Raw genomic sequence first — 42,002 nt, forward strand, 5'->3', positions numbered from 1 at the left:
CGTCCAACTCCACCTCCTCGAACTCCTCGGCATCGAAGTCACCCGAACCCGCTGGCCACAGACCTGAAACGGTGACCTGCGAAGTACGGGGCTAGCGTCCTGCCGTACCTGGAAAGTGAGGAGTCGGCAGGTGGGGGAGATCAAGCGCGTCGCGATCGCGGCCGCGTACCAGCTGGCGGAGCCGTCGATGATCGACGTGCTGATGGAGCGGCTGCGTGACGAGACGCTGGACGTGCTGAGCCACGAGTACGAGTTGTCGCCCCGGCTGACGGACGCCGTCATCGCCTCCGGCGACCGGGCCCTGCAGGTCGCGCTGGCGGCGAACTCCTCCGGTGCGCCCGGTATGCGCAAGGCGCACCTGCGCCTGGCGCGCCTGGGCGATCCCGGGGTCGGTCGCGCGCTGTACAAGGCGAAGCGGTGGGCCGACAGCTCGCATCGGATCCGGGCCGCCGTGCTGGCCGCCGCCGATCCGGCGGATCCGGCGTGGCGTGCGTCGGGCGGACTGGTCGAGGAACTCCTCAGCCCCTCGGCCCGGCACGTGCTACGGCCGGCGCTGCGGGCGCCGTTCCCGGAGCTGGTCGTGCGCGCTCTGGGCGAACACGGCCGGAGCCTGCCGAGGGGGATGGTGCTGGCCTCCTGCCGGGACGTGCTCGCCCACGGCGGCCGCGACGGGCTCGCGGCGCTCGCGGACCACCTCGCCGAGCGGGACGAGCTGGGCCACCCGGGGCTCGTCGAGCTGCTGCGCCGGGCCGCGGCCGATCCGGACCCGGCGGCCGTGCTGCACGGTGAGCCCTCGGCGACCGACGAGATCACGGCGGAGGTTCGCACCGGTCCGATGTGGAACCTGCCGCAGGACACCGCGGTCGACTGGGACGAGGTGCGGGCCGAGCACCGCCGCCACCCGTTCTCGGTCGACGCGATCATGACCCTCAACCGGCTGCCCGGCTGCCCGCCGGAGTTGGCGGTCGAGGGATTCCGGGCCGATCCGGCCGGGACGATGGCCAGGGGCACCGGTCCGCTGCCGCCGTCGGTGCTGATCGAGCCGGATCTCGCCCTTGACATGCCCGGCTACCGCCTGAGGCAGGCTCTCACCACCGGTCTGACCGAGGGTTGGCTGCCGTGCGCGTGGGTGCTGTCCGAGGTGCGGCCCGCGGCCCTCGCGCTGAGCGTCATGCCCACGGCCGGCACGGCTGGCGAGGATACCCGCGCGGCGGTCCGCGAACTGGTCGCCCCGCTCGGGGCCGAGCCGGCCGCCTGGATCGCGCTCTACCGGCGGGTCAGCCGGTTCCAGGGCACGGCCACCGCCCTGGTGGCCGCCGCCTGCGCCGAGGCCGGCTGCGGTGCGACAGCTTCCTGGCCCCGTCCGCTCAAGGCGGCCTTCCCCTCCCGGGAGCCGGAGGACGCCCGCCGGATCTTCCAGCTCCTGTTCGAACATGCCGAGCAGGACGCACAGGAGAGCCTCATCCCCTTCCTCGACGAACGGGCGATCCAGCACCTGCTCGTCTTCAGCCGCCCCGCGCGGCGGATCCGCGACCGGATCACCGCCGTCCACGGCAGGTCCGTACAGATCGCCCACGCCTCCCGCTGGGACCTCCCGAAGGAAGACGTCGAGGAGTTGCTGGAGCTCGACGACCCCGAGGTGAACGCGAAGCTCTACCTGTACGGGGCGATCGCCTTCGAGGAGCGGGTGCGGATCCTCGCCGGCCGGGGCCGTGGCGACGGCCAAGTCCCCGTCGCGCCCCAGCTCCTGGCCGACCTCGTCGAGGTCAAGGCCGCCCATCGCCGCGACTGGCTGACCGCCGGTCACCTCTCCGGCGATCCCGGGGTACTGAGGGCGACGCTCAGCAGGTGCAGGCTGCACACGGAGGGCGGCCGGCTGCGCACCCTGATCCACCTGTGGGAGCGGCACGGGCCGCAGGAGGTGGAGGCCTTCCTGGACGAACAGCACTTCCCGGGCCGCCGCAACTCCAGCCACCCGCTACCCGCCAGTACGCACCGGGGCGTACGGAAGGCGCTGGCCGCGCCCGACGGGTTGGCCGTGCTCCGCTCCCTGCTGGCGGCCGAGGAGGCACCGGAGCGGCTGGTGGCGCTGCTGCGCAGGACCGCCGCCGGCTCCGTCGCGGACCGGGTGCGCCACCTGGTGGCGGAGGGCACCCGACTGCCCTGGCCGCAGCTGATGTCCGCCCACACCGCCGAGCCGCTGCCCGGCGCCCAGCTGGCGGCTCTGGCCTCCGCGCCGGACTGCCCCCGGACCCTCCTCGTCGAGGCACTGCGCGCGCAGCCCCTCGCGCCCCGCGCCGAGGGGATGGACTGGCTGCCCCGGGCTCTCGACGACGGCCGGCTGACCACCGGCGACGTCCTCCGGCATGCCCAGCCGGCTTCCGCGGTGGTGGCCTTCCTCACCGCGACGGACATCAACTCCCGTCCGGCCAGGCCACGTTGGCGGCCACCTCACCGTGAGGCGGCGCGGCTCCTCCGGAGCCACCTGGGCGCCGATCCTCAGGCGTGGGCGTCCGCCCTCCGCCTGCTCCCCGACTTCACCGGCTCCCTCCCCGAACTCCTCACCGCCGCCGCCCGCCGACCCGGAACCGCCTGACACCTCGTCGGCACGCCAGAGCCAGTATTGCTCGCCGCTTGTCCGCCTCCGGTGGCTCGCGCTCTGCCGGTCTGCGCCAAGGCAGTTCGCACCCCGGCGGGCGGCGCCGGTCGGGGCCTCGCCACTCGGCCGCCCCGTACGCTGTCGCACATGGTGAAGTTGGAGCAGCTCCGGGCGGACCACGCGGACGTCCTGCTGGTGTTCGAGCAGGAGAACCGGGAGTACTTCGCACGGTCCGTGCCGGATCGCGGGGACGCGTACTTCGCCGAGTTCGCCTCCCGGCTCCGCGCCCTGCTCGCCGAACAGGACGCGGGGCTTTGCCACTTCCACGTCGTCGTGGACGACCAGGGGGAGTTGATCGGCCGGGTCAACCTCGTGGACGTCGCGGAAGGGACAGCCGAACTCGGCTACCGGATCGGCGAGCGAGCCGCGGGCCGGGGCGCGGCGACGGCCGCGGTCGAGGAGGTGTGCCGGCTGGCTGTCGTGGCGTACCGGCTCTCCGTGCTCACTGCGGTCACCACCCTCGACAATCCGGCGTCCATGGCCGTCCTCAGGCGCAACGGGTTCACGCCGACGGGGGACATCAGCATCGGTGGGCGCCCGGGCATCCGGTACCGGCGCCCGCTCGCCGTCTCACGCTGACCGCCGACGGCCGGAGCGCACCCGATCAGGCCGCACTCCGAACGGCCAGGTCCGCCAGCCGGTCGGTCGCGCTACGAGGGTCGCGTCCAGCGCTTCGGGCGGGACGACCTCGTCGCACAGCAGCAGGACCGGCGGGCCGGTTACCTCGACCTGCTCACTGAAGAAGATCGTTTGCTGTGCCATCCGGCTTCCGGCCACCCGGCCCAGCAGCAGGTTCGCGGGCGGGGTTGTGCCCGCGGTGAGCGCGGGCGGGGAGAAGCAGGCGTCGACTCCGGCGATCACTCGGTCGAGAACGAGCGCGCCTGGGTGGGCTCGTTCCCGAGTCGCAGAGTCAGCGTCAACTAGCGCCAATTCACGGCTATCTGATACTGTCTCGGTCGAATCCTCGAGATGCCCGGGCTGATTTCCCGAGGCGCCGCGTGCGATGGGCTGCACAGCCCCATCCGTCCTTGGCGACTGCGCAGGCGAGCACATGTGAAGCCCGGCCCACCGCCATGCCGGCTTCGCCATGTCCCGCACCGACGGGAGCGAGGCCGGCGGACGTGCACCGGAGTTTCCCGGAGCACGGGAAGCCATGGTCGTCTCCGGACGACATCCCATCGCCTGCCGCCCGGTGGGTCTCGACCGTTCCACCCTCGGGGAGTTTCCGGCCCGGCTGGCCGCCGTGGCGGCACGGCGGCGCGGGCGGCGAGGGCGAGGACGCCCGGATCGCCGCGATCGTTTCGTCCGCCGGGATGGAGCGGCTCGCGTCGGCCGCTGCGGCAGAGGTCCCCGACGTCTCCGGGAGTGCGGACCTCGACCTCGAACGGCGGGTCGTTGTCCTGGGCGTGCATCAGGTCGAGGGGCTGGAGTTCGACTCCGTCGTGGTGGCCGGCCCCCAGGGGATGTCGGACGCCCCTCCACGGGGGTTCGGCGACCTCTGCGCGGCGTTGACCCGGATCGGCCGGCGCCTGCACATCCTGCATTCCGGACCGGTGCCGAATGTGCTGAAACACCTTTCTCGGTACGGCCATTGACAGCAAATCGGCATTGTGTCTATAAACTCGTATGACTTCACAGTCTCAGTCACAGAAAGACATCGATGATGAAGCGTCAACACCTCCCCAGGAAGGCCCGCTCCGTGGCATTAACGGATTCCGCTATTTCTGGTCGTCCCGCGTGGTATCCGGTCTCGGGTCCGCCGTCACCACCGTCGCCCTGCCCGTCCTGATCTTCCAGGAGAGCAGGTCCCCGCTGCTGGTCTCCCTGGTCTCAGCCGCCGGCACCCTGCCCTACCTGGCCTTCGGCCTGATCGCCGGCACGGTCGCGGACCGGGTGGACCGGCGGGCCCTGATGATCGTGACCGACTGGCTCAATGCCCTCTGCCTGGGCTCCATTCCGCTGGCCTGGGCCATGGGAGTGCTGACCGCCAGTCATGTCCTGGCGGTGGCGCTATTGTCGGCCAGCCTTTCCCTCTTTTTCGACGCCGGGGTGTACGGATTCGTCCCGGAGGTCGTCGGAAAGGAGAATCTGGCCCGGGCTAACAGTGCGATTTACGGCGCGGAAACGGTGGTAAGGATCGCCGGCAACGCCCTGGCGGGCGGACTCATCCTGCTGCTCCGGCCCGGTGGCACACTGGCACTCGACGCCGCGTCCTTCGCCGCCTCCGCCCTCCTCCTCCGGGCCATCGCCCACACCACGCCCAGCTCCGCGCCCTCGGCGGCCAGGCGGCCGGGACTCCGGGAGTCCGTCAGGGAGGGGCTCCGCTTCCTGTACGGCCACCCCACGCTGCGGGTCCTGACGGTGGTCGGCACCCTCCAGTCGTTCTCCGGCGGTGCCATCGTCGGGCAGCTGGTCGTCTTCGCCGACCGGGTGCTGGGCATCCACGGATCCGACGGGCGGATCGGCCTGCTCTACATGGCCTGGAGTGCCGGAGGCATCGGCGGATCGCTGCTGCTGCCCCGGCTGCGGCGCCGCTTCGACGCCTACCCGCTGCTGCTGTGGGTGCTGCCCGTCGGGGCTCTGCTCGGCCTTCTCGTCGTCCTCACCTCCGACTGGCGCGTCGCGCTCGTGGCGCTGACGGCGTGGGGATCGGCGTACCTCGTGGTCCTGGTGAACACGATGACCTACTCCCAGGAGGTCACCCCGCCCGAGCTCCAGGGCCGGGTCAACACCACCCGCCGGATGCTCTCCTCGGGTCTGGGTGTCCCGCTCGGCGCGCTGGTGGCCAGCACCGTCACGGTACGCGTCGGCATCCAGGCCGGAATGGCCACTGCCGCCGTCGCGACCGCCCTGGCCGCGGTGATCGTGTGGGCGGTACGGCTGCTCCGGCTGCTGAGGCCGTCGGAGTCGGCCCAGGCGTAGCCGGCGCCGCGGGCCCGCCCGGCCCGGCCGCCGGGCAGGGCCGGCCCGCACACCGGGCCGCGGCCGCCCGTCGGTGTCCATCCCCGCCACTGGCGGTGAATTCCCTTGTTTTGTCGGCGAGTTGGGCGAAGCTGATCCCACTCGTCATGGCGACCAGCGTGTAGGACAGGAGTGGTCCGCCCAGGCGTCGGACCACCTCGTACAGCGACTCCGCGCTCTGCTCGGCCACCCAGTCCGGGCTCGGGCACGACACCCCCGAGCGCGAGTCGCCGAGTTCGCAACTCCGGTCGGCACCCGGGCGGTACGGTTGCGGCAGCCCCGTGCTGACGACCTCCCTGCCGGCCTCCGGCAGCGGCAGACCGATGCCTGGACGCCGGTCGACCTCGACCGGAGCCGACCGGGAGGCGTACGCGCTCAGCACCGGCGCCCACCTGGCACTCCCGCCCGAAGCCGCCGACCCCGACCCACCCCTCCCGTACCGACGAGCACCCTGGCCGGATTCCCATGACCGTCTCCATCGCCCTGCTCACCCAGGACCTGCGACTGCACGACAACCCCGTACTGCGCGCCGCCTGCCACGAAGCCGACGAGGTCGTACCGCTGTTCGTCCTCGACCCCGACATCGAAGCCGCAGGCTTCGCGGCTCCCAACCGGCTGGCCTTCCTCGCGGACTGCCTCACCGATCTGGACGGATCACTCCGGCGGATCGGAGGCGGGCTCGTGCTGCGCCGAGGCCGCTCGGCGACCGAGACCGCGAGGCTGGCCGACGAACTCGGCGCGGGTTCGGTACACGTCGCGGCGGGAGTGAGCGCCTTCGCCGGGCGCCGCGAGCGCGAGTTGCGCCGGCACCTGGGCGACCGCCTGCACGTCCACGACGAATCGCTCACCGTCGTCCCGCCCGGTGAGCTCACTCCGGCCGGCAAGGACCACTACGCCGTCTTCACCCCGTACTTCCGTGTCTGGCTGCAGGCCGGCGAACGCCCGCCCCACCGTGCGCCGGTGGCCCTGCGAACGCCCGCCGGGATCGCGAGCGAACCCGTCCCCCGGGTGAAGCCCGACTCTCCCGGCCTGCCGGAGGGCGGCGAGTCGGCCGGGCGGCGGCTGTGGCGGGCCTGGAACGTCGACCGGTACGAGGAACTGCACGACGACCTCGCCGCCGACGCGACGTCACGGCTCTCGCCCTACCTCCACTTCGGCTGCCTGTCCGCCACCGAGCTCGCCCGGCTCGCCGAACGTCAGGGCGGGCCGGGCGCCGAGGCGTTCGTCCGGCAGCTGGCATGGCGGGACTTCCACCACCAGGTGCTCGCCGCCCGGCCGCAGTCGGCCTGGACGGACTACCGCGCCAAGCGGGACCGCTGGTGGAACGACGAACTCGAGGCCGAGGCCTGGCGCCGGGGCCGCACCGGTTTCCCGATCGTGGACGCCGGCATGCGCCAACTCGCCCACGAGGGCTGGATGCACAACCGCGCCCGCCTGGTGACGGCATCGTTCCTGGCCAAGACGCTCTACCAGGACTGGCGGATCGGTGCCCGTCACTTCCTCGCCCTGCTGGTCGACGGCGACATCGCCAACAACCAGCTCAACTGGCAGTGGGTGGCCGGTACCGGGACCGACACCCGCCCCAACCGGATCCTCAACCCGCTCGCCCAGGCGGACCGCCTGGACCCCGACGGGGCCTACGTCCGCCGATGGGTCCCCGAACTCGCCGACCTTCCGGGCCGAACTGTCCACCGGCCCTGGAAGCTGGCGCGGACCCCCGGTGGGTACCCGCAACCGATCATCGACCCCACGGACATCTCGACCCGCCTCCGTACCGCGCGCGGCCTGGACTGACCACACGTCAAGGGCGTGTGCAGCAGGGCCGGCCATCCGCCGTCAGGTCCGGGTGCGCCGCTGCCGGTGGCACCCTCCGGCATCGGCGCGCTGATCCGGCGCACTCCCAGGGCCCGCAGCCGCCGCTCCAGCTCCGTGAGAAGGGAGCTGCCGATCCCGCGACTGCGCCAGCGGGCGGCCAGCGCCACCAGGATCACCCAGGCGCGCTCGGCCTGCGCCTGGGCCACGGCCACGCCCACCAGCTCGTCACCGACCACCGCGACCACGGCGGGCTGGCGCGCTCGCGCGGCGGCCATCACCTCGGAGACGGGGAAGACCGGGAGCGGTTCCTCGCTCAGACGGCTCTGGTCCCAGATCTCGATCGCCTGATCGAGATCGTCGTCGTGGAAATCCCGCAACCGCCAAGCCGGCATGGCCACCTCCTCGCCCACCGCCGCCAGGATCCCACCAGCCGCCGAAGACGGCGACCACTCGCCCCGCGTCGGCTTCGCCAGGCTCTCTGCGATGCCCCGGAAGCTCGGTGGCGACGCTCCGCTGACCGCAATCACCCTGGTCGCCATCCGTGCCTGAACCATGACTACGGGTGACTCATCGCCCCTGCCGGCGCGTCGCCCGGGAACGGTCGGTGAGCCGAGAGTCCGGGCGTGCGGGGCCCGTACGGCACGGAGTGTGGCGCTGCATCGTAGGGCGCTCCGCATGCCGACAAGTTCTCCATGGCTGCCCGGCTCCGCAGGTGCCGATTGACAGACGGTCATCAATTTATCGGTTTGGATGGTTTTCGGGCGAAGACCCCCGAAAAGATGCGAAGATTCCCCTGCCCGGCCAGAGCTGACCGGGCGTTAGGGGAGATAACCACGTGAGGCGAACCATATTGAGCTCCGCTGTGGGCGTTGCGGTGACGGCGGTCCTGTCGGCCGCATCGCTCCCGTCGGCCTCGGCCTCGGCCTCGGCCGCGGATGCGGCCGGGACTGGCGGGACGGCGGACAAGGCGACCGTCGCGTCCTTCCAGCGGATGACCCAGGCCGTCCTGGGCCAGCGGACGGCAGCGCTCCTGGACACGGCCCCGGCGCGGCGCGAAGCCCTGCGGTCCGACGCGCGCGTCGGCCTGGCGGCCGGCCTGGCGCGGGCCGAGGACACCGCGGTCTCCTCGTTGCGGGACCGCAAGGCGCGACTGGCGGCCGCGGGGGAGGCGTACGGCGCCGGCAACACCCAGGTCTCCGTGGACAAGGTCAAGATCAGCGGCGGGCGGGCCGATGTCGAGGTCACCGAGACCACGACCCTGACCTACAAGAACGCCCACGGTAGCGAGCCCGCGACGACCGGCTTCCAGGCACACCACAACGTGACCTTCGCCGCCTCCCACGGGCGTTGGGAACTGACGGCCATCAAGAGCGAGGATGCCGGCGCCCCCGCGGTCAACGAGCCCGCCGCACCCGTGGCGAATCCCGTGGACGCCGATCCTCCGGAGGGGGCCCCTGCCGCCACCTCCTGGCCGGCGGCGGCGCGCCCGAAGACCGCAGGGAGCAGCGGGTACAACTACGCGGCCATGGCGGCGTACGCGGAGAAGTACTGGAACAACTACAACCCCGCCTACCCGCACTACAACGGCGCCGGCGGGGACTGCACCAACTTCATCAGCCAGTCGCTGAAGGCGGGCGGCTGGAAGGACGCCCCCGGTGCCGACTCGGACTACCACAGCTGGTGGTCCAGCTCCTCGGGCCAGAGCTGGTCCTGGGTGGGCGTCAACGAGTGGTCCTGGTTCGCGCTCTCCAGCAAGCGGGTGACGAACCTGGCGAACGTCTACCAGCTGGGCGTCGGCGACATCCTGCAGATGGACTTCGACCGTGACGGTTCCAAGGACCACTCCATGATCGTCACGTACCGGAGCCCGAGCGGCATGCCGTACGTGACCTACCACTCGAACAACACCTACCGCAGGTCGGTGGCGAGCCTGGTGATGTCCAACCCGAACGCGGTGTACTTCGCCTACCGCACCTGACGGTCGGTGCCGCAGGCCCTGCCGTCCGCGTCTGTGACGAGCGGACGGCGGGGCCTGCATAACCGCCTGTGACCGGCGGTGGGACCCGTTCCAGCCTGTTCCCGCGCCGACTTCCCGGCCCTCCAGACCGACTGACGGCGGGTCGGTCTACAGGATCACCTCAGTGTGGGCTTTGCAGGCATCTTGGCCGGACCTCTGGAGGGTGGCGAGCCAGTCGGTCAGCAGGCGGTTGACCTCCTCGGGCCGCTCCTGCTGGATCCAGTGGCCGCAGCCGTCCAGGAGGTGGGAGGCGGACAGGGCGGGCATGGTGGCGGGGTGGGCGTCGATGGCATCGGCCATCCAGGTGGTGGAGGCGTCCAGGGCACCGCCGATGAACAGGGACGGCTGCGTGATCGGGGCTCCGCGGTGCGGGGCGAGGTCTTCCCAGTCGCGGTCCATGTTGCGGTAGCGGTTGAGGGCGCCGGTCAAGCCGGTGCGCTCGAACTCCCCGGCGTAGACGTCGAGGTCGTCCTCGCTCAGCCAGGCAGGGAGCGTGCCGGCGGGGAAGCGGTCGCGCAGCCGGCCGCCGCGGGCGACGAAGTGCGGGTCGGGTTCGCCCTGGGCGGGCATGGTGTCGGCGGACAGGGCCGCGTAGAAGCCCGCGAGCCAGCCCCGGACGTCGGGCTCGATCTCCGCCTCGGCACGGCCGGGCTCCTGGAAGTAGGAGACGTAGAACTCCTGCTCGGGGCCGCCGATCTGGCCGAAGACGTCGGTGGGGCGGGGCCCGCCGGGCGGCGCGTAGGGGACGCTCAGCAGGGTGACGGCGCGGAAGACCTCGGGGTGGAGCACGGCGGAGGCGGCGGCGATGTTGGAGCCCCAGTCGTGGCCGACGACCACCGCGCTCTCCTCGCCGAGGGCGCGCACGACGGCGACGTTGTCCTCCACCAGGTCGAGCATCCGGTAGGCGTCGCTCGCGGCGGGCTTGGAGGAGCGGCCGTAGCCGCGCACGTCGATCGCCACCGCCCGGTAGCCGGCTGCGGCGAGGGCCGGGAGCTGGTGGCGCCAGGAGTACCAGGACTCGGGGAAGCCGTGCACGAGCAGGACCAGCGGGCCGGCGCCCTGCTCGACCAGGTGCAGGCGCCCGGCCGGGGCCTCGACGGTGCGGTGGCGGAGTTCGGCGGACGGCTCGGGTTGCATGGGCTTCTCCTCGGTTCGCGGGCGGACGCGGGTACCCGTCGATCATGCGGCGCGGCGGCCGTCCGACGCGATCAGCGTTGCCATTCTGACAAACTTGCAGGAAGGGGCCAGGTCATCACGGCCGGAGAGGAACAGGGCGAAGTGGCGGACGACGACGGCATAGTGGACAAGCTGGCGGCGATGGGCCCTCGGCTGCGGACCGTGCGCGAGCACCGCGGTGCGACGCTCAACGGCGTCGGCCGGGCGACCGGCATCTCGCCGAGCACGCTGTCGCGGATCGAGACCGGCCGCCGCAAGCCCACCCTGGAAGTGCTGCTGCAGCTGGCGAAGGAGTACGGCGTCTCCCTGGACGAGCTGGCCGGCACCGCACCCGCGACGGTGCCCCGGCCTTCCGCGCTGCGGCGTTTCGGCGACGACAAGGCGGTGCTGCCGCTGACCCGGTACGTCGGCGGCCTCCACGCCCACAAGCACGTCCTGCCCGCCGTCGAGGAGCCGCCCGGGCGGCCGCGGCAGATCTCCCACGACGGCTACGAATGGCTGTGCGTCCTGTACGGGCGGCTGTGGCTCGCGCTCGGCGACCAGGACCTCGTCCTGACCGCCGGGGACGTCGCCGAGTTCGACACCCGCACCCCGCACGGAGTCGCGAATGCCGGCCCCGGCGGACCGGTCGAGTACCTGATCATGTTCGGGCCCCAGGGTGAGCGCCTACGGCCGCGCACCCCTCCAGCCGCTGGTCGCGGGGCACACCAGCCAAATCGCGGCCGGGCCGGTCACCAGACACAGCCGTGAGATCCGGAACTCGTCCCAACATGGGCTTGATTCGCTTTGGCGGACACTCCTGACCAGGGGGTACGGTCCCGGTGAGGATGATGTCCATCATGGAGAGCCGTGCGTTCGCCGCGCGGGGCGACGGGGTAGTGCTCGTCGGCGATCTGTGGACTGCCTGGGGTCGAGCGCGGATGGCAGGCGGCCTCGATCGTGCTTCGATCACCGCGCCGGAGCCGTCCAGCGCGTGGCAGGCGGCGTCGCAGGCCGCGCCGCGTGCGTCGGCGGCCAGGCCGCTGCCGGTAACTCTCGGGCCGTACGCTTGAATCAGCGGCAGAACCGAGCCGGGTCGATGGGGGATTGGCAGCCGTTCAGAACCGTTCCTTTGCGGGAGAGGGCCTCCGCTCCGCCTGCTTGCGACGGCGGTGCTCCGCGACGCGTGCGCGGGACGCGCAGGTGGTGGAGCAGTAGCGGCGAGGGCTGCCGGAGCCGATGCCGAGATAGAAGTTCCGGCAGTTCGGCGCCGCGCATGCGCCCCAGGTGATGCGGCCGTGTTCGCTGAGGATCTGGGCCAGGGCCAGGGCGCTGGCGGCCAGGAACCAGTCCGCCCAGCCTGCATCGTCACCGTGGTCCACGTGGAGGTGCCAGGGGTGACCGTCGTGACGGGACAGGCGGGGGGCGGCGGCATGCTCGGCCAGGAGGGCGTTGAGAGCGAGGGCGGCGCGGTCGGTGTCGGTTTCGGCCAGGGGCCCGAACATGCGGATCGCGGCGCTTCGCAGGGCCTGGGCATCCTGTTCGGAGAGCGCCGCTTCCGTCAGGTCATCCGGATGCTCGCCGTGGAGTGCGAGCAGGTCCGCGACCGCGCTGCGAGGCAGGTCGGGGTCGGAGCGCACCGCGTTGGCGATGTCGATCAGACGTTGCGAGGCCTGGAATCCCTGTTGCCGCATGGCAGTTCCTCCCGCGTTCCGCTTCTGGCGGCCCATCCTGCCGCGCGCCTAGTGTAACGTCTTGCTGAAGATTCCCGTTACATGTCAGGGGTGGACGTGCAGGGACGCGCGGGAGTGCGGCAGTACCTGGTGACGGCGTTCTGCGCGCGACTGGCCGACGAGGGCGTGGCCCTGGCCGTGGTAACGCTTGCCGTGCATCGCACCGGCGGTGCGGCGCAGGGCGCCTTCGTGCTGACGGCGTGGATGGCACCGCATGTCCTGGCCGCACCGCTGGCCGGCGCCCTGGCGGCTCGGGCACGGCGGCCCCGGCTCTTCCACACGAGCGCGCTCGGCGGCTTCGCCATGGCAATTGCCTTACTCGGGTTCGGTGTTGGCCGAATTCCCCTGCCCGTGGTGCTGGCCGTGGCGGCGGTGGGAGGCTGCTGCGGCCCGGTCGTCTCCGGTGGCATGTCCAGCCTGGTCACCCGCATCTGCCCGGCGGGCTCTGACCAGGACCGCGCCTACGCGTGGGACGCCGTCGTCTACAGTGCCGCCGCCATCGCGGGGCCCGGAGTCGCCGGACTCGCCGCCGGTCTCTCGCCCGCCGCGGCCATGTCCGTCATGTCCGTAGCCGCGGCCTGCGCCGCCGCACTGGTGGCCGTGCTGCCCCTCCACCCCGAACCCGCCCGTGACACAAGTGTGGCGATCCGGCTGCGTGGTGACTTGGCGTCAGGACTCGCGACGGTCTGGCGGTACCGGGAGCTGCGTGCCATCACCGCGGCCACGTCCCTCGCCTTCGTCGGCATCGGTGGGCTGACCACGATCGCGGTGCTCCTCGGCGAAAGCCGGAACCATCCCGAAGCAGGCGGCCTGCTCATGACCGCATTCGCAACCGGGGCCCTGGCCGGCAACGTTGCGATCGCCCGCGCGCGGCCCGCTGCACCGCCGCACCGCCTCGCCGTGCTCGGCATGCTCGGCACCGGTATCGGCCTTGCGGCAGCAGCCATCGTCCCCTTGCCCCTCGCGGCTGCGGCCTTCTTCGCGATCGCCGGCGCCTGCGACGGACTCCTGCTGACCGCCACCCTGCGGCTGCGCGCTCATCATGCTCCACCGGCCATGCGGACCCAGGTGTTCACCATCGGCGCCGGACTGAAGATCTCCGCCGCAGCCGTCGGTTCGGCCCTCGCCGGACTGGCGACCCCGAACTCCGGGCCCCGGTACCTGATCGGCATCGCCGTCCTCCAGACGGCGGCGGCACTGAGCTACCTGCTGATCCGGCGCAGCCCCCACCGCGCCGCCCGGCTCCGCATCCCGGCGCCCCGGCGGATCGGCCACAGGGCGCGGCAGCAGGGGCGCAGCCCGGGGGAGCTGACGGCCCGCGCCCGGGCGGCTGACGCGTGCAGAACCGGGGCGGTCGGATGCGACGGATCCACGTGAGCGAGAATCCCGGCATGGTGATGGCACGGCACTGGTACCCGTCGGCTCCCGTCGTGGACGCCGCGCCCGGTCCATCGGGCGCCCCACCACCAGGCGGCACTGCCGGATCGGAGCACAGTACGGTGGACTAATAGTCCAGAAATTCGACTTGTCATCACCCTGATGGACCATCAGTAGTCGCATTTATCCTCGAGCCATGGCTAATGGCGTGTTCCATACCGGATACGGCATAGAGATCAACCTGACCCTCCCGGACCTCGGGCATCCGGAGCGGCCAGGACTCCTCGAAGAGATCACCCAGCCTGTGGCCCAGCGCGACCGCGAGCTTCTCGAGTGCCTGGAACATCGCGACGGAGGCGTCTGCCGGTCAGAACTCGCGGACAAGTCCCCTTGGATGGCGATCCGGACGGTCCGGCGGAACGGCCGGCCGATCCTGCGCGCGGCCCACCTCCCGGTGACCCACAGCGCCACGCCGGAGGAGAGCGCCAAGCGGAAGGCGATGAAGGAGCGGATCGCCCGTGCCGCCGTCCGCGCGGGACTGGCTGTCGAGACGGAGGTCCGGTCGGAGAGCGGGAGCCGGGTATCCGATGTCCTCGTCACCGGGCCGGGTGGCCGGCGGATCGGCTGGGAGGCACAGTACTCGCCGATCAGCAGCGAGACCGTGCGCAGGCGCTCGCGGATCGCGGCGGACGGCGGGATCACCCCGCTGTGGGTGACGGCGTCCGACGCGGCGACGCTGATCGACCGAGCGCCCTGGGCCCGGGTCGACGACGTGCCCTGGCAGTTGATCGACTCACCCTATGAGATGGCCGTCCGGGGAGGGGTGCGGCACTTCCAGGCCTGGAAGTGCACGGTCACCAGCGAGCGGACCTGCCCCCTTCGGAACGGTGCGCACTGCGGCGAGTTCCACTTCGGCTGGGAGCTCCCGGCGCTGTGCGTCCCACCGAGGCCGGCCACCTCGATCGACCGGCTGGTCGTGGCCAGCGCGGAGGGCGAGTTCGTCGCCGTGCGGGTCCCGGACCAGTGCGATCCCCACAAGAGCATGCGGATGTGGGTCAGTTCGGCGGACCGCGACACCTGGTGGGAGATCGTCGGACCACCGCTGTCGGAGGAACGGCAGGACGGGACCGCGGTCGACGAGGAGATCACGTTCACGCACGAGGAGATCGACCGCTCCTGCCGCTACGGTGAGGAAACGCTGGCCTTCAACAGACCCCGCCCGCGCGGCGGGGACGCGAGCCTCGTCCACACCTTCCCCGAGGTCCCCGAGTTCCTGCGGCCCGTCGAGGCGGCGCCGCGTCTGCGAATCACCGATCGTGAAAGGAAGTCGGCCGCACAGCGATTGCGCTGCCCCGTGTGGGAGATCGGTCCGTGCGACCTCTGCTCCGCGCCCATCCGCCGGTACGGGACGTTCTGCGGCGTGACCTGTCGGCCGTGCCGGATGAAGGCTGCCGCCAGGACCGCGTGATCACGTTCCGTGGGCCCGTCTCCCGCAAAGCCCGTACCAGCCCGACGAGTTGCCTTGGCACCCGAGGTCCGGGCAGCTGGCGAGCCCGGGTCGAGCCGGTCGGCGCGGCGCTTCACCGCGCCGGACCGGCCGGTTGCCGGATCAGCCGCGGTGGATCACGGGGCGGTACGAGGGCGAAGTCAACGCAGAACGGCCTCCAGCAGGTCGGTGCCCAGCCGGGCGCTGGCCGACAGGTTCAGCTCGTACAGCACGTAGCGGCCACGGCGGCGGGTCGTGAGCAGGCCGGCCCGCCGCAGGACGGCCAGATGGCGAGAGCGGCCCCGGTGGTCGGATCGAGGTCGGTGTCCTGGGCTGTGTGCAACTCCTGGACGAGCTGGGCCACATCCTCCGGACGCTTGCGCAGCGTGAGGGAGGCGTGCAGTTCACGGAGGATCTGTTCGGCGGTGGGCAACGACATGCGGCACACCCTGTCATCGCCCCGATCGGACCTCCACCGGTTTTCGGGCCGCTGTCCGTGGCCGCTCTCTGCGTCTCAGCGCCGAGCGGACCGGAGGAGGAGGCCTTGGCCTCGGACCGGACACCGAACCAGGTAGGACCGTGCGGCAGTTGGCGCTTCAGCAAGGCGGCGGGCAGGATGACGGTATGACATGGATGGCACCGCCCGTCGAGCGGACCACGCAACTGGCCGACCTGGCTACCGTATCCGAGCGGCAGATGTTGGAAGGCTGGCTGAGCTGGCATCGGGAGACCCTGCTGGCCAAGTGCGCCGGGCTTGAGCCCACTCAGTTGGCGCTGACGACCGTGGAGCCCTCGAACCTGACCCTCCTCGGCTTGGTCCGGCACATGGCGGAGGTGGAGCGGTGGTGGTTCCGACGGAGCTTCGCGGGCGAGACCATCGGGGATGTCTTCACCGGTCCGTCGGATGGCGACGAGGGACTCGAGGGGGTCGACGAGGCCGATGCGGAGCGGGACTTCGGACTCTTCCGAACCGAGGTCGAAGCGTGTGACGCCGCAGCAGCCGGGCGCGGCCTGGACGAGACGTTCACCTCCTCCCGAGGCGTATCCCTCAGCCTGCGCTGGGTCTACATGATGATGATCCAGGAGTACGCCCGGCACAACGGTCACGCCGACTTCCTACGGGAACGGACCGACGGTGTGACGGGTGACTGAGCCGCACGACCTCTGCGGCCTTCTCATACGGAAGTGCCGGCCTGGTAGTCGCTCCTCGCGTTCTGCCCGGCGTCCCGCGCGTGGCCGCCGACTGTCAGTCCGCGATCCTAGACTCTCCGTGTGCCAAGGACCGGCATACGGACGAGCCGTGCGGCAGCGCATGTGCCCGTTCCGGACGGACCGTCAGAGTGGGGATCGTTGTGAAGGGAACGAAGAAGCAGGCGCTGGCCGGGGTGGCGGGCGCGCTGGGGGTGCTGCTGGCGCTTGCGGGGCCGGCTGCGGCGGAGCAGGGTACCGGGCAGATCCTGCCCTACCCGGGGCCGGACGGGCTGATCTGGATCCCCGAATGGATCGGTGACGGCGGTGCCGTGACGGGCGGTGCGAGCCCGGAGCGGCCGTTCACCGTGACGGTCGGCTGCCAGGGGGGTGGCTCGGTCCTCGTCACCGTGTCGCCGCACTTCGGCGACAGGACGCCGGTCTCCTTCCGGGTCAACTGCCCGGTCGGCGCCACGGCCGTGGGGTCGGTGGTGCTGACAGGTGAGCAGGGGCGCGACTTCTACGTCGGCGTCGCCGCCTCCGACCAGACCGTACGCTGGGGCCTGACGGCCACTCAAGCGGACTGAGTCGACACGGCACCCGGTCCGACTGGTGCCTGCTGCGCAGCGGTCCGCCTGCCATCCGGGTCGTCTGATCTTCGGGTTCGGTATCGGCAGGTCGCCGATCTCGTGGCCGAGCAGGACACGGATGGCGTCAAGGTCCGTCATCATGAGGGCACCGGTCGGCCGGACCACGGGACGGATACCTATCCGGTCGCCCCGGCGGCCCGGTCGCGCTCCGAGCGCGGCAGCAGCCGGCCTACCGAATGCGTCCGGTACGGCCGGCTCCTGGCCACCGAACCCGCGGCGCGTTGGCGCCGCGGGTTCGGGCGGTCAGAGGTGGTGAGCCACGAAATCAGCCACCTGCGTGCCGAGTTGCTGGCCCGCGCGGTTGTCGATGGAGGTGTGCTGACCGGTCCAGACCCGGCTGAGCCATGCTTCGGTGGCGGCGTCCTGGAAGCCGGCGAAGGTCCGGGTGACACCCTTCGACGTCACCGCGAGCCGGTGCTGGGCACCGTAGATCCCGGTGAGCGTCGTTGCCGCCGCTTGGCTGAGAGCGCCGTGGGCGCCGGGGTAGGACGGATCCGGGGCGGTCGGCAGCAGGGGAGTCCAGTTGGGGTCACCGACGACGTTCGGGTTGTAGTGCGTACCACCGAGCCGGATGGCGGTCACGGGCCGCCACACCCGGTAGGCGTACTTGGCGTCGTACATCGCGATCGCGGTGTCGGCGAGGGACAGGTCGAGGTGGGCGAAGACCTTCACCGCCTTCTCAAGGCTTGCGTTCTCGGAGGTGACGAGGCCCTGTGCGACCTGGTTCCAGACGTTCCACACGGGTGCGGCCGCCCAGAACCCACCGGCCGCGGTCTGATCGGGTGTGCGTGTCGTACTGGTCTTGCTCCCAAGGCTCTTGACCTCGGCCAAGGCGGTCGCGTATTCGGAGGTGCTCACGGCCGGCGGCGCTGCGGGGCGGAACTGGCTTCCGCTGGTCAGCACGAACGGCTTGACCGAGCCCCAGTTGGTGAACACCGGTGTGGGGAAGTCGGTCGGCGCGGGCCGGTAGTCACCGGCCATGGTGCCGGCGCTGAACGGCAGCGGCTTGGCCGAGGACCCGTCATCGGACCGCAGGCTGATCAGCCGGCCGGCGACCGCGGCTCCCACGCGGATGCCCGCCTGCTTGCCGGAGTCATTGGGAATGGCGGACAACTGGCTGTTCAGCCGCTGGTCCACGTCAGCGCGCTTGGCCGGGTACAGGGCGACCAGCACATCGTGGGCCGCCTGGTCCGCCGCGGCGTCAGCACGGGCGCCCTGCGGCGCCGACACCGAGAACAGGTAGGGTGGGTCGGCCCGGGTGATCGACACCACCGCGTCGTACTCGGCGGCCTGGAGGAGTGCGAAGCTGCGCGTGGGGTGGACGGTGGACGGTTGCGCCTTCGGATCGCTCAGGATGGTGATGAGCTCGCGGTTCCACTCCACGACCGACATCCCGGACCCCGGGGCGGTGGCGCGCGGGCTTGGCGACTGAGCGGCGGTGGACCCGAAGGCCGGGCTGGTGAGTCCGGCTGCCAGCGCGGTCCCGATCAGTACGGCGAGTGTCTTCTGCTTTCCACCCATGGCCTGTGGCTCCTTGTCGCTGGTGGCGGGCGGTGGCAAACCGGTGGCCGTACACGCCGACCACTTCGACCGCTTGGGCCACTGCGGACCAGACGGTCAGCGGACACCGCGGATCGAGCGGGGAGTCCGCATCGCGTGCTGGAAGGAAGTACGCTCCGGTACACCTGCTCCGGAGTTCGACGGGGACGCGTGAATCGAGTTCCCGTCTGCCTGATTCCGGTACTGGGAAAGTTCGTTGAATAGTCGCAACCGGACTCACCGGGATACCGGCCCGTGAGGCGGCGCACGTCACCCACACCAAGGATCGGGGAGGCTGACCGGGCTCGAATGCTCCTGCAACCTGACCGCCTCTCTGCGTCATCAAGTCGCTTGCCAGGTAAAGAGTGCGGGTACCCGGCCCATGCCGCAACTCCGACCTCGCGGTCGTCGGGTACTCCGGATGCGCATGCTACCTTCACGCGCTGGACACGGCATGTCGTCGTCCCGGGCGAGCCCGGACGCGACCGGTCCGCTGCGCCTCAGGTCGCGGAGTGGCGTGCTCTACACCCATTCGGGGGACCCGGGATCGGAGCGGCTGGGGCTGCTGCTTCGCGCGCAACGGGCCGGCGACGTCGTCCTCGCCCGGCCGACCGGGCCCGGTGCCCGCGTTGCCACCGTGGCGGCTCAGATCTCCTTGACGAAGATGATGGCGTCGATCTGATCGGTGGTGGCCGGGTCGAGGGAGAAGTAGGTGTGGTCGGCCGGGACACGGGGTGTCGGCTTCCGGTCGAGGGCCGTGGCGAGGTGGCAGGGATCGATGACGGCGCGGGTGTGGGGGAGGGTCGACAGGAGCCCTTCGAGGGTGTCGGGGTGGGGGACGTCGGAGCCGCGGGTGCCGAAGGTGGTGGCGGCGAAGGCGTACTGGTCGCCGAGGTGCGTGCCGATGACGGCGCCCGCGCTCCACCACTGGAGCGGCAGGCCGGCGAACTGCACCCGGCTCGTGTCGCGCTGCAGGTGGCGATTGTGGGCGAACGCTAGGGTGGGGCCGCGACGGGCCTCGCGGCGGACGATGGCGTCGAGGTTGTCGGCCATCATCGCGTCGCGCAGGGACATGAGCGTACTGACGCGGGTGGGCGCGGTGTTGGCCAGGCCGTCGTGGTAGCGCAGGAGTCCGGCGGCGGTACGGGCGTGCAGTTCGGCGCGCCAGAAGTCGTCGGGGGAGGTGACGGCGGTCAGGTGCGGGGCGTGCGAGGTCAGCAGCGCGCGCAGGTCGTCGGCGATCAGGCGGAGTTCGCAGGCCTCGGAGGTGCGGCCGACGGACTGGGCGGGGTCCATGAGGGCGGCCGGGTTGGTCCAGCGCTCGTCGGGGCCGAGCAGGTCGTCGAGGGTCTCATGACTCCAGACCGGGTCGAGGTGGGCGGCGAGGTAGTCGTGCAGCGCGGTCAGGGCCGGGCGGGGGCTGGCGGCGCCGGTCATCTCCAGCGGGCCGTCGAAGCCGTAGAAGCGGAGCCGATCGTGTGGAGGGCGCCGCTCGTTGTGGGCGCGCATCCAGCACAGGAGTTCGCGGTTGGCGGGTGAGGCGCCGAAGTCGGGGCTGAAGCCGCGGCTCATCGCCCCGTCGAGGGTCCCGATGCCATCGGCGACGTACGCGTCGGCGGCCAGGGCCGACAGGCAGTCGCTCTCAATGGCGATCGACCGGTAGCCCCGGTGTTCGACCAGGTGACGGAAGAGCTCGTTGCGCAGCTCCGGGAAGGCTTCGACGCCGTGGGTGGGTTCGCCGAGGCCGAGCAGGCGAGTGGCTGGGGACAGGAGCGCGGTAAGGGCGCCGCCGCTGAAGGCACGGGCGGCGTCCCGGATCGAGGCTGTCATGACTTCAACTGTATCGTTGAACCTTCGGTGTAAACTTTCCTGGTATTTCCGGCTGTTGACGAGGAAAAAGCTTCAAAATGCCATTGCGGCCCATCGATCTGGCGCGCGAGCACGGCCTGTCCACGCAGGCGGTGCGCAACTACGAGGAGGCGGGGATCCTGCCGCCGGCCGAGCGCTCGCCGCACGGCTACCGCCTCTACGCTCCGCGCCACGCGGCGGCGTTGCGGGCGTTCCTTGCTCTGGTCCCCGCGCACGGCCACGCGACCGCCGGGGCAATCATGCGGGCGGTGAACGGAGGCGCGGCCGAGGAGGCGCTGCCGCTGATCGACGAGAGCCACGCACAGCTGGCCGACGACCGGTCCACGCTGGAGGCCGTCGCAGGGGCGCTGCGCGACCTGGCGCCGCCGTGTGAGCCGGGGCCGGGCGTGACGTACATCGGGCCGTTGGCGCAAAGGCTCGGCATCCGGCCCGCGACGTTGCGCAAATGGGAGCGCGTCGGGTTGATCGTGCCCCGGCGCGACCCGCGCACCGGTTACCGCGTCTACACCTCCGCCGACGTGCGCGACGTGCTGCTGGCCCACCAGCTGCGGCGGGGCGGACACGGGCTGGAGCAGATCGCGCGGGTACTGGAGCGGGTGCGGGCGGCCGGCGGACCGGAACCGCTCCAGGCGACACTGCGGGAGTGGCGCGACCGGCTGACGGCGCGGGGCCTGGCGATGCTGGCGGGCGCGGCCGCGCTTGACGCCTATCTGGGGATGTCATAGCGCCTGGCGGCGGTGACACCGGCGGTGCGTGCAGGCGGCAGCCGTACGGAATCGCTTCACACGGCGCGCCGTGTCACCTCGGCCGCCAGGGCCAGCAGCTCCTCCAGCCGCAGCCAGCCCGCCTCGACGCCCTCCGGTCCTCAGGCGATCCCTTGGACTCGGTTGGCGTGCGGGCAGTCGGGTGTCGGCGGCTGTCCGGAGGCCGAAGGCTTCCATCCCCCGTGCGGGGGAGCCGAGTTGGACCTCGTGCATGATTCGGCGGAGCGGACTGTGAGACAGCATGGGGCCATGGTCACGTTTCGAGCCGATCCGCGCCCTCGGCGCATGGGCCGGCGCCCACGGCGACGCCGTCCTCGCCGCCCAGGAGCGCTTCGGCCGCGTCCAGGACCTCAGGGCTGTTGCGAAAGTGGATCAGGACCGCGGGTGATCACGGCAACCCGGATGTGGTGCGGTGTCGGTGGCTGTTGCTGCCGGTGCTGCCGCTCGGTGAGGTGGTGCCGGGAGACGGATGCCGGGTCCCCGCCAACCGGGCGAGGCCGCGAGGTGGACCGGCATGGTGCAAGCGGGCGTGGTGTTCTGTGGCCGGACACTGATGGCCCGGAGACAGGCAGGAGAGAGCGTGGACGACCACAGCCATCAAGGCATCCCGGGCACCGTGGCAGGCGGAGCGAGTCGAGGTACCGGTGGTCAGGCCGGGGTTCTCGGCATCGCGCTCGCCGCCGTACTGACGGCCTCACTCGCCGAGGGGTCGTGGGAATGGTTCTCCGCCTACCTCGGAGTGACGCTTCTCGCGGTGATCCTCTCCTTCGGCCGTCTACCGGCCTGGACACCTGGTCTACGGTCCGCCTACGTACGGAGTGTGGCGGCGTACTCGCTGGTCGTCGGCCTGTGCGTGGCTATCGCGCTGGCCCCGGCGCTGCAGCGCTGGAAGTGGCTCTTTCCGATGCCGGGCACCCGCAGCGGGTGCGTCGAGCTGGGCAGGTACGAGGACATGCGGGAGCAGGTCGCCCTCGGCAATCCGCCCGGTGGAGACGGTGCTGACATGGCGTACGCGCGGAACTTCCAGAGCCGGCAAGCCGTCAACGACTGCCTGGCGTTCACGACGACTCGGTGGCTGCCGGCGTACGCGTTGGGGACGGCGGTGCTGGTGGGGGTGGGATCGTGGTCGTTGGGCCGGTCCCGGGCGAGGAGGGAAGCGGCCGAGTCCGCCTGAGGTCCTGGCCGGCTGTGATTCGGGCCCTGCCGCAAGCTGGGCCGGCGGTGGGCGGGGGGCTGTACTCGGTGCTCTGACGGGGGCATCGGGACGGCACGGCCCGCTGTCCCGATGCCCCCGGGTGTCAGTCGCAAGACCCTCGAGGTCGAGGGCCGTTGCCGGGGACACGTCCTCAGCAGTGGTGGCAGGTGGACTTCGGTAGACCGCCGGACCACGCCCCGGCCGCCCGACTGCTCGGTACCGGCGCAGGCAGACGGGCGCAGGCAGTCAGGCTCTCGCCGCGGGGCGGTCGGCCTTCGGCCGGCCGTGCCCGTCAGGTGACGGAGTTGTCTCCGTCTGCAGGGCGGCGATGGTGAGATCGGTTGCCGGGCCGTGCCGCACCACGCTGATGGTCTGAGCGAGTACGAGTACCAGCAGCGCGCCCACGCCCGTCGACCGCGCGAGTGCACCCCAACCGGCCTGATCCATCGCCAGGTGCGCCAACTGCAGGATCAGCATCCCCCGGCCGATCGCCGCCGCGCCGGCGATGAGCGCCTCCTCCCGCCGGTGCCCGACCTCGCCCGCCAGCGCGCGGAGGATCACCAATGCCGCGGCGAGGCACAGGGCATAGGAGCAGCCGAGGACCAGCGTGGGCCGAGGAGTCGCGGCCAGGATGACGCAACTGCCCACCGTCCAGCAACAGGCGCTGAAGAGGCAGGTCGCGCGTCGTCCGTGCCTGACCAGGAAGGTCCGCTTGCCGAAAAGGGTGTCTCCGCGCACATCGCGGAAGTCCTTGAGTAGGATCCGGCCGATGAAGCCCGTGTAGAGCCCGAGGAGCATCAGCAGATCGCGCGCCTGGAGGGCGGTGCGGGTGGCGGTGAGGGCGAGCAGGTACGGCAGTGCGACGTAGCAGGCCGGAAGCACCAGGGCCGCGACGGCTCCCCGGTCGGCGAGGCGGACCGGGCGCAGCGAGTACCCGGCGCTCACCGCGAGGGCCGCGAGTATCAGCAGCCCGGGCCGGGGCCCGAGCACGAAGGCCGCCCCGAGTGCGACCGCGGCGGACACCACGGCCATGACGACGAGATCCCGGCTTCCGGCGGCGGCGGTGACCAGTGGCCGGCTCCGGTCACCGGGAAGGTTGACCCGGTCGATGGCCTGGTCGGAGAGGTCGTTGACACAGACCGAGCAGAGGAGGAAGGCCATGACCGGTACGAGGCACTCGGCCAGCAGCAGCCGGTCCTCCGCGTGGCCGGCTTGGGCGAGGCCGAGTGCGGCGTAGAGGGTGAAGAGCAGAGCAACGGCTGGGCGGCTGAGTGCGATCAGCACACGGATACGGGCAGCTGTCGGTCGGGAGGTCATCCGTCACCCTCATCACTTGTTCGGAAACAACCGGATCGAGCCGGTCCAGAGCAGCACCAGCACCCCGAGGACCAGCAGCCCACCGAGCGCCAGGACGACTGCGAGCGCGCAGCCGATCATCTCCAGGCACGACATCGGCCGCTTCCCGGATGCGGACCTGCGCGGTGTGGACCGGTGTGGTTGGTCGGGCGGTGACCACAGAGCTCCCACTAACTCTTCCTCTTCTGCTGAATCTTGACGAGCCGTCCGCCAGTCTCCACGCGAAGTCGTCCCGGCGCCTGAGTACTTGTACTCAGGCGTCACCCTGCCGAGCGGTCCTCCGCCGACCGGTGGAGCAGCGCTCGGCGGGGGACAGCTCGGCGGGAGAGCGATCGGAGGGCATGACGGGATCGGCGGTCGGGTCTCGATCGCCTGCCGTACCGGGGCCTGTTCGGCGGGTGTGAGTTCCGGGCGTCTGCTCGACGAGGACGGCCGTCGTACGTTCCAGGAGCTCACCGAGGGAGGCGTGCTCGGCGGGTGTGAATGCGGCGGTGAGCGAGCGCTCCAGGATGATCACCTCCTGGTAGGCGCGGTCCAGCGCCGCCTGCCCCTCATCGGTCGGCGAGGCGATCTGCACCTTGGCGTGTACCGGGGACGGTTCGCGCCGGATGAGCCCCTTGGCCTCCAGGTTGGTCAGGACGCTGGCGATGCTCTGCTGGGTCACCCCGCAGGCGCGCGCCGTCTGGGCGGCGGACATGCCGCCCTCACGGGAGAGGGTCAGCAGCACGGTGTACTGCGTCATGGTCAGCCCGGCCTGACAGACTGGAGGCCGCAGTCCGGCGGCTGCGTGAGGGCGCCATCCACGGCAAGAGCGTCCTCAGCGTAGCGGGCTGACCTGCCGACTGAACCACCGCCTGAACCACCGACCGGGCCACCGATCAGAAGGAATGGACAATGGATCCTCTCGCACCGATCTCGCTGGTCACCGGTGCCAACCGCGGAATCGGACAGGAGACCGCGCGGCAACTCGCCGATCTCGGCCACACGGTGCTGCTGTGCGCACGCCGCATCGAGGACGCGCAGACGGCCGCCGACCGCATCTCCGGCCTGCCGGGCACCGTCCTGCCGCGCCGGTTGGATGTCACCGATCCCGACCTCGTCCACCGCCTGGCGGCCTCCGTCGAAGCGGAGTTCGGCCGCCTCGACGTACTGGTCAACAACGCGGCCATCAACTACGACACCGAGGCGCGCACCGTCGACGTCGACCTGGACGAAGCGCGGCGCACGCTGGAGACCAACCTCTTCGGGGCATGGCGAGCCGTCGAGGCCTTCCTCCCGCTGCTGCGGCGCTCCGCCCACCCCCGCATCGTCAACGTCTCCAGCGAATCCGGCTCGCTGGCCGAGATGTCCGGCGGGACACCCGCCTACGGGATCTCCAAGGCCGCACTCAACGCCCTCACCCGCAAACTCGCCGCCGAACTGCGCCCGGACGGCGTCCTGGTCAACTCCGTCTGCCCGGGCTGGGTCGCCACCGACATGGGCGGACCGGGCGGTGGTCCCGTCGAGCGGGGTGCCGCAAGTGTGGTCTGGGCGGCCGTCCTCCCCGACTCCGGGCCCTCCGGAGGGTTCTTCCGCGACGGGCGGCCACTGCCCTGGTGAGCGGGCGGGCGGGCGGTTTCGGTGCCGGCACCGACCGCTTCCCTCGGCTTCGCCGTGACGCGGACGTTGATGGCCTGGGAAGACCTGCGGAGGAGGGCGGATCCTCCGGCGCGGTACCGGCGGCGGAACCGGCATGCCGTCGTCGCAGGGGCGAGTTGTCTCTCCTTAACGGTCGGTTACCCATCTGCGATGAGCAGCCGGTACCCGTAGTCCACGCTTTGCCGGCCAAGCAGGTCGGCGTGGCGGCGATGCCAGGCGCCGGAGTCGAGATCGGCGCGTAGCCGGGCGATGGCCGGCTCCACGACGGAGGGCGGCAGTTGCGCGAAGGTGGAGCTGGCCTGCCGGACGACCGGGTCGAGGTAGAACTCGGGGCGGCGCCAGTAGGCGATCTGGAAGCCGTCGGTGAAGTCGTGCGGGATGGGAAAGGGCAGCACGGTGTGCGCATCGAGCGCGTCGGCGACCTCGGGCAGCGGGGTGAACCGGGCGTGCTCCAGCTCGCGGATCTCCGGCAGGTACTCCTCGAGTAGCCACAACTGCGGCCGGTGGACCGGGTCCCAGGTGAAGACGACCTGCCTGCGGGCGACTCGGCGCAACTCGCTGAGCCCGCGCCGCAGGTCGGGCCAGTGGTGGACGGTCATGATTGCCATGGCCGCGTCGAAGGAGCCCTCCGCGAACGGCATGATCGCTCCGCACTGGCCACGCATACAGGCCGTGCTGCGCGCCGACATCCTGTACCGCGCCCGACAGTTGACCGATGACGGTGCCGCGGCGCTGTTCCGCGGTATCGATGCGGGCTTGGGGTGGCAGGACGGCGCTCTGGTCATGGACGCGTGGCCCGGTGAACACCACGACATCGCCGTGGAGGGCCGCGGAGTGACCTTCACGCCGTCCCTGTTCTGCGGCCACGCCGTCACGCTCGTCGATCCGACCCTGCCGCCCAGGATCTGGTACCCGGCCCGTGGCCGCGCCACCGTGTGGCACGCCGGTACCACCGCCCCGCCGCCCGCCCTGGCGGACCTCCTGGGCCGTACGCGCGCCCGCATCCTCGCCCACCTCGCCGAGCCGTGCGGCACTTCCGACCTGGCCGGCCGCCTCGGGCTCAGCCCCGGCACCGTCAGTCAGCACCTGGGCGTCCTGCATCGCGCCGGGCTGGTCACCCGGGCTCGCCACGGACACACGGTTCTGTACCTACGCAGCGAACTCGGGGATCGGCTGGCCGCCTGATCGCACCCTGCTCCAGCCCCGGACCGGCCCTCGGCCGGGGCAGGGGGACCGGGCCGAGCCGATCGAACCGAAGCGCGGCGCCGGCGTGAACAGGCCGCAGACCAGGCCGCCATCAGCCCGCGACCCGGTGGCCCGGCCCCTGGACGACGAGCGCTCGGCCGTCCTCGCTCCTTAGAGGGCCAGCGGCTGCGGCAGGCTGTGGCTGCCCTGATCTACTTCTGCCGATCGGCCTGCCTGCCTTGCCTGTTGCCACCGCGCGCCCGATAGTCCTGACCGCCGCCGAGCGGCATCGACGGAAGAAGGCCGCCTACGGTCACAGGACCGAGCACCGGGACCGGGTGCGGGCGCGGATCGTGCTCCTGGCGGCTCGGAGCAGGTCCAACGCGCGTATTGCCGTCGAGGCGGGAGTGCACGTCGTCACGGTGCGCATATGGCGAGGCCGGTTCGCCGACCTGGGTCTGCGCGGCCCGCTCGACCGTCAGCGCACTGGCCGGCCCCCCGTCTTCACACCCCTGCAGGCCGTGCAGGTCAAAGCGTTGGCCTGCCGGCTTCCCGCCGAGACCGGCGCGCCGCTGTCGCGCTGGTCGTGCCCGGAACTGGCCCGCGCGGCGATGTCGCGGGGCATCGCCGCGTCGGTGTCGGCCTCCACCGTGCGCCGCTGGCTCGACCAGGACGCGATCAAACCCTGGCAGCACCGTTCCTGGATCTTCATCACCGACCCCGACTTCCACCCCAAAGCGGCCCGCGTCCTGGACCTCTACGCCCGCAGCTGCGACGGCGAGCCGATCGGCGCGGACGAATACGTCATCGGCGCGGACAAGAAGACAAACGACTTCACCAGCCTGACCCAGGTCAAGGACCGGCTCCGAGACCTCGAAGACCGCTACAACGCCACGGCACAGCCGTTCCAGTGGAGGTTCACCACCTCCGACCTGGACGATCTGCTGGCCAGACTCGACCGGCACACCACCGATCACCAGGAAGAATCCTCCGCCGCCCAGCCAGCCTGATCACCCCCCCGAAGGACTTCCGGAGCCGACCACTTAGGCTCGTACGTGGGAGTACTCGTCGGCGGTCCGAGTGCCGCCCGGCACGCGAAGCCACTCGCCCCTGCATTTACCGATCGCGGCAGGTGACCTTGCAGTCGGGCATCATGCGGGTGCCGGACGAGCCGACGCCGCACCGCTTGCCGGTGCCAGTGACGTGGAGCCTGCCATGACCACATCCCGGGACTTGATGATCACTGCCATGGAGGTGGAGTCCAGTCGCCCTGTGGAGCGAAGCGAGCTGTCGCTTGCGCTGGCGGGAGCCGAGTTGATCGACCTCCTGGCTGTCGGGGCCGCCACGCTGGACGGCGATCAGGTCGTGCCCGGCCACCGGACGGCCATCACCGATCGCCTGCTGGACCAGGCCGCGGCGTCGCTCGTCCGGGAATCGCCGTACGAGTCGATCGGCGACTGGCTGTGGCGCAGAGGCCGTGGCCTGGCTGCGGCCTACCTGGACGCCTTCGAGGTGGAGGGGCAACTCACGCGGCAACATTGGCACTGGATACCTCTGCGGACCGGTCCGCCGGTGCTGGTGGATTCGCTTGACCGCCGTCTGGCGGGGGACCGCTGGGCCACGAACGAGCCAGTGCTCGCCGCCCTGGGGGCGGCCGTGGGGATCCCTGACAAGGGGATCGGAGACGCGCCGAGTGTGGCCGGCGGCGCGGTGGAGGACGACGCGGTGGAGAACGTGCTCGCCGAGGTCAATGGCGCGTTGGTGGAGCTGGAGGCCGTACGGCAGCGGCGATCCATTGAGAAGGCGGCCTTCGACAACATCTGGCGAGGCGGCTGACGATGGGCGTTGGTGGTGCCGATCGATGTGGGCGTTCAAGCCCGTGACGGTCGGCGGCCGAGATGATGAGCGGCATCCTGCGACGGCTCTCGCCGGCGACTGTCGTTGATGGCTCTCGTCAGCGCACAGGGGCGTCGATGACCGATCGTCCTGGAGTGGGCACCTAGAGTGGTTCCGTGCGAGTTCGAGGGAGCCGAATCCGAGCGTGTGCCGTGGTTGCGGGGGTACTGCTGGGGTGTGCTGCCTGCGCCTCCAGCGCGTCCGGACCCGTGCCTGACGCACGGGCATCCACCGCGGCGACCACGCTGACGGCCGCTGCCTCCACCGGCCCGTTCACCCTCACCCGGGGGCAGGGCTTCGACCAGTCCGGTGCGTTCATCCCGCTCATGACCTGCGACGATCCGAAGGACTACTCGCCAGGTCTGGAGTTCGCCAACGTGCCGGCCGGGACGGCCGAACTCGCCCTCACCATGGTCGACCTGGACGTGCAGAAGATCCACTGGTTGCAGCTCGGGATCCCGGCCGGCACCCGTGGGATCACCGCCCACCGCCTCGTCCCGGGGGCCCGGGAGGCCCTCAACGACTTCGGCGAGACCACCTACACCGGGCCCTGCCCACCCCCTGGTACCACCCACAGATACCGGCTGACCCTGTACGCACTGCGCGAACCGGTGCCGTCCTCCTCTGACAGCAGTACGCCACCGGCCCAGACGCTCAAGGAGATCGAACGCCGGGCGTTCGCCTCGGCCGCGCTGGTGGCGCCGTACACGCGCCACTGACGTCCGGCCAGACGGCAGGCGCGGCGCCGGGTCCGTCCGGGAAGGGTGCGGGGCGGGCGCTGTCGGGCGGCCTGGTCACTGCCCGGGTCGCGCGCCGAGGTTTGCTGGGAACGACCCAAGCACTGGCTTGGACTGCGCGTCGACGTCCGGTGGTGTCCGAATCTCTGCCGCGCGGACCGTCGCGGCCGCATGACAAGATCGCATCTTGCGGATGTTCTCTCGATCATGGACCTCGAACCGCGGGAAGTCCCATCGTCTCAGGTCGGAGGCCATTCGCGCCTCAGGTCCGAGCGCTGGAGCCGCTGTTGATCGGCGGAGGCGTTTCCAGGCACGGCGGCCGCATCGACCGAACGGCCACCCACCTCGATGTCAATGAGCAGGCTGAGGTGCCCAGGGCTGCTGGCTCCAGATCGGCGATGCTGCCCGATACGATCGCGCGAAACCCTCCGGGAAGATCGGGGAGTTGGACCGAGTGACGGCCGGGCAGGTAGACGTGATGCCGTACGAACGGGGAGAGGCAGGCGACGTCCCCGTCGCGGACGTCGAAGCACAACCGCGAGGGAAGGGGGATCATTGAACGGCCACGATCCAGCGGCCGGCGGACCGGTCGCGGACATCCTCCGTGCGGCCGTCACCCCGTCCCTCGCGTGGGGGACGGGCATCCTCCGTGCCGTCGATGCCCCTGCGGGATCCACGACTTCAGAGTTGGTGCCATGGCTGAAGACGAACGGGAACGCAGGCTGGACGGCTTCGTGGCAGCACCGGGGCCACTTGCCGCAGAGCACGGTCCGGCAGTCCTTCCGGGCCGACTTCGGTGGGCCGCGGCCGCCGCGCCGGCGGCGGCGATCTGCTACGGACTGTGGCAGGCCCACTGGTTGCTCAATGGTGCGCCGTCCTTCGGGCGTTTCGGTACGGACCTGCTGGTCCTTCCCCGGTGGGGTGTCGTCGTGCTGTGCGCTGCGGCCGCCGTGATCGCAGGGCTGCTGCGGATGGCGACCCGGCCGCGCCGACCGCTGGTGGTGGCGGCCTGTGGGGTGAGCGCCGCGCTGCTGGTGTCCTGCCCGCTGCTGCTCCTGGACGTGATCGGTCGGCTGATCCCCGGTCTGCACATCCCGCACGACCTGCCGGGCGCGCTGAGCAGGGCGGCGTGCCTCACGGTGGCCGTCCTGCTGTCGGTTGCCGCGCTCTCGCACCGGCGCCGTCTGTGGGGTGGCTGCCCGCAGTGCGGCCGAACCGGGGAGCCCTCGATCCCCAACCCGTCGGCGGTTCCGCCGCGTTGGGCCTGGTGGGCGGCCTACGGCGCGGTCGCGGCCTGCTGCCTTCGGATCGCCGCGCAGTACGGTCTGGGCTGGGGCGCCCCGGGGAAGCTGACGTCGGCGGAAGCGGTGTCGCTGGCCGTGTTCGAAGCGGGCTTCCTGCTGGTGGGGACGGTACTCCCGCTGTCCCTGGTCCATCGCTGGGGCCGGGTGCTCCCACGCTGGGTGCCGCTGGTCGCCCGGCATCGTGTACCCCGATGGCTCGTGCTGGCACCGGCGTCCGGTATCTCGGCCGGGCTTCTGGTCTACTTCGGGGTCGGTATCGGGCAGTTGGTCGGCGACACGATGCATCCGAAGCCGCATCCGGGTGCCCTGCCGCTGTCCTTCCTGTGGGTGGCGATGCCCGCGTACTGGCTGTGGGGCCTGGGGCTTGGCGCTGCCGCGCTCTCGTACCACCGTGCCACTCGCCGGCCGTGCCGCCGGTGCGGTCGCTGAGCTTCTCGCTGTCGACCGAGTCCCGGGGATGCCGTACGCGGTGAGCGCGTTGAGCCTGCCGGCCCGTCTTCCCGACGGATCCCGGCACGTCGGTGTGTGTGGAGGCCTTCGCCCGCTGCCCGCCCGAGGCCCGTGTTGCCGCAGTGTCCCCGAGACCGAGACGGCCGGGCGGCCGACCGGGCTCAGCCTCGGCATGCTGTCGTGAGAGAGTGCAGCATGCCCTACCATCTGCGGTTCTTCTTCGAATGCGGCGTGCCGCACACCCCGTTGTGGCCAGGTCCGTCCGGCGCTCCCGACCTTGACGGCCCGTACGGCTCGCCCTGCGAGCTGGACCTCCTCCCGATCACTCCTGACACCCGGATCCGACTGGAGGGCCTCTGCGAGCGGTATCAGTCGTCTCTCGACTGGGACGACCCCGGGGGTCCGTCTCCGTGGTCCGAGGAGCAGCGCGAGCAGTTCGACCGGCAGGCGGACGGCGCGCTGGAGACCCTGCGCCGTGAGCTCGGAGACGGCTGGACGGTGGAGGACCGGCGCCACCCGTCCTGAGACCGGTCTGCCGGTATGCCGTCCTGGGGCGCCACCGCCTCACGAGGCGTCGGGCCCTGGACCCGCGCGGTGGCCCGCAGGAAGTCCCGGTCAGTCGCGCGGCGGGTCGGAGGGGCAGAGGACGAAGTCGGGGAAGGCGCGTCGGCTGGGCCGATCGTCGCCGACCTCCCGGATCGCCGCGCGGATGTCGTGCAGGTGGCCGGTGGTCAGCTGAAGCGGGGGCTCGTCGGGCTGGAAGGTGGTGCGGATCGGGTAGTCCACACCCGGCTGCCTGGTCATCTCGATGTGGCAGCCCAGCACGTGAGTGACCGGCCGGCGGTCGGAGAACTCGATCAGCCGGTCGATGCTGCGGGCGAAGGCGGGCCAGTCCTGGATGTAGAGCCGGCCCGGGTAGACCGTGTCGCCAGTGAGCAGGAATCCGGTCCACGGGTCGTAGAACGTGACCGCAGCCTCGTGGTGACCCGGGGTGGCCAGGCACTCCAACACCCGTCCACCCAAGTCGACTTGTGCCACGGCGTCAGGGTCCTCGTCGAACCCGAAGTACTTCCGGGTGGTGGCCAGGTCCGCTCCCACCACCGTGGTGTCGGGGCGGTCGCTGAACTGGGGGTCACCCGCGATGTGGTCGCCGTGCGGGTGGGTGTGCAGGACCAGCAGGTGGTACCGCTCCCGTGGGTGCCGGGCGAGCCACCCGTCGACGAGTTCATCGATCACCCGGCGCAAGGGGAAGAACTCCGCGGAAGCGGTGGCTCCGGTGTCGATCAGGACCGCTTGGGCGTTCCCGAACAGCAGGAACAGGAACGGCGCCTCGTAGTCGACCGCCATGTTCTGCCGCAGGATGTACGTGTGCCGGTCGTAGGCGTGGACCTGGATGTCCGGGTCGGTGTTGTGTTTGGCTGACGGCGACCCGTGGATCCACCGGACGTCCAGCGCACGGGGCTCGGGAGCCGTGCCGGCGAGATCGACCCAGAACGTGCCCGCGTCCACGACGTCTCCTCAGTGCGTCGTCTTGGCAGGCCGGGTACGGCGCACATCTCGTCCGGGGCAGGCACTGTTGAGCCTCCGCGGGGACGGTACCACGGCGAGTGCCGACTGCGATCGGCACGACCTGGACTCGCCGCCACGGTAAGGGACTTGGTCCCGCCGGCCACATCGCCGTACTCTCGTACGCGAGTGCGGTGTGCTACGCGCTGCCGGGCGGGCGCAAGTGGCCGAGCCGGTGTTGGGCGAGCCGGGTTCACCCGATCGGCCCTTCCGCAGCGGTGACCGCCCGTCAGTGTCCCGTTCCCGCGAACCGGTCCACCAGGACCTCGAGCCGCCGCGACGCCTCCCGCCGGGGAAGCCGGCCCGAGCTGGTGAGCGAGACCAGGCCGTGCAGGGCCGACCAGAAGACCTCGACGAACAGCGCCGGTTCGGCGTCTCCCGCGAGGTTGCCGAGCGTGTCCAGCAGTGTGTCGAACGCCTCGCGCAGCGGGGCCGGTGTAGCCGCGTCGGCGAACGGGAGGCCGGTGTCGAGGAGGAACATCGCCGGCGACCGCCGCGAGGTCGTCCGCCCGGTCAACCCGAGCGGCCGGAGCGGGGCGCGGTTCCCTGTGCGAAATCCGAGTGCAACCGGTCTTGCACCACGGCACGATGGGCGGATGGAACTGCCGCCTGACATGCCTGAACTCACCGTTGATGGAGGGTTCACGCTTCGGCCGTGGCACCTTTCGGACCTTCGGCTCGTCCGGGAGGCGTCGGAGGACGATTACATCCCCTTGATCACCACTGTGCCCTCGCCCTACTCCGAGCCGGCGGGTGTCGCGTTCGTCGAACGGCAGTGGGGCCGCGTGACCGCGAGGACCGCATATCCGTTCGTCATCGTGAACTCGCACGGTCGGCCGGTCGGCTACGTGGGGCTGATGCTCAAGGACTCGGTGCAGGGCCGTGCGTCGTTGGGCTACTGGGTCGTCAAGTCGGCGCGTGGTCAGGGTGCTGCCGCGGCCGCGCTCGGCGCAGTGACCTGCTGGGCCCTCCGCGAACTGCGGATCCCTCGGCTCGAGCTGTATGTGGAGCCGTGGAACACGGCTTCCGTGCGCACCGCCGAGCGCGCGGGGTTCCGACGCGAGGGGCTGCTGCGAGGGTGGCGGCAGGTGGGGGACGAGTGGTGCGACATGCTGATGTATGCGCTGCTGAACGACGGCGATACTCGACATTCTGTCGAACCCGTGGCCCCCGTCCTCCCGGTCCGTATGCCCGGCCGCTCGTAGTTATGTGATGTCCAGTCAGCCAGGATCGCTAGGGCGCTGACAGATATTCGATCGTTGTGCGAGACTCCCCTTGACGACCGGTTCGGTGGTGAGTGCCGTGCCGGCACAACGGGGGAACAGAGCGGCATGAGCACAGGTACGGGCCGAATACCGGCTCGGTGGGCATGGCCACGGCTGGTGGTGGCGGCGCTGGTCACGGGTGCGCTGGTGCTGGCAGCACTGGCACTGCAATCCGCTTCCGGTCAGGGGCCCGCGCCCGGGCCGGGGCCGCTCGCCGGGCACCGGGCGACAGTCCTGCTGCTGTCCCTGGGTTGCGCGGTCGGCGGTGGTGTGCTGACAGTCCACCACCGGACCTCCACCCGCGGGACGGACACCGCGAGCCCGGTGGCGTGGCGCCTGGCCTCGGCCGGGACGGTGCTCCTCCCGCTCGCGGCGGTCATCGTACCGATCACACTGATGTGGCTCCCGGCTCCGCCCGCCGAGCGGGACGACAAGCCGATGGTGATCGGGCCCGGAGCACAGCCGGGTCCCGTCACGGAGCCGTCGCAGGGGTCCTCGCAGACGGTCGGGCCGGCGCCCGACGGGCGGTCCGCCAGCCGGTTCGACCTGAGCCAACTGCTGGCCGTGGTCGGCGTGTTGCTCGTGGTGCTCGTGGTGCTCGCGGTCGTGGTCGGCGCCGTGCTGCTGTGGCGGCGGTTCGGCCACCGCCGCCGCGAGCCGGAGTCGTTGGACCTCGGCAACACCGAGCCACTCACCGGCCTCGCCCTCGCCGATGCCGTCGACGAGGGCCGCCGAGCCCTGCACGGCGCCGACGTCCGCGCTGCGGTGATCGCCTGCTACGCCGCCATGGAGACGTCGCTGACCGACTCCGGAGTCGTCCGCAGGGCTTCGGACAGCCCGGCCGATCTGCTGCAGCGGGCGGAAGCAACGGGCCTCCTCGCCGGTCCGCACGCGTTGGCGCTCACCGTGCTGTTCCGTGAGGCGCGCTACTCCAGCCATCCGCTGGATTCGGGCCAACTGGAATCGGCCCGAGCGGCGCTCGACGCCATCGCGGCCCAACTCGCCGAGCACGACTCCCGGACGGGCCAGGGGACGGCGAGAAGCCGTACGGAGCGCCGTACCGCGTGCCGGGCGGGGGCGGGAGCCCGGTGAGGCCGACCCTTCCTCGGGGAACCCCACGGATTCTCGCGGCGCTCTGCACGGCGGCCGGCGGTGCCGAGACGGCGCTCGCGCTGGTCGGCGGGCTCCGCGCGGCTGCCGCCGGAGCCGCAGTGATCACTGCCGTCGCCCTGGTCACCGCCCGCTACACGACGGGCTTCCACTCCCAGGACAGTGCGCTGCGTGGCCCCCTGCGGCTGATCGAGGAGCAGCGGGCCGGCCTCGGTGACTGGCGCCGGGTGGTCGAGAACGGACTGACAGGCCGGGGAGACGGCGCTGAGGTGCTCCGACGGCGGTTGCAGTGGCTGTACGCGGCCCGGCTGGCCGAGCGGCACGCCGTCTCCCTCCACGACCGGCCCCAGGCCGCTGCCGCCCTGGTCGGTCCCGAGGTCTGGCCGCTGATCGACCCCGCGTGCCCCGTCACATCCGAACCCGTCCCCGCGCCGGTGCTCCGCGCCGCCGTGAACCGCCTCTCCAGCCTCTGACCGACAACAGCACCGTAGGAGCGCAGTGAGCAGCACCCATCCGACCGACGCCGGGCCGTCGACCCCGGCCCTGACTCCCCGCCAGGCGGGGGAGCGTGCCCGACGGATCCTCGACGAGGTCGGCCGCGCCGTGGTCGGCAAGGCCGAGACGCTCGAACTGGTGATGTCCGGCGTGCTGGCAGGCGGCCACGTCCTCATCGAGGACCTGCCCGGTCTCGGCAAGACCCTGCTGGCCCGCTCCTTCGCCACGGCGCTGGGCCTGGACTTCCGGCGGATCCAGTTCACGCCGGACCTCCTTCCCTCCGACGTGTCCGGCGCACCCTTCTACGACCAGCGCAGCGGCGAGATGGTCTTCCGGCCCGGCCCGCTCTTCACCCACCTCCTGCTGGCCGACGAGATCAACCGCACCCCGCCCAAGACCCAGGCCGCTCTGCTGGAGGCGATGGCCGAGTCCCAGGTGTCGGTCGACGGCGTCACCCGGCCGTTGCCGGACCCGTTCGTGGTGATCGCCACCGCGAACCCCATCGAGTACGAGGGCACCTACTCCCTCCCCGAGGCCCAGCTGGACCGGTTCCTGCTACGGGTGCGGATGGGCTACCTGCCCGTGGCCGAGGAGGCCGCGATGCTGCGCGCGAGGCTGGACCGCGCCACTCCCGAGACGGTGCTGCGGACGCTCGCCGATCCCGCCGAGGTGCTGGCCATGCGGGCCGCGCTGGAGCAGGTCGAGGTGGACGACGACCTGGTCTCCTACGTGGTGGCATTGATCGACGCCACCCGCTCGCACCCGCAGATCCAGGTCGGAGCCTCTCCACGCGGCGGCCTGGCGCTGATCCAGCTCGCCCGTGCCCGCGCCGTGCTGGACGGCCGCGACTACTTGATCCCGGAGGACATCAAGAGCCTGGCGGTCCCCGCGCTCGCCCACCGCGTCACGCTGCGCCCTGAACTGTGGGTGCGCCAGATCGCCGCCGACGACGTGATCGCCGAACTGACCGAGAGGGTCGCCGCCCCGAACACGGTCCCCGGCCTGGCTGTTCACCGGTGAGGCCCGCTCGGCCAGGCGGCTCGGCTCAGCGGACTTCCGTGCGGGCCACCCATCGGACCGGACAGATCGACCGATCCCTGCACGGCACGCCGAGAGACCGGTCCCTGCAGGGCACGCCGAGTGACCAGGCGGACCGGCGCAGCGTGGTCCGGGCCCTGGGCCCCGCACCGGCCTCCACTCCCGCCGCTCTGCCCGCCGAACCCCCGCCCCACTGGCGGGCGAGCGAGCGGGCGCTGCGGCTGGCCACGGTGTCGGCGGTCGCCGGAGCCCTCGCACTGCTCACCGGGAGGTCCTGGCTGCTGGCCCTCGCCGCAGGTCCGGCCGTACTCCTGATCCTGGCCGCGGCGGGCCGAAGCCGCCCGGCCCGGCTCGAGGCCCGGGCCCAGATCGGACGGCGCCGCGCCTTCGAGGACGACACCATCGACGTCCGGATCGAGCTCTCCTTCGACGGGGTCGTCGGCTGGGTCGATCCGGGCGTCTACGCCGGGCCCGGCATCGAGCTCGGCAGCCTGGAGACGACCGGTACGACGGTCGAACTCCGGCTCACCGCCCGTCGATGGGGCCGCTGGTCACTCGGTGCGGTGGACCTGGATGTTTATGACCGCGGCGGGCTGACCCGACGTACCGTCCGGGTCGACCTCGGCGAGGTCCAGATCTTCCCGACACCCTCGCAGTCCTCGCTCACTCCCGTTCAGGTCCGGCTGCCCGAGCGGATCGGCGAGCACACCGCCGGGCAGAGCGGCGAGGGCGTGGAGGTGGCCGGGGTGCGTCCGTACGTCTGGGGGGAACGTCAGCGGCGCATACACTGGCCCTCCACCAGCAGGCGCGGCACCGTCCAGGTCAACCAGTTCGTGGCCGAGCGCACCGCCGACATCGTCGTCCTGATCGATGCGTTCGGCGACTTCCTCGACCCGACCGACGGCACCTCCAGCCTCGACGAGACGCTGCGCGCCGCCGCCGGGATCACCCGCGCGTACCTGCGCAGCCACGACCGGGTCGGCGTGGTCTCGGTCGGCGGCAGTACCCACTGGGTGAAGCCGGGAAGCGGGGCAGCCCAGTTCTACCGTCTCGTGGAGTCGGTCCTGGAGGTGCGCAGGGACCTCGGCTACCACGTCCCCGACATCCCCCGCCTGCCCCGGCCGGTGATCCCGGCCGACGCCCTGGTGTACGTGCTGACGCCGCTCGGCGACCAGCGCATTCTGGACGTGCTGCACGACCTGACGGAACGTGGCAACCCATTGGTGGTCATCGAGGTGCCGACCGGCGACCCCGAGCTCGACCCGAACGACACGCTCGCTGACCTCGCCCTCCAGCTGTGGCACGCGAACTGCGAGGCCGTCCGGTTCACACTGCGCAGCCGGGGAATCCCGGTGCTCGGGCTGCGGCCCGGCGAAGGTCTGGACCTGGCGCTCGCACCGCTGCAGCGCGCGCGTATCCGTGGAAGGAACCGATGACCGACCAGCCGACCGCGGTCCGGCTCGCACGCAGCCTCGGGACGGCATTGGCCGTGGCAGCCAGCGCACCCGTCGCTCTGCCCGAAGGCCCGCTCGCCGCAGTACTGGTACCGGCCGGTGCCGCGCTGGCGGCCTGGTGGGCGAGCCCGGCGACCGTACGGCGGCCCGTCGCGGTCACTTTCACCCGACGCGCGCAGCTCGTCCGGCACCGGAACACGGCGCTCGCGGTCGGCTGCGTCCTGCTGTCCGCCCTGTCCACGCCGCCGATCTGGGCAGCGGCCTGCGTGACCGCGCTGCTGCTCGGCTACCTGATGTGCGTGGACGCGGCCGCCGGTCCGGCGGGGCTGCGACAGCTGCGCAGCCGCTGGGTGCCCGCCGCGGCCCATACCGCAAGCGCCCTCGTACTGCTCGCGTCCTACGCGTCCGTGGCCCCCAGCGGGTGGGGGCGGATCATCGCGGCGCTGGCGGTGGCCTGTTCGGCCGCCGCGGTGGGACTGGCGCTCTGGTCCCGGCGTTCGGATCAGGGCTGATGTCGCGGTGGGAGAAGGCGAGTTACGGCCTCCGAGGGCCAGGACGGCCTTCGCCGTCGCGGTGGACGTCACGGCCGAGGAACCGCACCTCGGAGCGTTCCTGTCCGCGGACGGGGCATCGGCCGGGATCCGGAGGCCCTGAGGCCTCGGTGACTTGTGGATGTGCGTGATAATGCCCGTCGTGACTTCTGGTACAGATCGCCCCAGATGGTGGTTCGCGCTTCGAGCCGGCCTGTTCTTCCTCGTGGGCGGAGGTCTCGCGCTTTTCGCGTGCGGCATGGTCTCGCACCGGACGGCCGCGGCGCCGGCATGGGGCGGCTTGCTCTTCGGAGCCGCCGTGGCGGCGATCCTCAGCGCGGTGTTCCCCCCAAGGCGCGGACGAGGGCGTTGAGCCTCGTTCCGATCCTCGGCAAGGCGGTGGCTCGATCCGCCTCGCAGGTCTGACCGGACTTCCGCCGCGCTCCGGGCGAGCAGGAAATTCGTCCCTCCGACCTGTCACATTCGCGCGGGCGGCGGGGTCAGTCCAGTGAGGCCGTACCGAACCGGTTGCGGCGAACTGAGCCCGATGAGGAGCACCTGCCACCATGTCCACCGCACACGTCGTCGTCACCGTTCTGGGCGCCGTCATGGCCGGCTTCTCCGCCGGAGCCGTCTTCACCCGCGCCGAGTTCGTCGTCAAGCCCCTCGCCGACTACGGCGTCCCCCGCTCCTGGGGGCCCTGGCTCGGTACCGCCAAGGCCGCCGGGGCCGCGGGCCTGCTGATCGGACTGGCCGTCCCCGTCATCGGCAACCTTGCCGCCCTCGGTCTGATCCTCTACTTCCTGGGCGCCGTCATCACCATCATCCGCGCCCGCTCCTACGCCCACATCCCCTTCCCCCTCATCTACCTCGCGCCCGTCGCCGCGTCGCTCCTCCTGGCGTGAAAAGCCCGACGCTGCCGGCGCGGATCGATCTCCGTGAGGCCCGGTTCGCCGGTCCGGAGACGACCATCCGCGTCAACGCGTGGATCAGTACCGTGTACGTCGTCGTGCCCGAAGACATCGAGGTACATGTCACGGGCACCGGAATCCTGGGCGCCTTCAAGCAGGACCGCGAAAGCGCGGACCACTCGGCGGCGCACCGGACAGACATCACCGGCATCGTCGCTTGCGGTGCCGTCCACGTCGTCCAGCTGCAGCTGTCGACGGTGACCGGCCCCGACGTTGCTGGTCGGACCGGAGCTGCGGCTGCGGGGGACCGCGTTGACCCCGCGCTGTGCCGTCCCGACCCTGCCGCACGGCGAACTACCGCCGGATCCCGAGGCGTTGCGGATGGTTGCCCGGGAGAACCGGGTCGAGTCGATGCCGGGGACGGCCGCGCTGCCGTGCGCCGGGGTATACGCGCAGGTGGTGCGGCCGGGCCGGATCGAGCCTGGGGACGCGGTCAGGCTCGGATGACGGCGGCACTGGCGGCTCACCCCGGACGCCGCACAGCCGAAAGGGCCGCCCCGCCCGCAGCCGGGCAGCCCCTCGACCAGAAGAGTCCGCCAGTACCGGGCCTGTTGGGCCGGCCGGGCCGCGGCGGGGAGTCGACCCCGTCGGGCCTCGGTCCGTCAGGAGTCGGTTTCGGAGGGCTCGAACCACAGGCTGGCCATGGGGGAGTGGGTGGTCCAGCCCAGCGTGGAGTAGAGCGCCTGCCCCTCCGGGGTGCCGACCAGCACGCCGGTGGCAGCGCCGGCCGCGTGGGCGGTGTCCTGCAAGGTCCGCATCACCAAACTGCCGAGGCCTCGACGCCGGTGCCCCGGCGAGGTCTCGATCTGGTCGACGACGGCGGTGCGGCCGGTCGGGGCGACCTGGCCGCGGGCGGCGAAGTGCCCCTCGGTGGTGCGGACCAGCACACGGGTGACGCCGCCCCGAGTCCACTTGGTCAGGGTGTAGCCGGCCGGCACCTCGGGCCGCTCGGGTGCGAGCGGCACGGTCATCAGGAACCCGGGCTGGTCGAACCGCCAGCCGGGTCCGAGCCACGGGCGTACGGTGTCGTCCGTCGCGAACAGCTTCAGCCACGTACCCGGCGCACTCGTGTCGGCCACGATCTTGCGTACGTCGGCCTCGCGGGGCTCGGGCAGCACATGCCGCGACACATGCGCGGCCTGCCCCATGTCGATGGTCCAGCCCCACGGTTCGTCGATCGGATCGGACGCGCCCCGCGAGACGATCCAGCCGTCGATCCACATCCGTACGAGCTCGCCGACCGTGACGTCGCGCACTGCCGCCCCCTCAGCTTGTAATAGGTGAATGACCTGAGCGTAGCTTACGAGTGAGATGGATGGCGAGAGCCGGTGGCGCTTTCGTCGGTAGGTCGACTGACTGGATAAGCCGGCATCCAGGTGAACCGTTCAGCGGTACGCACGCTGATCCCGGAGGCAGCGATCTGTGGCTGCCGGGGCGGACGCCGCTCGCGCCGACCTCGGTGAAACGGTGCTCGCTGGGGAAGCGGCGCGCACGCCGCCGGAGGGCGGCGGGATCAGGCGTCGACCATGCCTCCACCCTCGTGGCGGCGCAGCACGCGCGTCTTCTTCGGGCGCTCAGGTGACGGGTCGTGGAGTCAACGCGGCTGCCGATGCCGAGAGTCGGAAGGGGAGGCTCGCAGCCGGGTCAGCCGCAGTGGCTCCAGCCGCTGCTCCAGTTGTTGCCCTGGTACGAACCGCCCCATCGGACGCAGTTCTTCGGGGCGTGCTCGGTGACCGGGCCCGCGTAGTAGGTGAAGCTGCCCGGGTTGCCTGCCGAGGCTCCGCCCTGGACGGCGAGGGTCGCGTTCATCGGGACCGCGCCGCCCGGGTGGTCGGGGATCGTGACGACGCAGTTGTTCCCGGTGGCGTCGTTGAAGAGCAGATACACGCTCGCCCCACCAAGACCGTGGGAGTCGACGACCTTGTAGCCGCTGCCGCACACCTGACCGGCGTTGTACGGGTTGGCGGCTGCCGGCGGTGGAGTCGGCCGGCCCTTGGAGCCAGGGCTGTCGCTCGGGCTCGGGGCCGTCGGGGCCGCAGGGGCCGCCGCCGTCGGAGTGGCCGGTCGTGAGGCCGCGGTGCTCGGAGTGCCGGAGGCGCTGACCGAGGCCGACGCCTGGGCCGAGGGTGAGGCTCCTTCAGTCGGAGCGGCGGGCGTGCTGGCATTGGCATCGACCGAGGGGCTGTGGGCGCCGTCAACCCGGTTGACTCCGCTGGCGGCGGGGTGTGCGGCGTTGCCTTCGGAACCGGAGATCTGAACCACGGTGGCGATGATGCCGCCGATGGCCGCGGTGGCCGCGACGCCGGCCGCCACCACACGGATCTGCTTGCGCCGTCGGAACTCCTGCTCATGACGCTCCGCCAGGGCCGCCCAGTCGGGCTGCGTCGTCGCGGTCACCAGCGGCTCACCGGTCCAGGCCGGTCCTGTTCCCCGTGTCTCCGTCATGATGCGACATCCTAGGGCCTGTCCGACGAGTCGCCTGACTGCATGGTGCGTTGATCGTTCTAGGCAGTGTCCTGGCGATCACGAGCGAAGCCAGATGACGAGTGCGGCTGCGGTGACGGTGCCGAGGTAGACGTAGCCGCGCTTGTCGAATCTG

General features: G+C 71.4%; 42 protein-coding genes, 2 pseudogenes and 1 riboswitch. Of the genes and pseudogenes, 29 read left to right on the forward strand and 15 right to left on the reverse strand.

Annotated elements, in window-relative coordinates:
• The first annotated feature begins 130 nt into the window (after window positions 1–130).
• Both ACWDAK_RS32990 and ACWDAK_RS32995 read left to right on the forward strand, forming a co-directional pair.
• Window positions 131–2,596, forward strand: a complete 2,466-nt coding sequence (locus tag ACWDAK_RS32990; RefSeq protein WP_427395598.1) for a hypothetical protein — start codon at window positions 131–133, stop codon at window positions 2,594–2,596.
• A gap of 150 nt (window positions 2,597–2,746) precedes the next feature.
• The gene (locus ACWDAK_RS32995; RefSeq protein ID WP_427395599.1) at window positions 2,747–3,238 is read left to right on the forward strand and encodes a GNAT family N-acetyltransferase; all 492 of its coding nucleotides are present in this window, start codon (window positions 2,747–2,749) and stop codon (window positions 3,236–3,238) included.
• Here the strand turns inward: ACWDAK_RS32995 and ACWDAK_RS33000 are convergent.
• The gene (locus ACWDAK_RS33000; protein ID WP_344638930.1) at window positions 3,230–3,520 is read right to left on the reverse strand and encodes a hypothetical protein; all 291 of its coding nucleotides are present in this window, start codon (window positions 3,518–3,520) and stop codon (window positions 3,230–3,232) included. The two genes, ACWDAK_RS32995 and ACWDAK_RS33000, sit on opposite strands and share 9 nt — an antisense overlap.
• Before the next feature lie 452 nt (window positions 3,521–3,972).
• Between ACWDAK_RS33000 and ACWDAK_RS33005 the strand changes: the two genes are divergently transcribed.
• The 3 genes from ACWDAK_RS33005 to ACWDAK_RS33015 all read left to right on the forward strand — a co-directional run bounded on the left by ACWDAK_RS33005 (window position 3,973) and on the right by ACWDAK_RS33015 (window position 7,414).
• Window positions 3,973–4,254 carry a hypothetical protein gene (locus ACWDAK_RS33005; protein WP_427395600.1) on the forward strand — a complete coding sequence of 94 codons (282 nt, stop codon included), beginning with the start codon at window positions 3,973–3,975 and terminating at the stop codon, window positions 4,252–4,254.
• A gap of 31 nt (window positions 4,255–4,285) precedes the next feature.
• Complete coding sequence (locus ACWDAK_RS33010) at window positions 4,286–5,581, forward strand: MFS transporter (protein ID WP_427395601.1); 1,296 nt, start codon at window positions 4,286–4,288, stop codon at window positions 5,579–5,581.
• A 504-nt stretch (window positions 5,582–6,085) separates the two neighbouring features.
• Complete coding sequence (locus tag ACWDAK_RS33015) at window positions 6,086–7,414, forward strand: cryptochrome/photolyase family protein (RefSeq protein WP_427395602.1); 1,329 nt, start codon at window positions 6,086–6,088, stop codon at window positions 7,412–7,414.
• 146 nt (window positions 7,415–7,560) lie between these two features.
• Here the strand turns inward: ACWDAK_RS33015 and ACWDAK_RS33020 are convergent.
• Window positions 7,561–7,827, reverse strand: a pseudogene (locus ACWDAK_RS33020) (GNAT family N-acetyltransferase); the annotation flags it as partial.
• Here ACWDAK_RS33020 and ACWDAK_RS33025 point away from each other — a divergent pair.
• Window positions 7,826–7,984: a hypothetical protein gene (locus ACWDAK_RS33025; RefSeq protein ID WP_427395603.1), complete on the forward strand. Its 159-nt coding sequence runs from the start codon at window positions 7,826–7,828 to the stop codon at window positions 7,982–7,984. The pseudogene ACWDAK_RS33020 and the gene ACWDAK_RS33025 overlap by 2 nt on opposite strands.
• Before the next feature lie 286 nt (window positions 7,985–8,270).
• Window positions 8,271–9,413, forward strand: coding sequence for an amidase domain-containing protein (locus ACWDAK_RS33030; protein ID WP_427395604.1), 1,143 nt, complete (start codon window positions 8,271–8,273; stop codon window positions 9,411–9,413).
• A gap of 147 nt (window positions 9,414–9,560) precedes the next feature.
• Here ACWDAK_RS33030 and ACWDAK_RS33035 read toward each other — a convergent pair whose 3' ends face one another.
• Window positions 9,561–10,589: an alpha/beta fold hydrolase gene (locus ACWDAK_RS33035; protein ID WP_427395605.1), complete on the reverse strand. Its 1,029-nt coding sequence runs from the start codon at window positions 10,587–10,589 to the stop codon at window positions 9,561–9,563.
• Between the two features lie 180 nt (window positions 10,590–10,769).
• Here ACWDAK_RS33035 and ACWDAK_RS33040 point away from each other — a divergent pair, with 180 nt between their 5' ends.
• Window positions 10,770–11,378, forward strand: a complete 609-nt coding sequence (locus ACWDAK_RS33040; protein WP_425557770.1) for a helix-turn-helix domain-containing protein — start codon at window positions 10,770–10,772, stop codon at window positions 11,376–11,378.
• Window positions 11,379–11,725: 347 nt separating this feature from the next.
• Here ACWDAK_RS33040 and ACWDAK_RS33045 read toward each other — a convergent pair whose 3' ends face one another.
• The gene (locus ACWDAK_RS33045) at window positions 11,726–12,301 is read right to left on the reverse strand and encodes a CGNR zinc finger domain-containing protein (protein WP_427395606.1); all 576 of its coding nucleotides are present in this window, start codon (window positions 12,299–12,301) and stop codon (window positions 11,726–11,728) included.
• A 90-nt stretch (window positions 12,302–12,391) separates the two neighbouring features.
• Between ACWDAK_RS33045 and ACWDAK_RS33050 the strand changes: the two genes are divergently transcribed.
• Window positions 12,392–13,717: an MFS transporter gene (locus ACWDAK_RS33050; protein WP_427395607.1), complete on the forward strand. Its 1,326-nt coding sequence runs from the start codon at window positions 12,392–12,394 to the stop codon at window positions 13,715–13,717.
• A gap of 196 nt (window positions 13,718–13,913) precedes the next feature.
• Complete coding sequence (locus tag ACWDAK_RS33055) at window positions 13,914–15,185, forward strand: competence protein CoiA family protein (RefSeq protein ID WP_344638921.1); 1,272 nt, start codon at window positions 13,914–13,916, stop codon at window positions 15,183–15,185.
• A gap of 179 nt (window positions 15,186–15,364) precedes the next feature.
• On the opposite strand, the pseudogene ACWDAK_RS33060 reads toward ACWDAK_RS33055, so the two are convergent.
• Window positions 15,365–15,499, reverse strand: a pseudogene (locus ACWDAK_RS33060) (ArsR/SmtB family transcription factor); the annotation flags it as partial.
• Window positions 15,500–15,827: 328 nt separating this feature from the next.
• Between ACWDAK_RS33060 and ACWDAK_RS33065 the strand changes: the two are divergent.
• Together ACWDAK_RS33065 and ACWDAK_RS33070 are read left to right on the forward strand one after the other, a co-directional pair.
• Window positions 15,828–16,355, forward strand: coding sequence for a DinB family protein (locus tag ACWDAK_RS33065; RefSeq protein WP_344638963.1), 528 nt, complete (start codon window positions 15,828–15,830; stop codon window positions 16,353–16,355).
• A gap of 200 nt (window positions 16,356–16,555) precedes the next feature.
• Window positions 16,556–16,978: a hypothetical protein gene (locus ACWDAK_RS33070; protein WP_344638920.1), complete on the forward strand. Its 423-nt coding sequence runs from the start codon at window positions 16,556–16,558 to the stop codon at window positions 16,976–16,978.
• A gap of 306 nt (window positions 16,979–17,284) precedes the next feature.
• Here the strand turns inward: ACWDAK_RS33070 and ACWDAK_RS33075 are convergent, their stop codons facing one another.
• A complete protein-coding gene (locus ACWDAK_RS33075) occupies window positions 17,285–18,562 on the reverse strand; it encodes a vanadium-dependent haloperoxidase (RefSeq protein ID WP_427395608.1) in 1,278 nt (425 codons plus the stop codon).
• Window positions 18,563–19,225: 663 nt separating this feature from the next.
• On the reverse strand, window positions 19,226–20,410 hold the full coding sequence (locus ACWDAK_RS33080; RefSeq protein WP_344638918.1) for an erythromycin esterase family protein: 1,185 nt from the start codon (window positions 20,408–20,410) through the stop codon (window positions 19,226–19,228).
• Window positions 20,411–20,487: 77 nt separating this feature from the next.
• Between ACWDAK_RS33080 and ACWDAK_RS33085 the strand changes: the two genes are divergently transcribed.
• Together ACWDAK_RS33085 and ACWDAK_RS33090 are read left to right on the forward strand one after the other, a co-directional pair.
• A complete protein-coding gene (locus ACWDAK_RS33085; protein WP_344638917.1) occupies window positions 20,488–21,174 on the forward strand; it encodes a MerR family transcriptional regulator in 687 nt (228 codons plus the stop codon).
• 619 nt (window positions 21,175–21,793) lie between these two features.
• Window positions 21,794–22,387, forward strand: a complete 594-nt coding sequence (locus ACWDAK_RS33090) for a hypothetical protein (protein WP_344638915.1) — start codon at window positions 21,794–21,796, stop codon at window positions 22,385–22,387.
• A 267-nt stretch (window positions 22,388–22,654) separates the two neighbouring features.
• On the opposite strand, the gene ACWDAK_RS33095 is transcribed toward ACWDAK_RS33090, so the two are convergent.
• The 3 genes from ACWDAK_RS33095 to ACWDAK_RS33105 all read right to left on the reverse strand — a co-directional run bounded on the left by ACWDAK_RS33095 (window position 22,655) and on the right by ACWDAK_RS33105 (window position 24,506).
• The gene (locus ACWDAK_RS33095) at window positions 22,655–23,725 is read right to left on the reverse strand and encodes a UbiA family prenyltransferase (protein WP_344638914.1); all 1,071 of its coding nucleotides are present in this window, start codon (window positions 23,723–23,725) and stop codon (window positions 22,655–22,657) included.
• Between the two features lie 12 nt (window positions 23,726–23,737).
• Entirely contained in the window at window positions 23,738–23,860 is a 123-nt protein-coding gene (locus tag ACWDAK_RS33100; RefSeq protein ID WP_344638913.1) for a hypothetical protein, read from the reverse strand.
• Between the two features lie 157 nt (window positions 23,861–24,017).
• Window positions 24,018–24,506, reverse strand: a complete 489-nt coding sequence (locus ACWDAK_RS33105; protein WP_427395610.1) for a MarR family winged helix-turn-helix transcriptional regulator — start codon at window positions 24,504–24,506, stop codon at window positions 24,018–24,020.
• A gap of 152 nt (window positions 24,507–24,658) precedes the next feature.
• On the opposite strand from ACWDAK_RS33105, the gene ACWDAK_RS33110 reads away from it, so the two are divergent.
• A complete protein-coding gene (locus tag ACWDAK_RS33110) occupies window positions 24,659–25,363 on the forward strand; it encodes an SDR family oxidoreductase (RefSeq protein ID WP_344638911.1) in 705 nt (234 codons plus the stop codon).
• 176 nt (window positions 25,364–25,539) lie between these two features.
• Here the strand turns inward: ACWDAK_RS33110 and ACWDAK_RS33115 are convergent, their stop codons facing one another.
• Window positions 25,540–26,091, reverse strand: a complete 552-nt coding sequence (locus ACWDAK_RS33115; RefSeq protein ID WP_427395611.1) for a class I SAM-dependent methyltransferase — start codon at window positions 26,089–26,091, stop codon at window positions 25,540–25,542.
• Between ACWDAK_RS33115 and ACWDAK_RS33120 the strand changes: the two genes are divergently transcribed.
• From ACWDAK_RS33120 to ACWDAK_RS33145, 6 genes are all read left to right on the forward strand, one after another.
• A complete protein-coding gene (locus ACWDAK_RS33120) occupies window positions 26,009–26,587 on the forward strand; it encodes an ArsR/SmtB family transcription factor (protein ID WP_427395612.1) in 579 nt (192 codons plus the stop codon). The genes ACWDAK_RS33115 and ACWDAK_RS33120 overlap by 83 nt on opposite strands.
• A 239-nt stretch (window positions 26,588–26,826) precedes the next feature.
• A complete protein-coding gene (locus tag ACWDAK_RS33125; RefSeq protein WP_344638908.1) occupies window positions 26,827–27,597 on the forward strand; it encodes a helix-turn-helix domain-containing protein in 771 nt (256 codons plus the stop codon).
• 205 nt (window positions 27,598–27,802) lie between these two features.
• Window positions 27,803–28,423: a GOLPH3/VPS74 family protein gene (locus tag ACWDAK_RS33130; RefSeq protein WP_344638907.1), complete on the forward strand. Its 621-nt coding sequence runs from the start codon at window positions 27,803–27,805 to the stop codon at window positions 28,421–28,423.
• Window positions 28,424–28,692: 269 nt separating this feature from the next.
• Window positions 28,693–29,202: a YbhB/YbcL family Raf kinase inhibitor-like protein gene (locus ACWDAK_RS33135; RefSeq protein ID WP_344638906.1), complete on the forward strand. Its 510-nt coding sequence runs from the start codon at window positions 28,693–28,695 to the stop codon at window positions 29,200–29,202.
• 713 nt (window positions 29,203–29,915) lie between these two features.
• Window positions 29,916–30,953 carry a hypothetical protein gene (locus ACWDAK_RS33140; protein WP_427395613.1) on the forward strand — a complete coding sequence of 346 codons (1,038 nt, stop codon included), beginning with the start codon at window positions 29,916–29,918 and terminating at the stop codon, window positions 30,951–30,953.
• A 216-nt stretch (window positions 30,954–31,169) separates the two neighbouring features.
• The gene (locus ACWDAK_RS33145) at window positions 31,170–31,499 is read left to right on the forward strand and encodes a hypothetical protein (protein WP_427395614.1); all 330 of its coding nucleotides are present in this window, start codon (window positions 31,170–31,172) and stop codon (window positions 31,497–31,499) included.
• Between the two features lie 90 nt (window positions 31,500–31,589).
• On the opposite strand, the gene ACWDAK_RS33150 is transcribed toward ACWDAK_RS33145, so the two are convergent.
• Both ACWDAK_RS33150 and ACWDAK_RS33155 read right to left on the reverse strand, forming a co-directional pair.
• The gene (locus tag ACWDAK_RS33150; protein ID WP_344638903.1) at window positions 31,590–32,483 is read right to left on the reverse strand and encodes an MBL fold metallo-hydrolase; all 894 of its coding nucleotides are present in this window, start codon (window positions 32,481–32,483) and stop codon (window positions 31,590–31,592) included.
• Between the two features lie 11 nt (window positions 32,484–32,494).
• Window positions 32,495–32,562: riboswitch (guanidine-III (ykkC-III) riboswitch) on the reverse strand.
• Window positions 32,563–32,769: 207 nt separating this feature from the next.
• Window positions 32,770–33,021: a TetR-like C-terminal domain-containing protein gene (locus ACWDAK_RS33155; protein WP_344638902.1), complete on the reverse strand. Its 252-nt coding sequence runs from the start codon at window positions 33,019–33,021 to the stop codon at window positions 32,770–32,772.
• A 115-nt stretch (window positions 33,022–33,136) separates the two neighbouring features.
• On the opposite strand from ACWDAK_RS33155, the gene ACWDAK_RS33160 reads away from it, so the two are divergent.
• The 8 genes from ACWDAK_RS33160 (at window position 33,137) to ACWDAK_RS33195 (ending at window position 39,850) form a co-directional block, all read left to right on the forward strand.
• Complete coding sequence (locus tag ACWDAK_RS33160) at window positions 33,137–33,745, forward strand: GNAT family N-acetyltransferase (protein ID WP_427395615.1); 609 nt, start codon at window positions 33,137–33,139, stop codon at window positions 33,743–33,745.
• A gap of 126 nt (window positions 33,746–33,871) precedes the next feature.
• The gene (locus ACWDAK_RS33165; RefSeq protein ID WP_427395616.1) at window positions 33,872–34,897 is read left to right on the forward strand and encodes a DUF4129 domain-containing protein; all 1,026 of its coding nucleotides are present in this window, start codon (window positions 33,872–33,874) and stop codon (window positions 34,895–34,897) included.
• Window positions 34,894–35,388, forward strand: coding sequence for a hypothetical protein (locus tag ACWDAK_RS33170; RefSeq protein ID WP_427395617.1), 495 nt, complete (start codon window positions 34,894–34,896; stop codon window positions 35,386–35,388). Before ACWDAK_RS33165 ends, ACWDAK_RS33170 begins: the two co-directional genes overlap by 4 nt.
• A gap of 25 nt (window positions 35,389–35,413) precedes the next feature.
• On the forward strand, window positions 35,414–36,430 hold the full coding sequence (locus tag ACWDAK_RS33175) for an AAA family ATPase (protein ID WP_344638898.1): 1,017 nt from the start codon (window positions 35,414–35,416) through the stop codon (window positions 36,428–36,430).
• Between the two features lie 38 nt (window positions 36,431–36,468).
• Window positions 36,469–37,884, forward strand: a complete 1,416-nt coding sequence (locus ACWDAK_RS33180) for a DUF58 domain-containing protein (protein WP_427395618.1) — start codon at window positions 36,469–36,471, stop codon at window positions 37,882–37,884.
• Window positions 37,881–38,414 carry a hypothetical protein gene (locus ACWDAK_RS33185; RefSeq protein ID WP_427395619.1) on the forward strand — a complete coding sequence of 178 codons (534 nt, stop codon included), beginning with the start codon at window positions 37,881–37,883 and terminating at the stop codon, window positions 38,412–38,414. The genes ACWDAK_RS33180 and ACWDAK_RS33185 overlap by 4 nt, the downstream gene beginning before the upstream one ends.
• Before the next feature lie 584 nt (window positions 38,415–38,998).
• Window positions 38,999–39,337 (forward strand): DoxX family protein, encoded by a 339-nt coding sequence (locus ACWDAK_RS33190; protein ID WP_344638895.1) that lies wholly within the window; start codon window positions 38,999–39,001, stop codon window positions 39,335–39,337.
• 279 nt (window positions 39,338–39,616) lie between these two features.
• Complete coding sequence (locus ACWDAK_RS33195) at window positions 39,617–39,850, forward strand: MOSC domain-containing protein (protein WP_427395620.1); 234 nt, start codon at window positions 39,617–39,619, stop codon at window positions 39,848–39,850.
• Window positions 39,851–40,005: 155 nt separating this feature from the next.
• On the opposite strand, the gene ACWDAK_RS33200 is transcribed toward ACWDAK_RS33195, so the two are convergent.
• Entirely contained in the window at window positions 40,006–40,659 is a 654-nt protein-coding gene (locus ACWDAK_RS33200) for a GNAT family N-acetyltransferase (RefSeq protein WP_427395621.1), read from the reverse strand.
• Between the two features lie 388 nt (window positions 40,660–41,047).
• Window positions 41,048–41,848: a hypothetical protein gene (locus ACWDAK_RS33205; protein ID WP_427395622.1), complete on the reverse strand. Its 801-nt coding sequence runs from the start codon at window positions 41,846–41,848 to the stop codon at window positions 41,048–41,050.
• Window positions 41,849–42,002 lie beyond the last annotated feature (154 nt).

This window comes from Kitasatospora sp. NPDC001175 (assembly GCF_053598215.1).

Excerpts from the sequence above, each read along its gene's own strand:
- ACWDAK_RS32995 (WP_427395599.1), top strand. The coding sequence starts at position 2,747 with ATGGTGAAGTTGGAGCAGCTCCGGGCGGACCACGCGGACGTCCTGCTG.
- ACWDAK_RS33005 (WP_427395600.1), top strand. The coding sequence starts at position 3,973 with ATGGAGCGGCTCGCGTCGGCCGCTGCGGCAGAGGTCCCCGACGTCTCC.
- ACWDAK_RS33010 (WP_427395601.1), top strand. The coding sequence starts at position 4,286 with ATGACTTCACAGTCTCAGTCACAGAAAGACATCGATGATGAAGCGTCA.
- ACWDAK_RS33015 (WP_427395602.1), top strand. The coding sequence starts at position 6,086 with ATGACCGTCTCCATCGCCCTGCTCACCCAGGACCTGCGACTGCACGAC.
- ACWDAK_RS33025 (WP_427395603.1), top strand. The coding sequence starts at position 7,826 with ATGGCCACCTCCTCGCCCACCGCCGCCAGGATCCCACCAGCCGCCGAA.
- ACWDAK_RS33035 (WP_427395605.1), bottom strand. The coding sequence starts at position 10,589 with ATGCAACCCGAGCCGTCCGCCGAACTCCGCCACCGCACCGTCGAGGCC.
- ACWDAK_RS33040 (WP_425557770.1), top strand. The coding sequence starts at position 10,770 with ATGGGCCCTCGGCTGCGGACCGTGCGCGAGCACCGCGGTGCGACGCTC.
- ACWDAK_RS33045 (WP_427395606.1), bottom strand. The coding sequence starts at position 12,301 with ATGCGGCAACAGGGATTCCAGGCCTCGCAACGTCTGATCGACATCGCC.
- ACWDAK_RS33055 (WP_344638921.1), top strand. The coding sequence starts at position 13,914 with ATGGCTAATGGCGTGTTCCATACCGGATACGGCATAGAGATCAACCTG.
- ACWDAK_RS33065 (WP_344638963.1), top strand. The coding sequence starts at position 15,828 with ATGACATGGATGGCACCGCCCGTCGAGCGGACCACGCAACTGGCCGAC.
- ACWDAK_RS33075 (WP_427395608.1), bottom strand. The coding sequence starts at position 18,562 with ATGGGTGGAAAGCAGAAGACACTCGCCGTACTGATCGGGACCGCGCTG.
- ACWDAK_RS33080 (WP_344638918.1), bottom strand. The coding sequence starts at position 20,410 with ATGACAGCCTCGATCCGGGACGCCGCCCGTGCCTTCAGCGGCGGCGCC.
- ACWDAK_RS33085 (WP_344638917.1), top strand. The coding sequence starts at position 20,488 with ATGCCATTGCGGCCCATCGATCTGGCGCGCGAGCACGGCCTGTCCACG.
- ACWDAK_RS33095 (WP_344638914.1), bottom strand. The coding sequence starts at position 23,725 with ATGACCTCCCGACCGACAGCTGCCCGTATCCGTGTGCTGATCGCACTC.
- ACWDAK_RS33100 (WP_344638913.1), bottom strand. The coding sequence starts at position 23,860 with ATGTCGTGCCTGGAGATGATCGGCTGCGCGCTCGCAGTCGTCCTGGCG.
- ACWDAK_RS33105 (WP_427395610.1), bottom strand. The coding sequence starts at position 24,506 with ATGACGCAGTACACCGTGCTGCTGACCCTCTCCCGTGAGGGCGGCATG.
- ACWDAK_RS33110 (WP_344638911.1), top strand. The coding sequence starts at position 24,659 with ATGGATCCTCTCGCACCGATCTCGCTGGTCACCGGTGCCAACCGCGGA.
- ACWDAK_RS33120 (WP_427395612.1), top strand. The coding sequence starts at position 26,009 with ATGGCCGCGTCGAAGGAGCCCTCCGCGAACGGCATGATCGCTCCGCAC.
- ACWDAK_RS33115 (WP_427395611.1), bottom strand. The coding sequence starts at position 26,091 with ATGTCGGCGCGCAGCACGGCCTGTATGCGTGGCCAGTGCGGAGCGATC.
- ACWDAK_RS33130 (WP_344638907.1), top strand. The coding sequence starts at position 27,803 with ATGACCACATCCCGGGACTTGATGATCACTGCCATGGAGGTGGAGTCC.
- ACWDAK_RS33140 (WP_427395613.1), top strand. The coding sequence starts at position 29,916 with ATGGCTGAAGACGAACGGGAACGCAGGCTGGACGGCTTCGTGGCAGCA.
- ACWDAK_RS33145 (WP_427395614.1), top strand. The coding sequence starts at position 31,170 with ATGCCCTACCATCTGCGGTTCTTCTTCGAATGCGGCGTGCCGCACACC.
- ACWDAK_RS33155 (WP_344638902.1), bottom strand. The coding sequence starts at position 33,021 with ATGTTCCTCCTCGACACCGGCCTCCCGTTCGCCGACGCGGCTACACCG.
- ACWDAK_RS33160 (WP_427395615.1), top strand. The coding sequence starts at position 33,137 with ATGGAACTGCCGCCTGACATGCCTGAACTCACCGTTGATGGAGGGTTC.
- ACWDAK_RS33165 (WP_427395616.1), top strand. The coding sequence starts at position 33,872 with ATGAGCACAGGTACGGGCCGAATACCGGCTCGGTGGGCATGGCCACGG.
- ACWDAK_RS33185 (WP_427395619.1), top strand. The coding sequence starts at position 37,881 with ATGACCGACCAGCCGACCGCGGTCCGGCTCGCACGCAGCCTCGGGACG.
- ACWDAK_RS33190 (WP_344638895.1), top strand. The coding sequence starts at position 38,999 with ATGTCCACCGCACACGTCGTCGTCACCGTTCTGGGCGCCGTCATGGCC.
- ACWDAK_RS33205 (WP_427395622.1), bottom strand. The coding sequence starts at position 41,848 with ATGACGGAGACACGGGGAACAGGACCGGCCTGGACCGGTGAGCCGCTG.